The organism is Paraburkholderia dinghuensis (assembly GCF_003837865.1).
Lineage (GTDB): Bacteria > Pseudomonadota > Gammaproteobacteria > Burkholderiales > Burkholderiaceae > Paraburkholderia > Paraburkholderia dinghuensis.
Genome location: NZ_RQIS01000007.1, coordinates 170,933 through 228,375 on the forward strand (window position 1 = coordinate 170,933; position 57,443 = coordinate 228,375).

General features: G+C 62.1%; 47 protein-coding genes and 1 pseudogene (2 of these 48 running past the window's edge). 32 read left to right on the forward strand and 16 right to left on the reverse strand.

Annotated elements, in window-relative coordinates:
* Positions 1–266: the final stretch of a glycosyltransferase family 4 protein gene (locus D1Y85_RS11635; protein ID WP_124151202.1), read on the forward strand. 907 nt of this gene lie to the left of the window's left edge; only the last 266 of its 1,173 coding nucleotides appear in the window; its start codon lies beyond the left edge, outside the window; the stop codon is at positions 264–266.
* 18 nt (positions 267–284) lie between these two features.
* Here the strand turns inward: D1Y85_RS11635 and D1Y85_RS11640 are convergent, their stop codons facing one another.
* The 3 genes from D1Y85_RS11640 to D1Y85_RS11650 are packed head-to-tail and all read right to left on the reverse strand — an operon-like array spanning position 285 to position 3,383.
* Positions 285–1,217 (reverse strand): GDP-mannose 4,6-dehydratase, encoded by a 933-nt coding sequence (locus D1Y85_RS11640; RefSeq protein WP_124151203.1) that lies wholly within the window; start codon positions 1,215–1,217, stop codon positions 285–287.
* Positions 1,204–2,247 carry a GDP-mannose 4,6-dehydratase gene (gene gmd / locus D1Y85_RS11645; RefSeq protein ID WP_124151204.1) on the reverse strand — a complete coding sequence of 348 codons (1,044 nt, stop codon included), beginning with the start codon at positions 2,245–2,247 and terminating at the stop codon, positions 1,204–1,206. Before gmd ends, D1Y85_RS11640 begins: the two co-directional genes overlap by 14 nt.
* Before the next feature lie 53 nt (positions 2,248–2,300).
* Complete coding sequence (locus D1Y85_RS11650) at positions 2,301–3,383, reverse strand: acyltransferase family protein (protein WP_124151205.1); 1,083 nt, start codon at positions 3,381–3,383, stop codon at positions 2,301–2,303.
* A gap of 336 nt (positions 3,384–3,719) precedes the next feature.
* Between D1Y85_RS11650 and D1Y85_RS11655 the strand changes: the two genes are divergently transcribed.
* From D1Y85_RS11655 to D1Y85_RS11665, 3 genes are read left to right on the forward strand one after another with little or no spacing between them, the layout of a single operon-like run.
* Entirely contained in the window at positions 3,720–5,975 is a 2,256-nt protein-coding gene (locus D1Y85_RS11655; protein ID WP_425466921.1) for an NHL repeat-containing protein, read from the forward strand.
* Between the two features lie 33 nt (positions 5,976–6,008).
* Positions 6,009–7,475: a flippase gene (locus D1Y85_RS11660; protein WP_124151207.1), complete on the forward strand. Its 1,467-nt coding sequence runs from the start codon at positions 6,009–6,011 to the stop codon at positions 7,473–7,475.
* The gene (locus D1Y85_RS11665) at positions 7,472–9,958 is read left to right on the forward strand and encodes a glycosyltransferase family 4 protein (protein WP_124151208.1); all 2,487 of its coding nucleotides are present in this window, start codon (positions 7,472–7,474) and stop codon (positions 9,956–9,958) included. Before D1Y85_RS11660 ends, D1Y85_RS11665 begins: the two co-directional genes overlap by 4 nt.
* 27 nt (positions 9,959–9,985) lie before the next feature.
* Here the strand turns inward: D1Y85_RS11665 and D1Y85_RS11670 are convergent, their stop codons facing one another.
* Positions 9,986–11,158: an acyltransferase family protein gene (locus tag D1Y85_RS11670; RefSeq protein WP_124151209.1), complete on the reverse strand. Its 1,173-nt coding sequence runs from the start codon at positions 11,156–11,158 to the stop codon at positions 9,986–9,988.
* Between the two features lie 193 nt (positions 11,159–11,351).
* The gene (locus D1Y85_RS27005; protein ID WP_185218958.1) at positions 11,352–11,543 is read right to left on the reverse strand and encodes a hypothetical protein; all 192 of its coding nucleotides are present in this window, start codon (positions 11,541–11,543) and stop codon (positions 11,352–11,354) included.
* 302 nt (positions 11,544–11,845) lie between these two features.
* Here D1Y85_RS27005 and galU point away from each other — a divergent pair, with 302 nt between their 5' ends.
* The 9 genes from galU to D1Y85_RS11715 all read left to right on the forward strand — a co-directional run bounded on the left by galU (position 11,846) and on the right by D1Y85_RS11715 (position 20,730).
* The gene (gene galU, locus D1Y85_RS11675) at positions 11,846–12,736 is read left to right on the forward strand and encodes a UTP--glucose-1-phosphate uridylyltransferase GalU (protein ID WP_124151210.1); all 891 of its coding nucleotides are present in this window, start codon (positions 11,846–11,848) and stop codon (positions 12,734–12,736) included.
* Between the two features lie 236 nt (positions 12,737–12,972).
* Positions 12,973–14,025, forward strand: a complete 1,053-nt coding sequence (locus tag D1Y85_RS11680; RefSeq protein ID WP_124151211.1) for a LacI family DNA-binding transcriptional regulator — start codon at positions 12,973–12,975, stop codon at positions 14,023–14,025.
* Positions 14,026–14,167: 142 nt separating this feature from the next.
* On the forward strand, positions 14,168–15,415 hold the full coding sequence (locus D1Y85_RS11685) for an ABC transporter substrate-binding protein (RefSeq protein ID WP_124151212.1): 1,248 nt from the start codon (positions 14,168–14,170) through the stop codon (positions 15,413–15,415).
* A gap of 89 nt (positions 15,416–15,504) precedes the next feature.
* A complete protein-coding gene (locus D1Y85_RS11690) occupies positions 15,505–16,521 on the forward strand; it encodes a carbohydrate ABC transporter permease (RefSeq protein WP_124151213.1) in 1,017 nt (338 codons plus the stop codon).
* Positions 16,521–17,351, forward strand: coding sequence for a carbohydrate ABC transporter permease (locus D1Y85_RS11695; RefSeq protein ID WP_124151214.1), 831 nt, complete (start codon positions 16,521–16,523; stop codon positions 17,349–17,351). Before D1Y85_RS11690 ends, D1Y85_RS11695 begins: the two co-directional genes overlap by 1 nt.
* Before the next feature lie 63 nt (positions 17,352–17,414).
* A complete protein-coding gene (locus D1Y85_RS11700; RefSeq protein ID WP_124151215.1) occupies positions 17,415–18,758 on the forward strand; it encodes a GH1 family beta-glucosidase in 1,344 nt (447 codons plus the stop codon).
* A gap of 129 nt (positions 18,759–18,887) precedes the next feature.
* Entirely contained in the window at positions 18,888–20,012 is a 1,125-nt protein-coding gene (locus D1Y85_RS11705) for an ABC transporter ATP-binding protein (RefSeq protein WP_124151216.1), read from the forward strand.
* A 98-nt stretch (positions 20,013–20,110) separates the two neighbouring features.
* Positions 20,111–20,344 (forward strand): type II toxin-antitoxin system Phd/YefM family antitoxin, encoded by a 234-nt coding sequence (locus tag D1Y85_RS11710; RefSeq protein ID WP_124151217.1) that lies wholly within the window; start codon positions 20,111–20,113, stop codon positions 20,342–20,344.
* Complete coding sequence (locus D1Y85_RS11715) at positions 20,341–20,730, forward strand: type II toxin-antitoxin system VapC family toxin (protein ID WP_124151218.1); 390 nt, start codon at positions 20,341–20,343, stop codon at positions 20,728–20,730. Before D1Y85_RS11710 ends, D1Y85_RS11715 begins: the two co-directional genes overlap by 4 nt.
* A 139-nt stretch (positions 20,731–20,869) precedes the next feature.
* Here D1Y85_RS11715 and D1Y85_RS11720 read toward each other — a convergent pair whose 3' ends face one another.
* Positions 20,870–21,157 carry a BON domain-containing protein gene (locus tag D1Y85_RS11720; RefSeq protein ID WP_185218959.1) on the reverse strand — a complete coding sequence of 96 codons (288 nt, stop codon included), beginning with the start codon at positions 21,155–21,157 and terminating at the stop codon, positions 20,870–20,872.
* Positions 21,158–21,716: 559 nt separating this feature from the next.
* On the opposite strand from D1Y85_RS11720, the gene D1Y85_RS11725 reads away from it, so the two are divergent.
* A complete protein-coding gene (locus D1Y85_RS11725) occupies positions 21,717–22,850 on the forward strand; it encodes a porin (RefSeq protein ID WP_124151220.1) in 1,134 nt (377 codons plus the stop codon).
* An 84-nt stretch (positions 22,851–22,934) separates the two neighbouring features.
* Here D1Y85_RS11725 and D1Y85_RS11730 read toward each other — a convergent pair whose 3' ends face one another.
* Positions 22,935–23,222, reverse strand: coding sequence for a hypothetical protein (locus D1Y85_RS11730; protein WP_124151221.1), 288 nt, complete (start codon positions 23,220–23,222; stop codon positions 22,935–22,937).
* 405 nt (positions 23,223–23,627) lie between these two features.
* Between D1Y85_RS11730 and D1Y85_RS11735 the strand changes: the two genes are divergently transcribed.
* Both D1Y85_RS11735 and D1Y85_RS11740 read left to right on the forward strand, forming a co-directional pair.
* Positions 23,628–24,251 (forward strand): YbhB/YbcL family Raf kinase inhibitor-like protein, encoded by a 624-nt coding sequence (locus tag D1Y85_RS11735; RefSeq protein ID WP_281278276.1) that lies wholly within the window; start codon positions 23,628–23,630, stop codon positions 24,249–24,251.
* Positions 24,252–25,214: 963 nt separating this feature from the next.
* Complete coding sequence (locus D1Y85_RS11740; RefSeq protein WP_124151222.1) at positions 25,215–25,607, forward strand: BON domain-containing protein; 393 nt, start codon at positions 25,215–25,217, stop codon at positions 25,605–25,607.
* A gap of 290 nt (positions 25,608–25,897) precedes the next feature.
* Here the strand turns inward: D1Y85_RS11740 and D1Y85_RS11745 are convergent, their stop codons facing one another.
* Together D1Y85_RS11745 and D1Y85_RS11750 are read right to left on the reverse strand one after the other, a co-directional pair.
* On the reverse strand, positions 25,898–26,863 hold the full coding sequence (locus D1Y85_RS11745; RefSeq protein ID WP_124151330.1) for a Vgb family protein: 966 nt from the start codon (positions 26,861–26,863) through the stop codon (positions 25,898–25,900).
* A gap of 359 nt (positions 26,864–27,222) precedes the next feature.
* Entirely contained in the window at positions 27,223–27,987 is a 765-nt protein-coding gene (locus D1Y85_RS11750; protein WP_124151223.1) for an SDR family oxidoreductase, read from the reverse strand.
* Between the two features lie 138 nt (positions 27,988–28,125).
* On the opposite strand from D1Y85_RS11750, the gene D1Y85_RS11755 reads away from it, so the two are divergent.
* Positions 28,126–29,034 carry a LysR family transcriptional regulator gene (locus D1Y85_RS11755; protein WP_124151224.1) on the forward strand — a complete coding sequence of 303 codons (909 nt, stop codon included), beginning with the start codon at positions 28,126–28,128 and terminating at the stop codon, positions 29,032–29,034.
* 98 nt (positions 29,035–29,132) lie between these two features.
* On the opposite strand, the gene D1Y85_RS27010 is transcribed toward D1Y85_RS11755, so the two are convergent.
* Positions 29,133–29,597 carry a methyltransferase family protein gene (locus tag D1Y85_RS27010; protein ID WP_185218960.1) on the reverse strand — a complete coding sequence of 155 codons (465 nt, stop codon included), beginning with the start codon at positions 29,595–29,597 and terminating at the stop codon, positions 29,133–29,135.
* A gap of 262 nt (positions 29,598–29,859) precedes the next feature.
* Here D1Y85_RS27010 and D1Y85_RS11765 point away from each other — a divergent pair, with 262 nt between their 5' ends.
* Together D1Y85_RS11765 and D1Y85_RS11770 are read left to right on the forward strand one after the other, a co-directional pair.
* On the forward strand, positions 29,860–31,446 hold the full coding sequence (locus D1Y85_RS11765) for a S53 family peptidase (RefSeq protein ID WP_124151226.1): 1,587 nt from the start codon (positions 29,860–29,862) through the stop codon (positions 31,444–31,446).
* A gap of 84 nt (positions 31,447–31,530) precedes the next feature.
* Entirely contained in the window at positions 31,531–33,189 is a 1,659-nt protein-coding gene (locus D1Y85_RS11770) for a S10 family peptidase (RefSeq protein ID WP_124151227.1), read from the forward strand.
* Here D1Y85_RS11770 and D1Y85_RS11775 read toward each other — a convergent pair.
* On the reverse strand, positions 33,183–33,731 hold the full coding sequence (locus D1Y85_RS11775) for a nucleoside 2-deoxyribosyltransferase (protein ID WP_124151228.1): 549 nt from the start codon (positions 33,729–33,731) through the stop codon (positions 33,183–33,185). The two genes, D1Y85_RS11770 and D1Y85_RS11775, sit on opposite strands and share 7 nt — an antisense overlap.
* 291 nt (positions 33,732–34,022) lie before the next feature.
* Between D1Y85_RS11775 and D1Y85_RS11780 the strand changes: the two genes are divergently transcribed.
* From D1Y85_RS11780 to ytaF, 3 genes are all read left to right on the forward strand, one after another.
* A complete protein-coding gene (locus tag D1Y85_RS11780; protein ID WP_221410281.1) occupies positions 34,023–35,264 on the forward strand; it encodes an NAD(P)/FAD-dependent oxidoreductase in 1,242 nt (413 codons plus the stop codon).
* A gap of 159 nt (positions 35,265–35,423) precedes the next feature.
* Positions 35,424–36,683, forward strand: coding sequence for an autotransporter strand-loop-strand O-heptosyltransferase (locus D1Y85_RS11785; protein ID WP_124151230.1), 1,260 nt, complete (start codon positions 35,424–35,426; stop codon positions 36,681–36,683).
* 368 nt (positions 36,684–37,051) lie between these two features.
* Entirely contained in the window at positions 37,052–37,711 is a 660-nt protein-coding gene (gene ytaF, locus D1Y85_RS11790; protein WP_124151231.1) for a sporulation membrane protein YtaF, read from the forward strand.
* A 138-nt stretch (positions 37,712–37,849) separates the two neighbouring features.
* Here the strand turns inward: ytaF and pbfA are convergent, their stop codons facing one another.
* From pbfA to D1Y85_RS11810, 4 genes and pseudogenes are all read right to left on the reverse strand, one after another.
* Positions 37,850–39,244 (reverse strand): (R)-1-hydroxy-2-aminoethylphosphonate ammonia-lyase, encoded by a 1,395-nt coding sequence (pbfA, locus tag D1Y85_RS11795; protein WP_124151232.1) that lies wholly within the window; start codon positions 39,242–39,244, stop codon positions 37,850–37,852.
* Between the two features lie 511 nt (positions 39,245–39,755).
* On the reverse strand, positions 39,756–39,980 hold the full coding sequence (locus tag D1Y85_RS11800) for a DUF3079 domain-containing protein (RefSeq protein ID WP_124151233.1): 225 nt from the start codon (positions 39,978–39,980) through the stop codon (positions 39,756–39,758).
* Between the two features lie 92 nt (positions 39,981–40,072).
* Positions 40,073–40,309 (reverse strand): annotated as a pseudogene (locus D1Y85_RS27570) (DUF2249 domain-containing protein); the annotation flags it as partial.
* Between the two features lie 182 nt (positions 40,310–40,491).
* Positions 40,492–41,037 carry a hemerythrin domain-containing protein gene (locus tag D1Y85_RS11810; RefSeq protein ID WP_246024882.1) on the reverse strand — a complete coding sequence of 182 codons (546 nt, stop codon included), beginning with the start codon at positions 41,035–41,037 and terminating at the stop codon, positions 40,492–40,494.
* Between the two features lie 276 nt (positions 41,038–41,313).
* On the opposite strand from D1Y85_RS11810, the gene D1Y85_RS11815 reads away from it, so the two are divergent.
* The 7 genes from D1Y85_RS11815 (at position 41,314) to D1Y85_RS11845 (ending at position 47,459) form a co-directional block, all read left to right on the forward strand.
* Positions 41,314–41,694, forward strand: a complete 381-nt coding sequence (locus tag D1Y85_RS11815) for a DUF2946 domain-containing protein (RefSeq protein ID WP_124151235.1) — start codon at positions 41,314–41,316, stop codon at positions 41,692–41,694.
* A 105-nt stretch (positions 41,695–41,799) separates the two neighbouring features.
* On the forward strand, positions 41,800–42,693 hold the full coding sequence (locus D1Y85_RS11820) for a hypothetical protein (RefSeq protein ID WP_124151236.1): 894 nt from the start codon (positions 41,800–41,802) through the stop codon (positions 42,691–42,693).
* A gap of 17 nt (positions 42,694–42,710) precedes the next feature.
* Entirely contained in the window at positions 42,711–43,076 is a 366-nt protein-coding gene (locus D1Y85_RS11825; protein WP_124151237.1) for a copper resistance CopC family protein, read from the forward strand.
* Positions 43,077–43,078: 2 nt separating this feature from the next.
* Complete coding sequence (locus D1Y85_RS11830) at positions 43,079–43,984, forward strand: CopD family protein (RefSeq protein WP_124151238.1); 906 nt, start codon at positions 43,079–43,081, stop codon at positions 43,982–43,984.
* A 123-nt stretch (positions 43,985–44,107) separates the two neighbouring features.
* Complete coding sequence (locus tag D1Y85_RS11835; protein ID WP_124151239.1) at positions 44,108–44,554, forward strand: copper chaperone PCu(A)C; 447 nt, start codon at positions 44,108–44,110, stop codon at positions 44,552–44,554.
* Positions 44,555–45,456: 902 nt separating this feature from the next.
* Entirely contained in the window at positions 45,457–46,326 is an 870-nt protein-coding gene (locus D1Y85_RS11840) for a TauD/TfdA dioxygenase family protein (RefSeq protein ID WP_124151240.1), read from the forward strand.
* Between the two features lie 77 nt (positions 46,327–46,403).
* A complete protein-coding gene (locus D1Y85_RS11845) occupies positions 46,404–47,459 on the forward strand; it encodes a beta-keto acid cleavage family enzyme (RefSeq protein ID WP_124151241.1) in 1,056 nt (351 codons plus the stop codon).
* Between the two features lie 55 nt (positions 47,460–47,514).
* Here D1Y85_RS11845 and D1Y85_RS11850 read toward each other — a convergent pair whose 3' ends face one another.
* Positions 47,515–48,534, reverse strand: coding sequence for an AraC family transcriptional regulator (locus D1Y85_RS11850; protein ID WP_124151242.1), 1,020 nt, complete (start codon positions 48,532–48,534; stop codon positions 47,515–47,517).
* Between the two features lie 312 nt (positions 48,535–48,846).
* Between D1Y85_RS11850 and recC the strand changes: the two genes are divergently transcribed.
* The 3 genes in view from recC to recD are tightly spaced (each overlapping or abutting the next) and all read left to right on the forward strand, a layout consistent with a single transcriptional unit that may run on beyond the window.
* On the forward strand, positions 48,847–52,428 hold the full coding sequence (gene recC / locus D1Y85_RS11855; RefSeq protein ID WP_246024883.1) for an exodeoxyribonuclease V subunit gamma: 3,582 nt from the start codon (positions 48,847–48,849) through the stop codon (positions 52,426–52,428).
* A complete protein-coding gene (gene recB / locus D1Y85_RS11860; protein ID WP_124151243.1) occupies positions 52,425–56,234 on the forward strand; it encodes an exodeoxyribonuclease V subunit beta in 3,810 nt (1,269 codons plus the stop codon). The genes recC and recB overlap by 4 nt, the downstream gene beginning before the upstream one ends.
* On the forward strand, positions 56,231–57,443 hold the 5' portion of the coding sequence (recD, locus tag D1Y85_RS11865; protein ID WP_246024884.1) for an exodeoxyribonuclease V subunit alpha. It continues 1,007 nt past the right edge of the window; only the first 1,213 of its 2,220 coding nucleotides appear in the window; the start codon lies at positions 56,231–56,233; the stop codon falls past the right edge of the window. Before recB ends, recD begins: the two co-directional genes overlap by 4 nt.

A 57,443-nucleotide genomic window follows, 5' to 3' on the forward strand; every position in this document is an offset into this window, starting at 1 on the left:
CAGCGGGAACGCCCGTCCTCGTGACGCCGGTAGGTGGTCTGCCTGAAGCGGTAGCGGGGCTCTCGCAGGATCTCGTGCTGCCTTCGACGGGTTCGGGCGCGATTGCGGATGGCGTCGACGCTGCGCTTTCGGGCCGGTTGAAACTGCCTGATGAAAAAGCGTGCCGTGAGTACGCACGCAATCACTTCGATAACGCGGTGGTCGCAAAGCGGGTCGCGCAGATCTATGGCGAAGCGATCGCCGCCGCAAATAGCGGCGTGCATTGACGCGGAGGCGGTGCCTCGCTATGCGAGGCGCCGCCGCGCGTCTTCAAACATCCAGCGCAGCGTGTCTTCCAGCGCAATGCGCGACGTTTCGCCGATCGCCGCGCGTAGTTTCGCATTCGATCCGATGAGTTGCCGTACTTCACTCTTGCGCACGAATTGCGGATCGATTTTCACGTCGATTTCATAACCGGCGATGCCGGCGAGCGAGTCGAGCACGGAGTGCAGCGTGCAGCCGGTGCCGGAGCAAACGTTGAAGGTTTCGCCGTGCGCTAGCGTCTCGATGAGTCGTGCATAAGCATCGACGACGTCGCGAACATCGGAGAAATCGCGGCTCACGTCGATGTTGCCAAGCGAGATCGTACGCGCGCCGCGTGCATAGTGGGCGACGATCTTCGGTAGCAGGAAGTCGTCGCACTGACCGATGCCGGTGTAGTTGAAGGGGCGTGCGATCACGATCGGCAACTGGTCACGCCAGCGCTTTGCGACGTACTCCATGGCGAGTTTGCTGACCGCATAGTCGTTCGCGGGCTGCGGTGCAACGGATTCGTCGAGAACACCTTCTGTCGCATTGCCGTAGACATTCGCGCTGCTCGCAAGCAGAACCGCGCGCGGTGGTTTGCCCATGCGCGCCACTGCTTCAAGAAGGTTGCGCGTGCCGACTACGTTGACGGTATAGATGCGGGCAACATCGACGTGCGCGACGTTTGCGACGGCCGCCAGATGCACGACGACGTCGGGCTGAACGGTTTCCACGGCATCGGCGAGCGCGCGTTCGTCAAGCAGGTCTGCGGCGATGGGCGTGGTGTCGGGCGGTACGCGGTCCTGGCCGCGCACCGTGCCCCACACGCGATAGCCGCTGGCGGCAAGACGCGCCGCCATGTAGCGGCCAGTGAATCCGCCCACGCCGGTGATGAACGCGCGTGGCGCGCGAGTCGCATCAGAACGTGTCATGACGTTCGTTGCGTGCGAGGTCGGCGGTGACCATCATCTGGCAAAGCTGCTCGAGCGTCGTGCGCGCTTCCCAGCCGAGGTCCGCGCGTGCCCGGCTTGCGTCGCCGATCAGCAGGTCGACTTCGGCGGGACGGAAGAAGCGCGGATTCACGCGTACGAGCGTACGTCCCGTCGAGATGTCTACACCGGTCTCGCGTTCGTCCCTGCCCGACCATTCGAGTTGCGTGCCCGCCGCGGCGAACGCCATTTTCACGAAGTCGCGAACGGTTTCCGTGCGGCCGGTGGCGAGGACGTAGGTGTCGGGACGATTCGCCTGGAGCATGCGCCACATGCCTTCGACATACTCGGACGCAAAGCCCCAGTCACGTTTTGCGTCGAGGTTACCCAGTTCGAGCACCTGCTGCTTGCCGAGCTTGATCTTCGCGACCGCATCGGTGATCTTGCGCGTCACGAATTCGCGGCCACGCAGCGGCGATTCGTGATTGAAGAGAATGCCGCTCGTCGCGAAGAGATCGTATGACTCGCGATAGTTCACCGTGGACCAGTGCGCGAAGAGCTTGGCGATGCCATAGGGGCTGCGCGGATAGAACGGCGTTTCTTCGCATTGCGGCACGGCGCGCACCTTGCCGAACATTTCCGAGGTGGACGCCTGATAGAAGCGGATGCGTGGATTGACGACGCGGATCGCTTCGAGCAGGTTCAGCGCGCCGACGCCCGTGACTTCGGCGGTCGTGACGGGCTGGTCGAACGACACGCCGACGAAGCTTTGCGCCGCAAGGTTATAGATTTCGTCGGCGTTCGAACGGTCGATCAGGCGGAGCGTGGAGCCTGCGTCGGTGAGATCGTGTTCGACGAGTTCGAGTTCGGGATGTTCGAGCACGCCAAGCTCGTTCATGCGCCAGAAATTGACGGAACTGGTGCGGCGGTACGTGCCGCTGACGTGATAGCCCTTGTCCAGCAGCAGGCGGGTCAGGTATGCGCCGTCCTGGCCGGATACGCCGGTGATGATGGCTTTGCGTCGTGCATTCATGGAATTGGCCTTCTGTGAATTAAACGGGGATTGGGAGACTGGTGGCCGGACGTTCAGGGCTGCGTGCCGGATGCACTTGCCACGGGGACGCTGGGCGTTTGCGTTGTTTGCCGCGCGTGTGGGCCGCGGGTCAGGCGCTTTTCGAAAAGGAACCAGCTTGCGCTCGCATAGGCGAGCGTTAATGCGAGTGCGATTGCGGCGCTCTGTGCGCGGCCGTGAACGAACGGCCACACGGCGTAGAGGATCGTCAGGTGAATGAGGTAGATCGTGTAACTGATCGTGCCCAGATAAACGAGTACGGGATTGCAGAGGACGCGCAGCAGAAGGCCTCTGGACTGCAATGCCATTACGACGAGCGACGTACAGAGCACGAGCGAGATGCTATAGAGCAGTGCGTTTGAAAGCGATGTGTTTTCGGCGCGAAAACGCGGGTAATGCAGATGCAGCCAGGCGAGCGCGGCAAGCGCAGCGAAGAAGAGGAACGCCGCGGGCAGCTTCAACGGTTCGAGTGCTTCGCGGTCGCGTCGCACAAGCACAGCGAGTAGGGCGCCTGCGGCGAGCAGGTCCATGCGGAATGGCGTGAGGTAGTAGATCGGCCAGAAAGAGTCGAACCACGGCGTCGCGATCGCTCGCAGCACCGGCGCGATCGCGATCAGTGCAACGGCTACGATAGCCAGCAGCGTTTCGGGGAGCAGCAGAACGATGAATGGCCAGACGATGTAGAACTGCTCTTCCACGGCGAGCGACCACAGGATATTGAGGCTGTCGTGGCCGCTCTGCCCGACCGCGTCACCGATATTCGTGGCGAAGAACGCATACCAGCGCCAGAAGTGCGTCCAACCGAGGCCGAACAGCATCGACGAGACGGCCAGCAATAACAAATACGGCGGCAGGATGCGGCGTACGCGTCGCGCGTAGAAGTAGCTGAAATACGATTGGCCGCGCGCCTTGCGTTCGAGCAGGATGCCGGTGATCAGAAAGCCGCTGAGCACGAAGAAGAGGTCGACGCCCATCCACAGCGGCGCGTGCAGCGCGTGCTGTGCGAAGACGGCCATCACGGCGAATGCACGCAGGCCGTCGAGCTGGACGATGCGGTGTGAAGGTGCGGTTTGACTTGCGAGGCTCTTTACGGTCATCAGGTATCGGGTGGATGCATGCGCAGAAAGTCCGGATCATTCTAGAAAGAATTAATTGAGCCAAAACCGCGAAATATATCCGCTGCTTAATCCGGTTTTAAGCGCGATACAAAGACGAAAATGCGCTGGCGTATCGAGCTGAATGCGAACGCCTTGGTTCCTCGTGCTGACATGGATCGGGAAAAACGCCCTGATTTACATGGTTGCTGGCACTTATGACCGCATTTTCTGGACTTAAAGCAAACTAGCAAGGATGTTGTGTCGACGATAAAGCTTTGAATATTTTTGAATTATTTTCGGTTTTTCAGCGGCGACTTTTCTCAACCGTTGTGCGGCATGATCCGGACAGATTGCCGAGAAGCCAACGGAGGAATTGCCTTGCCGTCATCGAGTCGCGGTCACCGCCTTTGCAGGCCGCTTGCACTTTCCGCTCTGTGTGCGTTCGTGTGCACGTCGTCGGTTCAGACTGTGGCCGCGCCGCAATTGAACGTGACCACGTCGTGGATCGGCAATACGTATGGGTACGGGCAGGGCACGTGGACGCAGATCAACATCACCGCGATCGCGGTCACCCCAGAAGGCAAAGTGTTCACGAATGCCCCGTGGGACGAAAGCGGCGGAGAAATCACCGCATATCAGGACGGGAAGGCGCTCGGATTCGCGGGTGGCACGCACGGTTGGGGTGGTAGCGGCGGCAATGCGGTCGCCGTGAATCGCCGGTATCTGTATGCGGCTGTGGGCGTCGGAAACGAAAAAGGGCACCTGGTCGGCAACGGCATCTGGCCGCCGAAGGGGCATCAGTGGATCGGTGTTACGCGGCGGTCGCTCGACGATCCGAAGCGCGCGGCAGCCTTCCAGCCGCCTGCCGATCCACTCAATCCGCACGCACAGCTCTCGGGCGCATTTCTCATGGTCAACGATGTCACGAGCGGAGCGCACGCGGATATCGGCGGCCTCGCTGCATCGGATTCGACGCTATACGTGAGCAACACCACGGCGAACCGTGTCGAGGTCTACGACGCGATCACGATGCAGCGCCAGTCGCAGTGGGACGTTCACGAGCCTGGCCGCATCGCACTCGCAGGCGATGGTTCGGTGTGGGTGCTCACGGGCACCCTCACCGATCACGCTCCGCGTGTTGCGCATTACTCCGCACAGGGAAAGCTGCTGAGCGCCGATGCGCTCACACTGCCGACCGATACGCAGGCCGTCGATATCGCCGTCGATCCCGTGCAACGCATCCTGATCGCCGACAACGGACCGCGCCAGCAGATCCTCGTCTATACGCGCAGCAGCCAGGACTACACGCTAAGCGGCATGCTCGGCGAACGCGGCGGCATTTTCTCGGGCGCAGCGGGGCGTCCCGGTCCAGGGCGATTCAACGGTTTGACCGGTGTGGCCGCCGACGCGCGCGGCAACATCTACGTTTCGACGAACGGCATCGGGCCGCGCTACGAGAATATCGGCGCAGGCCTTGGCGCGTCGCTCGAAAGCTATACGCTGGCGGGCAAGCGTAACTGGATCGTAGAGGGATTGCTTTTCGTGGACGGTGCGTGGATGGATCCGTCGCGCCCGAACAGCGTCTATACCGGCAACAAGCGCTTTGAACTCGATCTGTCGAAGCCGCCCGGTCAGGAGTGGAAATACGCCGGATTCCTGAACAATCGATTCCGCTATCCCGATGATCCGGTCTTCCACACGGACCAGTGGCCCGGCCTGCCGGTCGCGCGCCAGTTGGACGGTCACACGTTTCTCTACCTGACCGACATGTACGCCGATCATCTGAAGATCTACCGCTTCGATCGGCAGCGTGATAGCGAAACGGCGATTCCTTCGGGTCTCATCGCCGGCCGCGAGCGGGGCGTATTGCATGTACCGAACGCGCCCCCCGGCGGCGACTGGATGTGGCGCGACACAAACGGCAACGGCGCATTCGATGCCGACGAGTTCACGCGTAATCCGGGCCCCGACAAGCTGCCCGGCGGCTGGGGCTGGTGGATCGACACGCGCGGCGATATCTGGCGCGCGCGCGACAACCGGGGCATCTGGCGTTTCCGCTTTGGTGGTCTCGACGCGAAGGGCAACCCGATCTACGCCTACGACAAGCTCGATAAATACGCGGTGCCGGCGCCGTTTATCGAAGTACACCGCGCGATCTACGAACCGGATTCCGATTCGATGTACGTCACGGGCTACACCGCCGACGCGCCGCACGATCCGGGCTTCCCGAAAGAGGCGGGCCGCGTGCTCGTGCGATACGACCACTGGTCGAGCGGGCAGCCGGAACAGCGCTATTCGCTGCGTTTGCCGTGGGACCCGAAAGCGACGCCACCCGCGACGCCTGCCGGCCTCACTGTGGAAGGGCAATACGTTTTCGTGGTCGAACCCGCGGGGACCGTCTGCGTGTACGACAAAGCCAGCGCGAAAGAGATCGGCACCTTCGGACCCGGCCCGGAAGTCGGTAATGCGTCGGGCTGGGTCGACGTGCCATTCGGCATCAGTGCGCACCGGCAGCCCGATGGCGAATACCTCGTCTTCGTCGAAGAGGATGCGCGCGGCAAGGTGCTCATGTATCGCTGGAAGCCGGCCTGACGCCGCATCGCAACCGCTGCCACTGGAAACTGCATGGACAAGGCAATACTGCGCAACGTCGCGATCAATCTATTCGGCCTCGTGCTGCCGACTTTCGTGTCGCTGGTCACGGTGCCCTCGTATATTCGTCTGCTCGGCGTCGAGCGCTACGGCGTGGTCGCGCTCGTGTGGACGCTGATCGGCTATTTCAGCGTGCTCGATCTGGGTATGAGCATGGCCGCTCAGAATCACATTTCGAAGGCGCATGCATCCGGCGACGCCGAGGCCTGCGAGCGCGTGTTCTGGAGTGCTTTCTGGCTCAACTTCACGACCGGCGCGATCGGCGGATTGCTGATCTATTCGGGCGGCGCGCTCTATACGGCGTATTTCTCGCACGTTTCTTCTGCTTTGCGTCATGAGGTCTTTCTCGCGCTGCCGTGGCTCGCCGTGGCGATTCCTGTGGCGAATGTCTCGTGGGTGTTCGCGGGCGCCATCAATGGCGCCGAGCGCTTCGGCATCTACAACACGAATCAGACGCTCGGGACGTTCCTGTTTCAGCTGCTGCCGCTCGCCGCCGCGTGGGCCGTTGCGCCGAACCTGCAAACCGTGCTTGCTGCCGCCGTGTTCGCGCGGCTCGTCGCGGGCGTGTTGCTGGGGCGCTCGGCACTGCGCGTGCTCAACATCCGTACTTTGCGCGGTCCGCGCTTCGATACGTCGAAGGCACTCTTTAACTTTGGCGGCTGGATGCTGGTGGCCAGCGTCACGGGCATGGTGGCTGATTCGCTCGACCGCATGATGCTAGGTGCGGGTCTCGGCGCGCGTTTCGTGACCTACTACACGGTGCCGCAAAACCTCGTCACACGTCTGAACCTCGTGCCGAACGCACTCGTGCGCACGTTGTTTCCGCGTCTTTCTGCGCTGCGTCGTGACCATGCCGACGAGATCGCCGCGCAATCGCTGCAGTTTCTCAACGCCGTATTCACGCCTGTCGCAATCGGCGCGATCGTCGTGCTTGAACCGTTCCTGCGCGCGTGGGTTGGACCCGTGCTCGCGGAACACGGCGCGCCCGTTGGCCGCGTGCTGATCGTCGCTGTCTGGCTGGTCGGGCAGGCCAGCGTCACCCGCGTGCTGATCCAGGCGCAGAACAATCCGGCTGCGACGGCGCGTGTCGGGCTCGTCGAGTTGCCGTTGTTCGCCGGGCTGCTTTGGTTCGGCATCGATCACTATGGTCTGCCCGGTGCGGCTGCAGCGGTGCTCGCGCGTGCGCTTTTCGACTACCTCGTGCTGCTATGTCTGGCGCGCATTCGCACCCGCACGATTCTCGTCGATATGTTCGCGCATCTGAGTTTCCTCGCAGCCGCGCTTGCGATTGCGTGGTGGTTGCCGGGCGCGGCCTACGCAATCGGCACGGGCGTGGTGCTGTCGGCGGCAAATATTGTGTGGTCGGTGGCTAGCACGCCGATGTTGCGCGGCTACGCCCGTTCTCTTTTGTTTCGTTTGAATTCACGGAAAAGCGCATGAGTCACGAACTGATTGACGAAGCGGCACCGTCCGAACGTAGTGCCGCACCTGCGATGCGGCGCGTGACATCCGCATCGAAACGCGGTGATGCTGCCGCTGTGACGGCGCTACGGCCTGCACGCATGAAGCGAGCGCCGCGCGTGGCGATCGTGCATGACTGGCTCGTCACGTATGCCGGCGCGGAACGCGTGCTCGAACAGATCATCGCCTGCTTTCCCGAGGCCGATCTCTTTGCCGTCGTCGATTTCGTCGACGAAAAAGACCGCGCGTTTCTGCGCGGCAAACAGGTCACGACGTCGTTCATCCAGAAACTGCCGTTTGCGCGCAAGAAATACCGTGCATGGCTGCCGCTGATGCCGCTGGCCATCGAGCAACTCGACGTCTCGAACTACGACGTGGTGATATCGAGTAGCCACGCCGTGGCCAAGGGCGTGTTGACGGGACCGGACCAGTATCATCTGAGCTACGTCCACTCGCCGATCCGCTACGCGTGGGATCTCCAGCATCAGTATCTACAGGAATCGCAGCTCACACGCGGACCCAAATCCGCGATGGCGCGGCTCATCCTTCACTACATCCGCAACTGGGACGTGCGTACCGCGAATTCGGTCGATCAGTTCGTCGCCAATTCGCACTTCATCGCGCGCCGTATTCACAAGGTGTATCAGCGCGAGGCGGCTGTGGTGTATCCGCCGGTCGCCATCGATGCATTCGAACTCGAGACGCAGAAGGAGGATTTCTATCTAACCGCGTCGCGGCTCGTACCGTACAAAAAGATCGATCTGATCGTCGAAGCGTTCGCGCGGATGCCGGAGCGCAAGCTTGTCGTGATCGGTGATGGCCCCGACATGAACAAGGTCCGCGCAAAGGCGACGCCGAATGTCGAAATCATGGGGTATCAGCCGTTTGCGGTGCTGCACGATCGCATGCGGCGTGCGAAGGCTTTCGTGTTTGCGGCCGAGGAGGACTTCGGCATCTCCGTTGTCGAGGCGCAGGCGTGCGGCACGCCCGTCATCGCCTACGGCAAGGGCGGCGCACTGGAAACAGTGCGCGACACTTCACGGCCCACGGGTCTCTTTTTCGCGGAGCAGAGTGCCCAGGCGATCATCGCGGCCGTGAATGCATTCGAGCGCGAGCCGGACCGTATCCGCGCCGAGGATTGCCGCGCGAATGCGGAGCGCTTTTCCGCCGCGCATTTCCGCGAGCAATTGCTGGCGCGCGTGAGAGATGTGGTGCCGGAGATCTCCGTGCGCGATGTCGCGCGTGCGATTCCGGTGCCCCCGGCGCGCTCCGACGATTTGGCCGACGACGCACCGCGTGTACTCGCCATCGACCAGAGCGGCGTGCTCGGCGGTGCGGAGCTTTCGCTCCTCGAAGTGGTGAAGGGGCTACGTACGCGCATCGACGTTTTGCTGTTCAACGATGGACCTTTCCGCGAAGCGCTTGCCGCCGCAGGCGCGCGTGTCGACGTGCTGGATTCCGGCGCATTGCGCCACCTGCGGCGCGACGGCGGTGCGGGGCCGCGGCTTGGCATGCTCGCTGGCATCGCTTCGCTCGTGCGCGAGACGCGGCGCCGCGCACGCGATGTGGACGTGCTCTACGCCAACACGCAGCGTGCGATGGTGATTGGCGTGCTGGCCGGGCGGTTCGCGCGCAAGCCCGTGGTCTGGCACCTGCGTGACATCGTGAGCGCGGAGCATTTCGGCCGTGTCCAACGCTCGGTCATCAAGGTGTGCGCGAAGCTCGGCCTCGCGCATGTGATTGCGAACTCGCACGCGTCTGCACGCGTGTTTCAGCAACTGACCGGTTTCGATACTCGCCGGATCGATGTCGTGCACAACGGTGTGGACGAAGCGCCGTTCATGGCAATCGAACGGGTTTCGCAGCGGCAGTTGCGCAAGGATATCGGTCTGCCAGAGGACGCCTTTCTGGTAGGTGCATTCAGTCGCCTCGCGCGATGGAAGGGGCAGCATGTCCTGCTAGAAGCGCTCCTCGTCGACACGCGGATGCACGCGGTGCTGGTAGGGGCGCCGCTTTTCGGCGAAGACGCCTATGAGGCGGAGCTGCGAGCATTCGTCGAAACGCATGGCCTCGCGGCGCGCGTGCACTTCCTCGGCTTTCGTCGCGACATTGCGGCCTGCATGCGTGCGGTCGATGTGATTGCCCACACGTCGATCACGCCGGAGCCTTTTGGCCGCGTCGTGGTTGAAGGCATGTTGGCGCAGCGCCCGGTGGTGGCTTCGCGTGATGGCGGCGTGACCGAAATCGTCGACCATGGCGAGAGCGGTCTGCTGTGCACGCCTGGCGACGCTACCGAATTGGCCGCCACACTCGCTTCGCTTCACGACGATCCTGAATTACGCACGCGACTCGCGGTTTGCGGGCTGGCTACGGCGCGTGCGCGTTTCGGCAAGGCGCAGTACGTCGGGGCCGTGGAGCGCGTGCTGGACGCGGTCGCGAAGCGCCGCCGCCGTCAAGGTTAAGGAGGCGCGCCGCCTTCAGGTGGCGCGTCAAGCACTGCGCCGCCGCAGCCGCGCAGCAGCGTTCTGCGCTGGCCGCTCGAACAGGCGATAGAAGATCCACGCCACAGGCAAAACACTCAGCGTGAAGCCGAACGACGGCCAGATAGAAGGCTGCAGCGCCGAGCGATAGAGCAGCGAGGCGAGCAGCACGAAGAGCGGCAGGTGGATCAAGTAGAGCGAGTAACTGAAGTTGCCGATCTTCGAGAATATCGGCGTCACGATTCGGCCCGGCGCAAAGGGATGCGACAGTGCCTTGACGAGATAGCACGCAAAGGCAAGCGACCACAGCTGGAACGCGCCATATTGGCCGAAATGGAACGCTACGCACCCGGCCGCGGCGAGCAGCGCGGCGGCGGGGTAGGCGAATGGAATGCCAGGGGAGCCGCGCAGCCGCGCTTCGGCAATCCACGCGCCAAGGATCCACGAAAACCAGTATGACGTGAAGAACGTGAGGTCGTGGCGCTGCAGCGTCAATGCCGATACGACGTTGATCGCGACAATGCCGGTGATTATGGCAGCGAGGCCGAAGCGGCGACGCAGCGCGAAGACGAGCGGGTAGAGCAGATAAAACTGCACTTCGAGCGATAGCGTCCACAGCGCGCCGTTCGAGCCGTAGGTCTTGCCAGCCAGGCCCTGCAACGAGAACAGATTGATGAGAAAGGCACGCGGTCCGATATCGAGAATCTTGTGGCTAACCGGCGACAGCGTGAGGCTGATCGAGTCGGCGGCAAACGTCAGCAGTAGCGCTGCGAACAGCACTGGATAGATTCGCACGAATCGGCGCAGCCAGAATTGCCGCGCATCGAGGCGGAAATCCGGATTCACGACGAGGCGAGCCGCGCCGCTGCGATGGATGCAATAGCCGCTGATGACGAAGAAAATCGGCACACCTGCCGAACCCCATGCCACTGGCAGCGTGAGCCATGCAGCGATCGAGCCGGGGTTGGCGAGACTCGCATGCGAGTGGTGGAAGGCCTCCATGCCGATCCACGTGACCTGGCGGCAATGGAAATACGCGACCAGCACGGCTGCGAAGCCGCGCAGCGCGTCGATCAGGTGCTCGCCAGAGATCACCCCGGCGGCCCGGGAGACGTGATGCGAAGGTGCGGCAGGCACGGAGGATGCTGGCAGCAGGGCGGTTTCGAGTGCGGGATCGCTCATCGGTGTGCAGTTTCGTCAAGTTACCTCGCGATCATAGGGATGCGCCACGCCGAAATTATGCGAAAGATTTTCAAAATGTATTCGACGTCGTCAGATTGAATGCCGACCTGGAAAATGAAAACAGGGAAATAAATCGTTATTCGGTAAAACGCATTTATTTGACCAATTTGTGGTGCTATTTTTGATGCGGCTTTTATGGTCGCTGGAGATTTCGATGAATCTGCATTTGCTTGCCGGCGTTGCCGTGCTGTTGATACTGGCTGCGGTGTCTGCGTACCGCGAGGCCCTGAGAAATGAGCCAATCCGGCGTGTTCGCGCACGCTCCGGCAAGTTGCCGACCGTCGATGACGTCGAGTAGACTCACCGCCTTGACCTTGGGCTTCATTCGCACGCGATTGCTATCTGATCGCCATCCGATCGCGGCAATGCATGCGGCAATGAAGCAGGAAATTCGTTCCGGGTATACGGAGTGAATGGAAATAATTGCCGCCGATCGCGTTGAACACATTTAATTGAATTCCATGTGCATTTCGTTATCGGTTAGCTATTGGCTATCACCGATCGAGAGCGGGAATCGACCCCTTTCAATAAAAAAACGTTGCACCATCACCATCAGAGTTTTCGGGGACGCCGGGCTTGCCTTGCTGCGAGGCCGTTACTCAAACGATCGATCTGGGAATGAACATCATGCTGAAAGTAACCAAAGCGGTATTTCCTGTTGCAGGCCTCGGAACGCGCTTTTTGCCCGCGACGAAGGCTAGCCCCAAGGAAATGCTGCCGATCGTCGACAAGCCGCTGATCCAGTACGCGGTGGAGGAGGCGATCGCGGCGGGGATCACGGAAATGATTTTCGTGACCGGTCGCAGCAAGCGGGCAATTGAAGACCATTTCGACAAATCGTACGAGATCGAGGCCGAACTCGAAGCGCGCCGCAAGGACAAGCTGCTCGATCTCGTTCGCAGCATCAAGCCGGCCAACGTGGACTGCTTTTACGTTCGTCAGGCAGAGGCACTGGGTCTTGGCCACGCGGTGCTGTGTGCGGAAAAACTGGTGGGCGAAAGTCCGTTTGCCGTGATCCTCGCGGACGATCTGCTCTACAGTCCGACGCCGGTCATGAAGCAGCTCGTGAATACATTCAACCACTATCACAGCTCCGTGGTGGGCGTGGAAACCATCGAGCGCGAGGACAGCGCTTCGTATGGCGTGGTCGATGGCCGCGAGTGGGAAGAGGACGTATTCAAGCTCTCGGGCATCGTGGAGAAGCCCGCGCCCGAGGTAGCGCCGTCGAATCTTGGCGTGGTGGGGCGTTACGTGCTGATGCCCACGATCTTCAATCATCTGCGTGCGCTCAAGCCGGGTTCGGGCGGCGAATTGCAGCTGACCGATGCACTGCAGTCGCTGCTCACCGATGAGCAGGTGCTCGCCTATCGCTATACGGGCACGCGCTTTGACTGCGGCAGCAAGCTCGGTTACCTGAAGGCGACGGTGGAGTTCGCGCTGCGCCACCCCGAGGTGAGGGACGACTTCGAGGCGTATCTGCAGAACCAGTTGCCTGCGGCATTGCCCGTGGCGGCCTGATAACAGCGCGGGATGCAGCCTCGGGCGCATGCACCAGGCTGCATTGGGCTGCATGGGGATTGTGGGCGCCGCGCACCGGCGCTTTCCGCGCGCATGACGTCTTTTCACGGTGCAGAAAGGGCCTGAACCGGCGAGCCGGCCCGTAACAGGCCGTCGTGTTACCGGTCACAATATTTTTGAGATTCGAGGGTTTTCCCTCGTTTGAAAGCGCTTTCACGCCGAGTATTCTCCGTTCCATGATATCCGACGACCCCACTCCGCCCAACGTCACGCTCGAAGAGATCGCGCGCGCTGCGGGTGTTTCTCCGAGCACGGTGTCGCGGATCCTGAATGGCACGGTGCGGGTTTCGTCTGAGAAACGTCAGGCGGTCGAGCAGGCGATCGCCCAGTTCCGGTATCGGCCGAACGTGCTGGCACGCAGTCTCGCCAGCGGCAGGACGGACACCATTGGCGTGCTGACGCAAACTGTCGCGAGCCCGTTTTACGCAGAGTGGCTGCGCGGCATCGAAGAGGCGCTGTACGAGCCAGGGCTCACACCCGTTTTCGTCAGCAGCCGCTGGAACGTCGAGGAGGAGCGCACGCGCGTCGAGCAGTTCATCGCGCGGCGTGTGGACGGCATCATCATCCTGCATGGTCAGCTTGACGAGAGCCGCCTTGAGGAATTCTCGCGGCAAACGCCCATTGTCGTGCTGGGGCGCTCGCTCGAGGCAGGGCCAACGCTTGCGGGTTTTCCGATCGATAACGTGCAGGGCGCGTTCGATGCGACTCATCATCTGATCGCGCAAGGTCACCGCAAAATCGCTTTTATTGCAGGCCCCCCAAACCACACTGACGCGCTCGAACGCCTGGTCGGCTATCGCATGGCGTTAGAGGAGGCCGGTATTCCGTTCGACGCAATTCGTGTCGAGCAGGGCGACTTTGTCGAAACCGGCGGCGTAGCGGCCATGGAGCGCCTGATAGACCGTGGAGTCGGTTTTACAGCCGTATTCTGCGCGAACGACCAGACCGCTTACGGCGCACGTCTCGTGCTCTACCGACGCGGCCTGCGCGTGCCGGAAGACGTTTCGCTAGTCGGTTTCGACGATGTGCCGACTTCGCTGTACACCACGCCGCCGCTTACGACAGTACGTCAGCCGATCTATGAACTCGGCCGGCAGGCTGCCGAGGCGATCGTGGGGCTGATCCGCAAGGAACCCGTTACCTCGAGTCCGGCCCCGCTGAGTTTGATCGTGCGCGAAACCACTTGCGCACCGCGTTCCGCTGAATCCAGAGCAGCATCATCAGGTTAGTTTTTGTGGCGGTTCATTCCGCCGCGGGCGACAGCCGCCCAGCCGTGAAAGCGCTTTCAAATCTTTCATGTGATTGTTATGAAAGCGCTTTCATATAAGTTGTACCTAGAAGAAGCAATTCGTCAACGACAGGAGACAGTCAATGAAATATCGCTTTTCGGTGCTTGCTACCACTGCATTGCTTGGATTTGCTGCGGCGAGCGCCAACGCCAACACGACCTTGAAGGTCGCGGTTTTCCCGAAGCTCGATCAGGAAATCAAGGACGCGTTGCCTGCGTGGAAGAAGCTTCATCCGGACGTCGACGTCCAGGTGTCGGCGCTCGCGATCGGCGATCACCACAACGCCATGACGACCGCACTCGCAACCGGTTCCGATCTGCCGGACGTGATGGCCGTTGAAGTGGGTTTCATTGGCCGTTTTGCCGCTGGCGGCGGTCTCGAGAATCTTGCGAAGGCGCCCTATAACGCGGGCCAGTATAAGGATCAGTTCATCCACTACACGTTCGCGCAAGCGACGACGGAAGACGGCACGATCGTGGGCATGCCGGCTGACATTGGTCCGGGCACGCTCTTCTATCGCAAGGACATCCTCGACAAGGCCGGCGTGACCGAAGCGGATCTGACGCGTTCGTGGGACTCCTATCTGGCGGCTGGCCAGAAGATCAAGAAGGCCACGGGCGCCTATCTGCTGGCTTCGGCGCGCGACATCGAAGACATCTACATCCGCGCCGACCTCAAGGAAGGCGATGGCGTGTACTTCGACAAAAAGGGCAATCCGGTGGTCACCTCGCCGCGTTTCATCAAAGCCTTTGAGCTTGCGAAGAAGACGCGCGAACTGGGCCTCGACGCGAAGATCACGCCGTGGTCGAACGAATGGGCCGAGGGCTTCAAGCGCGGCAGCATTTCGACCCAGATGATGGGCGCCTGGCTCGGCGGCCACCTGTCGAGCTGGCTCGCACCGGACACGAAGGGACTGTGGCGCGCGACGAATCTGCCTAACGGTGCTTACGCTTCGTTCGGCGGCACGTTCTACTCGATTCCGACGAAGGCTACGCAGAAGGCGCTGTCGTGGGAATTCATCAAGTTCCTGACGACGCGTCAAGACATCCAGCTCGACTCGTTCCAGTCGATCGATGCCTTCCCGGCGCTCCTGTCCGCACAGAAGTCCGACTTCTTCGCACAGCCCGTGGCGTTCCTCGGTGGCGAAAAGGCTCGCGTGATCTGGCGCGATGCCGCTTCGCACATCCCGTCGATCCAGCGCAGCAAGTATGACCAGGTGGCCGAAGAAGCGGTCCACTCGGCGCTCGACAAGGTGGTCGACAACAACGAGGACATCCACACCGCGTTGCAGGAAGCCCAGGACGAGATCGCGCACCGCGTCCGCCGTTGAAGATAGCCGCGCACTAAGTGCATTTTCCGATGGGAAACTCGCGCGGCCGGCGTACCGAGCCGGCCGCGCCAGTCAGGTTGGAGTCGTAGATGAGTGACTTGATGTCCGAACCCGAAGCAAACGTGCTGCAGCCCGGCGAGGCGCTTCCATTGCCGGCCGTCGGCCGCCGCCGCCTGTTTGCGGATCCACAGAAAGTCGCGCCATATTTCTTTCTCGCGCCGTTCTTTCTGTTGTTTGCGACGTTTATCGCGTTTCCGCTTCTGTTTTCATTGTTCCTGTCGTTCCAGAGCTGGGACGCGACCTCGGGTCTCGCAGGCATGAAGTGGGTGGGCCTGTCGAACTTCACTTTCACGCTGACCGACCACTGGTTCTGGAAGTCGTTGTACAACACGGCATTCATGGCGATCACGTCGGGCTTGCCGCAGCATCTGATCGCACTGCCGCTGGCGTTCTTTCTGCAAACCTGTTTTCGCCGCTGGCGCAATCTGGTCGTCGGTCTGTATTTTCTGCCGTTCATCACTTCGAGCGTAGCGATCGCGCTGATTTTCTCGTCGCTGTACTCGACCGACTTCGGCATGATCAACCTTGCAATTGCCGAGATCGGGAAGCTGCCGGGGATGCACTGGATCGTACCCGAGCATCACATCGAATGGCTCTATAACGCGTCGAACGTGAAGCCCGCGGTTTCGGTCGTGATCTTCTGGCGCTATGTCGGCTGGAACACGGTGCTCTATCTTTCCGCGCTCCAGACGATTCCGGGCGAGCTCTACGAAGCCGCGAAGATCGATGGCGCGAACGGCTGGCAGCAATTCAGGCTCGTCATCCTGCCGCTGCTCAAGCCCATGATCTTCCTCGCCGTCACGCTGTCGATCATCGGCGGGCTGCAACTGTTCGAAGAGCCGTTCATCCTGCTGCCAAACGATGGCATGGGAACCGGCCAATCCGGGCTGACCACTGCGGTCTACATGTATCGCACGGCCTTTCACGACGGCGATTTCGGCACCGCGAGTTCGATCGCGTGGCTGTTGTTCGTGGCTATCACCGGGCTCATGTGGATCAACACGCGTATCTTCAATCGCGGCGGCATGAAGGAGGCCGGGAAATAATGAAACAGTCACGCAACCGGGCGCGTTATGTCGGCTATGCCATTGTGTCGGCGGGCGCCGTGCTGATGTTCTCGCCGTTCTACTTCATGTTCGTGTTCGCCACGCACAGCAGCTCCGAGATTTTCTCGATGCCGCCGCCGCTCTGGTTCGGCAATGCGTTTCTGGACAATATGGCGTCGCTGATGCGTCATATTCCGTTCTGGCGCAATCTGGGCTGGAGCTTGTATACGTCGGTGCTGCAGACGCTTCTGACCTTGCTGGTGACGTCCATGGCAGGTTATGCGTTTGCCATGTACGAATTCCGCTTCAAGAAGACGCTGTTTGCCGTGGCACTCACCGGCATGCTGGTGCCGCCGTTTCTCAGCATGATTCCGACGTTCATGACGATGGACCTGCTCGGCTGGATCAACCAGCCACGCGCACTGTACGTGCCGGGAGCGGCAGCCGCGCTTGGCGTCTTCCTGATGCGTCAGTACATCGCCAGTGCGATTCCGTCCGAGCTTGTCGAGGCAGCGCGTATCGATGGTTGCAGCGAGCTGCGCATCTACTGGACTGTCGTGCTGCCGCTGCTCGGTCCGGCACTGGGAACGCTGGGGCTGATCAGCTTCATTCAGGCGTGGAATAACTTCCTCTCCGCGCTCGTGGTGCTGCGTTCGCCCTCGATGTACACCTTGCCGCTCGCTTTGCGGATTCTCCAGAGTCCAACCAATTCCGACTGGGGCGCGGTGATGGCGGGTTCAGCGGTCGCGGTATTGCCGCTGCTGATCCTGTTCGCTTTCACCTCGCGCCGATTGATCGACGGGATGACGGCGGGTGCCGTGAAGGCCTGAAGCCGCTTACCTGAATTCATGCAGGTTATGCATCCAGTTAAACAACTTTGGACTACAAATTTAATGAAAAGCTACAAATTCAGTGACGACTTTGTTTGGGGTGTTGCCACGAGTTCTTATCAGATCGAAGGCGCCGCTCGCGACGATGGTCGTGGCCCCTCGATCTGGGATGCTTTTTGCAGGGTTCCCGGCAAGGTGGTGAACGGCGAAAACGGTGACGTGGCCTGCGACCACTATCATCGGCTCGAACAGGATCTCGACATGATGGCGGAGCTGGGCATCAAGGCTTACCGCTTCTCGATCGCCTGGCCGCGTGTTCAACCGGACGGCAAGGGCGCGTTCAATGAGAAGGGTCTCGCGTTCTACGAGCGTCTCGTCGACGGATTGCTCGAGCGCGGCATGCAGCCGTTCGCGACGCTGTATCACTGGGATCTTCCGCTTGCGTTGCAGGAGACCCAGCAAGGTTGGGAAAATCGCGACACAGCGTACCGTTTCGCGGATTACGCACGCAAGATCGGCAGCCTGTTGGGCGATCGGGTCGCTTCGATTGCCACGCATAATGAACCGTGGTGTACCGCGTGGCTCGGTAATGCCACCGGCTATTTCGCACCCGGCAACGCAAACCTGAAGAAGGCGGCAAATGTCGCGCACCACCTGCTGCTTTCTCACGGTCTCGCGTTGCAGGCGTTGCGCGCCGATGGCGTGAAGGCGCCGCTTGGAATCGTCCTCAACCAGTCGCCCGCGCACGGTGCGACGGATTCGCCTGAAGACCAGGCCGCCGCTTCGCTCGAGTATTCGAAGTTCGTGAGCTGGTACATGGATCCGATCTTCAAGGGTGAATATCCGGCAGAAGCCTTGAAGTGGTACGGGGAGAATGGCCCGCAAGGCGTGATTCGCGACGGTGACTTCGACATCATCGGCACGCCGATGGATTTCCTCGGGATCAACTACTACACCCGCATTTTTGCCAGCGCTTCGGGCGAGAAGCGGCCGCCGGGCGAACTCGGCTTCACGGACATGGACTGGGAAATCTATCCCCAAGGTCTGACTGAATTGCTGACCAGACTGAATGCCGACTACAAGCTGCCGCCGGTGTTCATTACGGAAAACGGCTGTGCTGCGAAGGATGTCCTGGAGAACGGTCGGGTTCGCGACAACGATCGCATCGACTTCTATGATCGCCATCTCGCCGCGCTCGATGAAGCTGCCAGTCAGGGCGTCAATGTGGCGGGATATTTCGCCTGGAGTCTGATGGATAACTTCGAGTGGGCGTCGGGATACGACAAGCGTTTCGGTATGGTGTACGTAGACTACGCGACCCAGCAACGCACGCCGAAAGATAGTGCTTTGTGGTACAGGGACGTCATCGCGAAGCACGTGGCTCAAGCAAACGCAGTGCAGGCGTGACCTGAGCGCCGGCCCGACGCGCAAGCGTCTGGCCGGCGCCACTGAAGATGGCCGTGGCGGCAGCCCGTACCGGGAACGGCGAAGAGAGTCTTGCGGGCTGCAGCAGAGGAACATGAGGAGAAGACAGAGATGGGCGAGCTTGTATTGCGCAATGTCGAAAAGACATATGGAGAGGGGCCGCGGGTGATACACGGCATCGATCTGCATGTGCCCGATGGTCAGTTCACGGCGTTCGTGGGTCCGTCGGGATGCGGAAAATCGACCATGCTGCGGATGATCGCCGGACTCGAATCGACGAGTGGGGGCGACATTCTCATCGACGGCGTGCGGGTCAACGATCTCCAGCCGAGAGATCGGGGAATTTCCATGGTGTTCCAGAACTACGCGCTCTATCCGCACATGACCGTAGCGGAAAACATGGGTTTCTCGCTGAAGCTGTCCGGAACCGGAAAGGCCGAGATCAAGCAGGCGGTGGGACGCGCGGCCGAAATTCTGCAGATCACGCATCTGCTCGATCGCAAGCCCAAGGCGCTCTCGGGCGGACAGCGGCAACGCGTGGCGATCGGCCGTGCCATCGTACGCAAGCCGCGCATCTTCCTGTTCGACGAGCCGCTGTCGAATCTCGACGCGTCGCTGCGTGTGCAGACGCGGATCGAACTGGCGAAGCTGCATCGCGAACTCGGCACGACGATGATCTACGTGACGCACGACCAGGTCGAAGCGATGACGCTTGGACAGAAGATCGTTGTCTTCAACAAGGGCGGCATCGAGCAGATTGGCGCGCCACTCGATCTTTATGCCAAGCCCGCGAACCTCTTCGTTGGCGGCTTTCTCGGCTCGCCGAAGATGAATCTGCTGCCGGCACGCCTGGTTTCTCAAAGCGATACGCAGACCGTCATCGAACTGGCCGAATGCCGCAAGTTCATCTCGCTGTGGGGACGGGCCGAGGGCAGTATCGGAACCGAATTGACCCTCGGTGTACGCCCCGAGCACATCGCCATCACACAGCCGGGGCAGGGTCTCGGCGCGACGGTTGACCTGATCGAGCATCTCGGCGACGTGTCGATTCTGCACGCCCGTTTGCCCGATTCGACCAGGACGGTTGCAGTGCGAGTCGACGGTCGTGCGCCGAATCTTGAAGTTGGACAGCAAATTGGACTTTCGCTCACTATCCCGGCGGTCACGCTGTTCGATTCAGAGGGTAAGGCCATCGCATTTGCGCACGAGGAGCAGCAGGCAGTGGCGGTGGGTTGAAAGCTGTTGGCAGTTCGCACGACATACTAAATCGGCAGCCTCGAATGCCGTCCGGTTCATATAACGAATAAATCAATTCTTGTGGGTGGAGATGAGCAATGGAAAAGAGGGTATCGAAGGCCGCGTTCAAAGCGCATGCGTGTGAGTTGTTCAGGCAGGTGGAAATGCTGGGGGAGAGCGTCGTGGTCACCGACCGCGGACATCCCACTGTCGAAATCCGCCCGTATCGAAGCAAACGTCGAGATCCGCTGCAAGTCGTGCGTGCATCGATCGTGCATTTCAACGCAAAGGGCGTTCCGGAGGGGCTGCCGGAGCCGCAGGAAGCCTTATGATCGCCGTCGATACACTCGCGCTGATCTACTGGCTGAGTGACGACAAGGCTCTAACGCCGGCTGCCCGCTCCGCCATGGACGATGAACAGAACGGCGGCGAGATGCTCGTTTCGACGATTAGCGTCCTCGAAGTCATCCGGTTCGTCGCTGACGGCCGTCTTGAGCTTTCCATGGATACCCGGACCTGGCTGTCGACCGTCGTATCGGTCGACTACGTGACGATGGTGCCTCCGGATCTTGAGATCGCTTTCAGGGCCGCCTCCCTTTCCCAGGATCTGTCTTGTGAGCAGAGGCTGATCGTTGCCACTGCCCGCACGTTCGGCACGAGGCTGGTTACGCCGGACGCCAGATTGCGCGCTCTAGCGCACGTGGAGACCGTCTGGTAATGGCCCTGGGGATACCCGCTGACTGGCGGTGTTGCGTATGAGAAAAAGGCCGGACGCCTTTGGGGGCTGATCCGGCCTTTTGCTTTCGCGACTGCTGCACGGCCATCCAGTACGGTCGGTCTGGTGCGAGCCGGTGCTGCTAGTGGGTGCGCCCACCTCCGAGGCCCGTGAGCTGGTTGTTGACCGACGTGACACCCGGAACACTGTGTGCCGCCTGGTCGGCCAGTTGCACCTGCCGGAGCTCCGGCAGCCGGCCGACGAGCGTCACATCGCCCCCCTGCGTCAATACAAACATGTGGGAAGTGGTGACGCCCGCGTTCCCCATGGCGCTGTAGATCTGATTGGCGAGACTGGTGTCGGCGTGTGCTGCGGGGACGATCGAGCATGAAATGGCCAGTGCGAGAGACGATGCAAAAGCAGTTTTCATATTTACCTCCTTATCGACAAATCGGGGCGCCGGAGCAATCCGGCACTCGTTCTTCCCGCGCAACCGGAAAGGCGGGTTCCGCGGAAGTCGATGCGCGCACAGGTTTGCATTTTGACCGCCCGGACAGGGACGGGAAAACGGCATCTGCGGCGGACAACGGGACCGCGCATCGAGCCGCTTGCTGTCTTTATAGAGGGATGTGGTTTTTAGGCAACGCGAGGATTTTTTTTCTTGTGCTCGTGCACGGGAGCATGCGGGCCATTCTCGCACAACCGCGAAATACCTGCGCGGCGCGGGACGAATCCTTTGGGAGTCGATGGCGATATGACCATTGAGTCATGGCTACAAGAGGCGCGCTACTGCATGATGAAAGCGCTTGCAAGAGTATTTCTTGGCAGCGTTTTCCCTGCCTCCGCCAAGAGCGTATGCATTTTTATAATTGTCTCGAAATGTGACGAGGACATTTCGTTGTTTAACTACAGAGCTGCGGTTGAGACACCAACAAGAATTGGGAACTCAAAAAAGCGGTGAGATCATTTGACAAAGGTTAGGAGGACGAATGAAGAAGAAGGTTCTAGCGATTTCGTTGTTCGCAATCGCAGCAGCAGCCCACGCGCAAAGCAGCGTGACGCTGTATGGCCGTATCGACAACGGTCTGAGCTACACGAACAACATCAACGGCAACGGCCACTCGTTTGGCATGGGCAGCGGCCTCTGGGGTCAGTCGTGGTGGGGCCTTACGGGCGCTGAAGACCTCGGCGGCGGCACCAAGACGATTTTCCAGTTGGAAAGCGCAATTATCACGACCAACGGTTCGCTGGCGAACACGAGCTCTCTGTTCAATCGTCATGCGACGGTCGGTTTGAGCAACGACCGGTACGGTACGTTCAAGCTGGGTAACCTCGGCGACGGCGAAATCACGCAGGATACCTGGGGTGCCGACCCGCAGGAAATGCAGGCGTACTCGATCTTCTCGATGGTGCGCGGCCGTAACTGGGCGAAGACGACGAGCGCAGCCGAATATTCGTCGCCGACGTGGTCGGGCTTCAGCTTCAAGGCTCAATACTCGCTGCTCGGCAGCACGGGCGGCTGGAACGTCGGTACGGGCGTCAACACGGCCGGCGTCTCGGCTGGCGGCCGCACCAACGGTATCGGCGCGTACTACACGTTCGGCATGGGCGACGTTCGCGTGATTTACGACGAAGTGCGTGACATCAACGGCCAGTTCAGCAACGTCTTCTCGACGTCGCGCATGGCGATGGTTGGCGGCACGCTGACCTTCGGTCCGGTGCGTGCGTACTACGGCTATGAACACCTGAGCGCACCGCAGGCGGCACAAAACACGGCGACGTTCAACCCGACCACTCTGGCACCTGGCGCCTCGGCACCGACTGCCGTGGATTACGGCTGGATCGGTGCAAACTGGCAAGTCAACGCAGCTACGGCTGTGACGGCTGGTATCTACCACTCGAACGTGAACCACGGCAACGGCAACGGTACGCTGTTCACGCTGGGCAGCACCTACAACCTGTCGAAGCGTACGTTCCTGTACGTGGAAACTGGCTATGCCAAGAACAGCTCGACGGCCAACTTCTCGGTCAGCGGCAACCCGAGCGTCGGCGAAGGTGGCGGCAACCCGAATTTCGGCCAGGGCCAGTTCGGTGCAATCGCCGGTATCTTCACCCAGTTCTGATCACGTTTGACGTGGTCGAAAGTGTGATTCTCCAGAGACTCCAGGTAGTACCCGTTTGACTCTTCAGTTGAAGAGGCCGGTGTGTCAAGTTCCTCCACCCAGGCACACCGGCTCTTTTTTCGTCGTGCTTCCGACGCTGTCACAAACGTGTTTTATGTAGTTAAATAGCTTTTCCCCGCTTGTCAGTTGCTCATCACGTTGCGCCAGCAACAAATTTCCCAAACGAAACCCATCGCTTGACGAACAGGTGCCTTGCTGCATATTTTCGGTGCTGCGCGTCGCTCGCATCGTGCTCGGCATTCGCGCGGTCAGGCTTTCGCGCGGCCCACGGGGCTTTTCGTTTCGCGTCATAGGGCGCGAGATCATTTTCATTGCGGAGCCTCGCGATCTGCCATTTTGAATCCGCATTCGTAATCGGTCGGCGAGGTCAGGCGTGACCGGACGGCAGCTGAGGGTCGATATGTACCCACCCGCAACAACATGGTCGAGCCGGAGCGTGTCGAGGCGATTACTCAAAGCGCGAACAAATTTGCGCCTGGGCGCATAGCTGGAAGGGGCCGCCAGCGTAACCTGCAACGAGAAATCGGAAAATAAAGCACGGTTAGCGCACGAATCCCGGCAGCCGAAGTATTCAGCTATCCAGCGACGAGCGCATCATCAGTTTGGCAGGAGTCTTTAACTTCGTTACTCTTGAGTCGGATCGACGTGATGATGGCGATTTTGTATTACCTTCAGCCCTCACTGCAGTCTCTTTGCCACTGACACAAAAGGAACGTCATGAACCTCCAATACCGTCTTTCGTCAAAGGCTCTGCTTCTCGCCGGCTTGTCCGCGCTAATGCTGTCTCCTGCCTTCGCGCAGGCCGGCGACAAGTTCATTCTGTCTAGCCCCGACATCGCTGCGGGCGGCAAGATTGCCGATAAGTTCGTGCTGAAAGGATTCGACTGTAAGGGCGAAAATGTGTCGCCGGCCCTGGTGTGGACGGGTGTGCCGGCAGGTACAAAATCATTCGCGCTACAGGTCTACGATCCGGATGCGCCCACAGGCAGCGGCTTCTGGCACTGGACGGTCTACAACATTCCCGCGACCGTGACGCACCTGCCGCAGGCGGCCGGCAATTCGGCGTCCGGCCTTCCGGCTGGTGCCAATGGCGGTATGAACGACTACCAGGACACGGGCACGACGGGTGGCAATGGCAACTACGGCGGCCCCTGCCCGCCGGTGGGCGACAAGCCGCATCGTTATGTCTTTACGTTGTTTGCGCTCGCCGTGAGCGATCTGTACGCGGCAGCCGGTATTCCGAAGACCGGTACCGCCGCGCTACACGGTTTCGCCCTGAACAAGGGGCTGGGTGACAAGCTGCTGGGTAAAGCGTCCTTTACAGCGTACTACGGCCGGTAATGGCTGGCCGGAGACTGATGGACCGCTGGACCGTACTCGCGACGTGTCCAGCTGCTGCGTGGGCACGCGGTGGCTGGACCTGGGACGGTTGCCACATTTAGCCCTGGAAATTCGCCAATCGTGGCCTTGTTTTTTTAGCTATCCCGTCAACTCGCCGCATTTATCCCCTCGACAATTAATCCCGAATCTATTTCTGGAGACGCGTTGTGGTCCGGACGAGTTTTAAAAATGTGCTGCTTCGAGTTTCATATCAAGCCCCCGCTTTCCCTGAGACTGCCACTCCCAGACGAACGGTGCGTTGTGCGCGTTAATTCCTTGATTATCTCTTCGGACTCGTCGCGTAGCAGTCGTTCGTCTAGACGTCGGGAGCGTCCGGTTCGGGGTGCCTGTTACCCGTTGTTCAGAGCACACGCCGAACGGCGGAATCTGCGTCGCGATTTCGCGACACCTGGCACATATTTTTGCGCTTATGCCACTGGCTATCCGCTTTCTATGCGCCCGATTTCTCGCGTAGTGGGGAAAACACGCGTGGGCGCGCGCCGAATGCGTTCAATGGTTGGGCGGTTCCTTGACGGTTCCTTGACGGTTCCTTGACGGTTCCATAAGGCAACGACAGGGATCTGACCACATTGCCGTGGCTACCAATCGCGCGCCTACTCCATGACGAGATCGATTGCAAGCTAGTGATTCAGCCGCGTTTTCCCTGCCCCGCACCGTTTGGTTTACATTCTTATAATCGAATCCGGTCAAAAATAAGCGCGGCTTTGGACGAATTGCGCGAGGAAATCGAGCGGGCCTGCCGCTCGCTAGCGCAAATGGACACGTTGACGCGACAGAATACGGCACTTCCCTGGTGCCGTTTTTCGCATGCGATTTTTTCGTAGTAGATGGTGTACACACCGGGTGTAGCGCACCGGCTCGTTGGTGGGTCAGCAATAAGACAGTAACAACAGGAGAAACTGCATGAAGGCTATTCAAGTGTTCAAGCTGGCCGCAGCCACGGCTCTTGTGGCTGCTTCGTTTCAGGTCTATGCGCAGGGTGATGCGGCATCCGCTGCTCCCGCGGCTAGCGGTCCGACTGCGGCTGCGCAGCATCAGGTCAACCAGTCTCAGGCGCAACTGAAGCAGGCCAAGGCGGCCAACCGCGCGCTCAGCCGCAAGGTTCGCGGCGTCCTCGCCAAGGACAAGACGATTGACGTAGCGAAGATCACCGTGCGTGCGCGTGACGGCGCCGTGGAACTGCAGGGCTCGGTGCCCGAGCAGGCGCAAATCGAGCACGCCACGGAAGTCGCCAAGGGCGTGCAAGGCGTAACGTCGGTCAAGAACTCGCTGACGATCCGTCCGAACCAGTCCTGAGCGTCGTCCGGCGCGCGGGTGTTGCGCCCGTCGGGGCGTTGACGCCGACGTCGGGCGAAGTGCCCCGGGATTATCCTGAAGACCGCACCTGCAGTTCCATTCGTGGACTGCAGGTGCGGTTTTTTTCTTGCAAGCCGAATTCGGTGCAATGGAGTCTCGATCCGTTTGCGTCGCCAACGAGTCGACTCGCAACGAGCATCGTCGCTAGCGTGGAGTCCGCGGCTTCCTGTAGCGATCCCGCCCATTTCGCGGATTTCGCAGTGCTGGACAGCGCCACTGCAATCTCGATGTCATTGGTTGCCGACGTCCGGTGCGCGAGGTCTATAGCGCAGCAGATGATCGGTTCCAGATTCAGACAGCCAGACCTCGCCCAGTCGACCCATCATCTGGCGAACGTTTGAATGCGGGCGTGGAAGGGCAAATACGTCGAACCGGTCCGCTCGTGGATCGAAACGCACAAGCGCGTTGGCGCCCCAGTCACTGAGCCAGACGATGTCACGGTCGTCGACGAAGATCGCGTATGGATGGGGGGCCTGGCCCGGCAGTCGCCATTCGCGCCATTGATGCGTCGCCGTGTCGAACATGCCGACTTTCCCCGCGTTCCACTCGCTGACCCAGACGCGCCCCTTCGAATCGGACCATACACGGCGTGCGCCTTGATCGGGCGTCGGTGGCTCGATGACCTGAACCGCACCGCTCGCGGAATCGATGCGGCCGAGATAGCTGCCAGCCAGGGAGGCGAAGTACAGGCTGCCGTCGGGGGTGACGCAGATGCCGTAAGGTCCGGGGCCGCGCGGTGCATCGAAAACGCGCATTCTGGCGGTCGCCGGGTCGAGTTCACCATAGATACCGCTTTGCCCGGTAAACCAGAGATGTCCGCGCTTGTCGAAGACCGCCGTATTCAGATTGGTGCCCGAGCGGTCTTTCGGCAACGCGAAACGCGTGACGGCGAGTGTTTTCGCGTCGACGCGAACGAGTGCGTTCTGGCCGCCGTCCGTGATCCATGCTGCGTGGTCAGGTCCGACGATCACGCCGTGCGGCGCCGCTCCGTCGCCGAGGGGGATCAAGTCGATCTTGCCACTGCGCGGGTCCAGTCGCCCGACTGCGCCACGTGCCTGTGCGGTGAACCATACGTTGCCGTCTGGCGCCGGAGCGACGTCGTGCGGTGCGCTGCCGGTGGGCACGGCGAACGAATCGAACGACGGCGATTGCGCCTGCGCCTGCGCGGAGCAGATGACGAGCATGGCACTCATCATTGCCGCCACGATTCGTCCTCTCGCTATCTCCAGCATGTCCGCCTCCGTCTTCCAGGATGCGTTTCAAAGCGTGCGACGGGTTAATTGTTGCACTTATCTCGACTCAAAGCCGTGTGCGGCCATCAAGCGTCATAGGGGGCGCGTTACGCGTTTTCCACGTTCACCCGTCCCGGCTCAAGTCTGGCCTGAAACAGGCGCATTGTTCGTCGCGGTGTGGAAAGCAAAACACAGCCAGGGCGGCGTCTCGACATTCACGTTGCATTACTTTCCCTTGCCCGTTGACGGCCACCCAAACGCTGGCCGACACCGTCAAGGTGTCGACCCGCTACGACGTTATCGAGACGCTACCTTCAAACGCGTCACGTGCGCGTAATCGAAGCCCCACCATCGACCAGCGAAGCCGTACCGGTCACGAACGACGAATCGTCGGACGCGAGATACAGCGCCGCGCGTGCGAGTTCTTCCGGCTTCGCGACGCGCTTGAGCGCGTGGAGTCCCGTCACGAATGCCTGCGATTCGGCGGTGTTATTCATACCGCGATACATGTCGGTGTCCACTGCACCCGGAAGGATGGCATTCACGCGCACACCTTGCGGCCCGAATTCGGCAGCGAGCGCTTGTGTCAGTCCGATCAGACCGGACTTGCTGGCGGCATAGGCAGCCGTTTGCGGAAACGCGAACGAATAGCCGACGAAGGTCGAAGTGAAGATGATCGATCCGCCACCGTGCTTGATCATTTCGGGAATCTGATGCTTGGCGCCGAGAAACGCGCTCGTCAGGTTGGTGGCTAGCGTAGCTGACCAGCCCGATTCCGAGACCTCCGTGGACGGGCCCATTTCACCGAGCGTCCCCGCATTGTTATAGGCGATGTCGAGACGGCCGAAGCGCTCGACCGCGAGTGCAACCAGCGCTTTCGCGAAGTCTTCGGATTGCACGTCCCCCGCAAGTGACACGGCCGTGCCACCTTCACGGGTAATTTCGGTCACGAGTGAATCGAGTTCGGATTCGCGGCGCGCAGCCACGACGACCCTGGCACCCTCGGCAGCGAATAACTTCGCAGCGGCACGGCCAATACCTGCGCTGGCACCCGTCACGATGGCGACTTTTCCTGTCAAGCGTTGCATGTCTATCTCCAGCTTCAGTTGTGGACCGATGCCCAATGCCCCGGCTCCGTGAACCTGACTATAGGGTTTCCAATCTGCTCGAAAAAGACGATCTGAATGGCGGTATCATTCAGCTTTTATGAAGGATCGGAGCTCGATATGGACCGCCTGCGTGCATTCGAAGTCTTCGTTACTGTGGTTAGCCGGGGCAGCTTTGCGCGCGCGGCCGATGCGCTCGAAACGTCGCCCGCCAACATCACGCGCTATGTCAATGAACTCGAGGCGCATCTAGGCACGCGGCTGCTTAATCGCACCTCACGCAAGCTGTCTCTCACCGAAGGCGGCGAGACCCTTTATTCGCGCTGCAAGACGATTCTCGAAGACGTCGCCGAAACGGAAGGGCTGGTGTCGACAACGTCGATCGAACCACGCGGACGGCTGCGCATCAATGCGCCAGTCAGTTTCGGCGTCCGGCATCTCGCGCCGTTGTGGCCGCAGTTCATGCAGCGATATCCCGATGTCGAACTCGACATTGCGCTCATCGACCGCGTCGTCGACATCGTGGAGGAGGGCTTCGATCTGGCCATTCGTATCTCGCGCGCGGGTACGGCTGACCATGCAGCCCGCAAACTGGCGACGTCGAAAAATTTCCTGTGCGCTTCTCCAGACTATCTGGATGCCTGGGGACATCCGGAATCACCGGCCGACCTGATCAGACATCGATGCATCGGATACACGTACGCTGCGACGGCAGACAAATGGCAATTGACGGACAGCCACGGCAAGGTGCGCGCTGTCGAGGTCAACTGTCACATGCACACGAATAATGGTGATACAGCGCGAGCGGCGGCGCTCGCTGGGCACGGCGTGATCTGGCAACCCACGTTTCTGATCGGAGACGACCTGCGCGCCGGCAGACTCGTTCGGGTGTTGCCTGAATACCGCTTGCCGGATATCGATGTGCTCGCACTATATCCGAGCCGTCGTCACGTGAGTGCGAAGGTGCGCGCGGCCATCGATTTTCTGGTCAATGCGTTTGCTGGCGTGCCGCCCTGGGACAGGGCGTGAAAGGGGGAAGCCGGCGCGTCTCGCGCGCCGGTTAGCACCGATCCGGCGCCAGGGTGATCACGCCACGCTAGCCACGCCAGCCACACTCGACGAGTGCGTCACACGGGGCGACCGATCCATCGCGCGACGCGTTTCTGATAAGCGCGGTACGGTTCCCCGAAGCGTTGGTCAAGCGCCTGTTCCTCCGGAATGATCTGCACGGCGGTGATGAGGATCACGAATAGCGGCGGAATGATCCATGGACTCGCGCTGCCGAGCCAGATTGCCCAGCCGGTCAGGAGCAACGCCATGCCCAGATAAATCGGGTTGCGGCTAATACGAAAAACCCCGTCTGTCACGAGAGATGAGGCCTTGCCCGGGTCCATCGGAGAGGTGGTGGTATGCGCCTGATGCATACGCACGACAGCGGCCACGCCTATCGCGACCCCGATGGCTGCCACAACGCTGCCAGACTGATTCCATGGACGGGCGACCCATACAGCGAGCGGAAACCGGCGGTGCAGAACCCACATGATGACGGCCGCCGCCAGCATCAGGACGGGTGGCGGAATGCGAGGCTTCATGGATGAGATCCCCTGGACAATGTGAGTGTGTGTAGCGCCGATAGTGGAATGAAATAGCGGAATGAATATACGCGATGCGCGTCGCATTGCGTTTATTCCCGGGAACATCGCTTGCTCGCCGCCAACGACTTTGCGCGACAAGTCATGAGCCGACGCCGGAAATGCGTCGACGCGTGGCAGTAAATGTGTGAGCAATCCGGAACTCCGGCAAACTGTAGCGTGTGCGAAGTCCAACGCAAGCGCTGGAGCGAGGAGAAAAGCCATGACGAGGCGGACCCTGGCAGGCAGCAACCACCCGGCACCGGCCGATGCAAAGTGCGTGGGTGCGTGCGACCCCGCAGAACGTTTTGACATCGTGGTGATGCTGCGCCGCCAGAACGGCGCCGGCTTCCGCGATCTGGTCGAGCGGCTCGAGTCAGGCGACGCGTCGGCACAGCCGGTGTCGCGCGAAGAATTCGAACACCGCTTCGGCGCTTCTGCCGCCGATGTCCAGTGCGTCGAGCGATTCGCCGCGTCGCATGGACTCACGGTCGTGAACACGGACCCGGCCGCGCGGCGCGTCGTGCTCTCCGGCACGGTGGAGCAGTACAACACTGCGTTCGGCGTCGAACTGCAGCACTTCGAGCATCAGGTGGGCAACGCCACGCATCACTTCCACCAGCCGGGCCATCCCGTGCATCTGCCCGACGACGTCCACGAAATCGTCACGGCCGTGCTTGGCTTCGATAATCGGGCGAAGGCGCGTCCGCACTTTCGCACCAACCCGACAATCCGTCCGCCCATTCGCGCTGCGCGCGCCGTGAGCAATTCGTTCACGCCACTGCAGATCGCACAGCTCTATGGCTTCCCGTCCGGCGATGGCCGCGGGCAGTGCATCGCGCTCGTCGAACTGGGCGGCGGCTACAGCGAGACGGACCTGCAGGCGTATTTCAGCGCGCTTAGCGTGCCGTTTCCGATAGTGGAATCGGTGTCCGTCGATCAGGCGAAGAACGCCCCCACCGGCGATCCGAATGGTCCCGATGGCGAAGTCACGCTCGACGTCGAGATCGCGGGTGCGCTCGCGCCGGCGGCGCGAATCGCCGTGTATTTCGCGCCAAACAGCGAGGTGGGTTTCGTCGATGCCGTGAGCGCAGCGTTGCACGACAGCACACGCAATCCCTCGGTCATTTCGATCAGTTGGGGCGCGCCTGAATCGGCCTGGACACAGCAGACGCTCACTGCGCTCAACGACGTGCTGCAGACGGCCGTGGCGCTCGGCGTGACCGTGTGCGCTGCGTCCGGCGACAGCGGCTCATCGGATGGCGTCGGCGACGGCGCAGATCATGTGGACTTCCCTGCGTCGAGCCCTTACGCACTCGGCTGTGGCGGAACGCGCGTGACGGCGGCCAATGGCAAGATCGAGCGCGAGACGGTGTGGAGCAGCGCCAGCGACGGGGCAACGGGCGGCGGCGTAAGTGCGACCTTCACGCTGCCAGCCTGGCAGAAGGGCCTTTCGGTCGCGGGCAGCGACGGCAGCACAAGCGTGCTCGCGCGTCGCGGCGTCCCCGATGTGTCCGCGGATGCCGATCCTGCCACGGGCTATGTCGTGCGCATCGGCGGAAGCGATACGGTGGTGGGCGGCACGAGCGCGGTCGCGCCGCTGTGGGCTGCGCTGATCGCGCGCATCAATGCCACGCGCGGCAAACCCGTGGGCTTCGTGAATGCGTTGCTTTACGCACAGCCTGGTGCATTCAACGACATCACGAGCGGTAACAACGGCGATTATTCTGCCGCGCCCGGCTGGGACGCCTGCACGGGCCTCGGTACACCGGTGGGCGCCAAAGTGGCGGCGGTGTTCGCGTCGGCGTAGCATGAGGCGGCGTCGCGCGCGCGGACAACGGCGACAAGCGGAAGAATTCGAAAACGTCACACACTGCACGAGCAGGGAGACGATATGAACGATCAGGCTCGGTCCACGCAGGGCAACGGCCACGCATCCAGTGGAAACGGCAAACACCGCAGCCCCGCGGATCGCCCATGTTTCGATCCCACCGCATACGGCAACGGTCCGGACGACTTCGTCACCGACATGACCGAGAACGCCGCCATTACGCACCATGCGATGCAGATCGGACGCGAGGTGATCGCGTATACGGCGACGGCGGGGCATCTCGTGACCGTCGATCCGGGCAGCTCGCAACCCAATGCCAAGATCTTCTACGTGGCGTTCACGAAGGACGGCGTGCAGGCGCAGGATCGCCCCGTCACGTTCTTCTACAACGGCGGGCCAGGTTCGTCGTCGGTGTTCGTGCTGCTCGGCTCGTTTGCGCCGAAGCGCATCAAGACGTCGATGCCGGGCTTCACACCACCCGCGCCCTATACGCTCGAAGACAACCCGGACAGCCTGCTCGACAAGAGCGACCTCGTGTTCGTCAATCCGGTGGGCACAGGCTACTCGGCGGCGATCGCACCGCATCACAACCGCGAATTCTGGGGCGTCGATCAGGACGCGGACTCACTCAAGCAGTTCATCAAGCGCTATCTCACGGCGAACGATCGCTGGAATTCACCGAAGTTTCTTTTCGGAGAATCGTATGGCACGGCGCGCAGTTGCGTGCTCGCGTACCGGCTGCATGAGGATGGCGTCGATCTGAACGGCATCACGCTGCAATCGTCGATTCTCGACTACGCGCAAAGCGGCAATCCGGTGGGCGCGCTCCCGACCGCCGCAGCCGATGCGTGGTATCACGATCGCGTCGGCGTGAAGCCGAAGCCGAAAGACCTGCAGGTGTTCGCGGAGCAGGTAGCGCAATTCGCGCGCGCGGACTATCGCGAGGCGCTCGCGAAATTCCCCAATGCGAAGGACCCGGCGATCGCGGCCGCGCTCAGCACACTTTCGAAATACACGGGCATCGACACGCAGACGCTTTCGTCCTGGAACCTCGACATCGCCGCCTACGACAGCCGCGGCAATTCACTCTTTCTCACGACGCTGCTCAAGGACAAAGGCGTGGCGCTCGGTGCGTACGATGGCCGTGTGACGGCAATCGACACGGGTATTGCGGGAAAGATCGACCCGAACTCGGGTGGCAACGATCCGACCATGACCGCCGTGACGGGCGTCTATACGGCGATGTGGAACAGCTACCTGAACGAGCAGTTGAAATTCCGTTCGAATTCTTCGTTCACGGATCTCAACGACCAGGTATTCCATAACTGGAATTTCAGCCACATCGACCCGACGGGCGCCCAGAAGGGAATCGACGCGCAGGGCAATATCGTGCTTTACACGGCGGGCGATCTGGCTGCCGTGATGGCGCTGAACCCGGATCTGCGTGTGCTTTCGGCAAACGGCTACTACGACTTCGTGACGCCGTTCTATCAGACCGTGATCGATCTGCAGAAGATGCCGCTCGTCGATCAGAAGGTGCGCGACAACCTCAGTGCACGCTTCTACCCTTCGGGGCACATGGTCTATCTCGACAACGGCTCACGTACTGCCCTCAAGGCCGATCTGGCGAAGCTGTATCAGGGCGCGGTGAAGGACCGGCCAGCCGTCGCGCGCATTCGCGCCCTGCAGCGAATGAGCACGATGAGCACGATGCATCACTGACCAGCCGGCATTGCGTCCGGGTTATCGCGGTCCTGTGCCATGACCGCGAGGCACGCGCGCGCGTCGCCGCGGATGATTCGGGCGGAACACGCGATCATGAGATTTTTCTGGAGTCCGAAGTCTTCGACCAGAAAACCGCGTGCGCATGTGCGTCCTTGAGGGGACGGCTGCGACGGCACGCGATCGATCAAGGTTCCCGCATCGGTCGTATACGCCCAGATTTTTTTCCCTAGCGCGGCCGCAAAACCGATTTCGAATGCTGTCCCGGAATCGGGCTCGCCCGGGCCGCGAAAGTCATCGACGTTAGCCATCACGATGTCGGCGGAGCGGATTGCGTCGACGTTGGCTCGATAGATCCAGGCGGCCTTGTGTGGGCCGTCGAGATCGTCGGGTACTTCGGCGTCGAGCGGATAGACGCCTTCGAAACCGTATTCGGCGCAGATGGCGCGCAGGCGATCTCCGAACGCGCGGGCATCGAGGCGGAACACGTCGAAGCCCGCGAGGTAGACGCGCGGCGGGCGGGGAACTGGGGCGTTGGACATGGCGGTTTCCTGGATTCTTGTTATGTGGTGAGGGGCGATTGCGCGATTCTAGCCACGTTGTGAATAACGGCAAGCGGTTCAATGAAATCGGAGGCTGCGCCGCGCAATGAGGAACGCAATCGTTCGCCAGGGACAATGGTCAGCGCCGGAGCCAAAGCATGCGATGATCGCGTCCAGACCAGCGCCGAAAGGGCAAAGCGGGCCACAGTGAGGCCACAGCGGCGATCGTTGCGGCACACGCATGAAACACCGCAATCGATGAGCCGGGCGCACAAACGAACGGGAGGGGACATGGACGGATCGGGGAGCACGGTGGTGATCGTCGGAACAGGACACGCGGGCGGCAACGCCGCGGCGCTGTTACGGCAATACGGTTTCGACGGACGGGTCGTGCTGATCGGCGCCGAGCCGGTGCCGCCGTATCATCGTCCGCCGCTCAGCAAGGCTTACCTGTTGGGCGAGGCCGATATCGAGCGCCTCTGGCTGAAGCCGCGCGCGTTCTACGACGACAACCGCATCGAACTGAAGCTTGGCGCTGCAGTCCGCTCACTCGACTGCGCGTCCCACACGCTCGCGCTCGCCGATGGCAGCCACCTGCAGTACGACAAGCTGATTCTTGCGACCGGTTCGACGCCGCGCGTGCTTTCCATCCCCGGGCACGACCTGGAAGGGGTGGTGGCGCTGCGCTCGCTCGCCGATGCCGACGTGCTGCGCGCGCGCCTGCAGCCCGGCGAACGGCTGGTTGTGATCGGCGCGGGCTATATCGGCCTCGAAGCGGCAGCGTCCGCGCGCAAGCTCGGCCATGAGGTCACGGTGCTCGAAGCCGCGCCGCGCGTGCTCGGGCGTGTGACGAGCGAAACCGTCTCGGCGTTCTACGCGCACGAGCATCGCGCGAAGGGTGTCGATCTGCGCCTCGACGCGAAAATCGAGTCGTTTGTGGGCGAGGGCGGCACGTTGAGCGGCGTGAAGCTGGCGTCGGGCGAGGTCGTGCCGGCGGGGCTCGCGCTCGTCGGCGTCGGCGTCGTCCCGAACGTGACGCTGGCGCTCGAGGCCGGCATCGCCTGCGCAAACGGCGTGCAGGTCGACGACGATGCCCGGGCGTCCGACCCCGATGTGTTCGCGATCGGCGACTGCTCGAACCGGCCGCTCGCGCACTATGGCCGCACGGCGCGCCTCGAAAGCGTGCACAACGCGGTGGAGCAGGCGAAGCTCGCGGCGGCGGCCATCGCGGGCAAGCCGCGTCCCGTCTGCGATGCACCGTGGTTCTGGTCCGATCAATACGATCTGAAACTGCAGACGGTCGGCCTGCTGGAGGGCTACGACGAGGCCGTCGTGCGTGGCGATCCGGCGGCGCGGCGCTTCGCGGTCTGGTATCTGAAGGACCGGTCGCTGCTCGCCATCGACGCCGTCAATTCGATGCCCGACTTCCTCTGCGGCAAAAAGCTCGTGGGGTCCGGAGCGAAACTCGATGTCGATGCGCTGCACGATCCCGCGATCGACCTCGGCAAGTTTGCGGCGGCCGCGCTGACCTGACGCGCTGCATATCTCACAATCTCTTGATGTGCGTAGCCGTGCGCCTTCGCACGGCGGACTATTATCGTTGGCGGCGCCGCTCCGTATACGGGTTCGCGGCGCAAGCCCGACGCGGCAAGTCAGCGTCGGTACGCCCATAGATGAGACGAGTCCCGCACGATGAACACGACCGACCGGCGTCTGACCGCTACGCCTGCCCCGTCGCGCAATGCATTACGCGAGCGCACACTGCCCGGCCATGAGGCGAATCCGTCCGCCCGTCCCGACGTGCCAGCGCTGCTGGGCCGGGAGGGCGTGCGTTACGACTTCAACTACGGCTGCCGCGTGCAGGTGCCGGTGGCGGGCTGGCGGGTCCGGATGCGCGACCTCGACACGAACAACGTCATCTCGCTCGATACGTTCGAAGCGGGCGAAATTGCTTCGAGCCGCCGCAAATACTTCGTGCGCTTCCAGTTCGACGTGTTCGATGGCGCGCGCGTCGTGTTTTCTCACGCGTTCGATGCGACATGGCGGCGCGTGCTGATCGAGGTCGGTTCGGGCGCGTTGGGCGATGCCATTGCGTGGATGCCGGCGATCGAGGCGTTCCGGCAACAGCACGAATGCCAGGTGACCGTGCAACTGAGGCCGGGGTTGCGTCCGCTTTTCGAGGACGCCTATCCGGCGCTGCAGTTCGTGGACGGCCTACCCGGCGAGATCGAGGCCGAAGGCGAGCCGTTCTACGCGTCGTACCGGCTCGACCGCTACCTGCCGTACACGGACCGCGACCATCAGCCGACCGATGCGCGCGTGAGCAACCAGCAGGACTTTGCTTCGTACATGCTGGGCGTTCCCGCGATCGAGCGGCGCCCGAATATCGTCGTGGCCAACCGGGAGCGCACAATCCGCGAGCGTTATGTGTGTATTGGCACGCAGGCGTCTGCGCAATGCAAATACTGGAACAACGCGGGTGGCTGGCCGGCGCTGATCGCGCTTTTGAGGGCGTGTGGATACCGCGTGCTGTGTATCGACCGTGACCGCGAACACGGCCTGGCGGGCGCGCTGAACACGATCCCGGAAGGCGCCGAGGACTTCACCGGCGATCGGCCGCTAACGGAGCGGGCCAGTCTGCTTGCGCACGCTGACTTCTTCATTGGGGTCGCAGGCGGTCTGTCCTGGCTTGCATGGGCAGTCAGGACACCGGTCGTGCTGATCAGCGGCCATTCGCATCCGAAGGCCGAGTTTCATACGCCGTGGCGGGTGATCAATTTTCGCGTGTGCAATAGCTGCTACAACGACACGACGGTCGAATTCGACAGCAGCGACTTCGCCTGGTGCCCGCGCCATGCGGGCGATGACCGGCGATTTGAGTGCACCTCGGCGATTACGCCAGAGCAGGTTATGGGGGTGATCGGGCCGCTTATTTCCTCGGGTGGGCAGTAAGGGGCGACGATCGGCCGCGGCTCCGGCCTGAGCGCCAACGCGGCTGCGCGGTGCGCACTCGCTGGCATTTTGGGGGTTTCGTAGATTTCTGCCGGAGCCGGGTAATATGCTCGGTGCCAGGCAGTGGCTGCGTTTCCGTAATGACGATCGGTTACACTCCGACCTCCGGTATGCCAGTCGCATGGAGTCTGAAAAGAGCTGATTCGCCGGGCTGCCCGCCGCTTGATGTGATGCCCCTCTCGGCCAAGGAATGTGCCAGACAAAGGTAAGGTCACTGCTACCTTCCTTATCGTGACCACGTAATTGGCCACGGCGATTGAACCGGAATTGAAGGTGGATTTTCCGGTCTTCACAAGAAGTTCCAGAACATGATTCAAGCCGTCCTGTACACCTCGATTCTTCCCATCCTGTTGATCGCCGTATCGAGCAATCTCGACAACATCGGGGTAGGGACCTCATACGGCTTCCGGAAGATCCACATCCCCATCACCTCCAACGTCCTGATCGCGGCGGTTACTGCCACCGGGACCTTTCTGTCTATTCTTCTCGGGCAAAGCGTTTACCGTTTCATAAACCTGCGGATGGACACCTTGCTCGGTGGCGGCGTCATTGTCCTGGCGGGGCTCTGGGTCATCTACCAGGAAAAGTTCATGCACTGCGTCCGGGAGCGTCGGGAAGCAGACCTCGTCACGAAAACGGCGCGCTCCACATACGGTGTTCACCATATCGCGGAGATTCTCAACAATCCTGTTGTCGCCGACTGGGACTTCTCGGGCCATATCGACTCGAAAGAGGCGCTTGCGTTAGCCCTCGGTCTAACGATCAACAATATTCCCAATGGCGCCGGTGCCGGGATGTTGGGCCTGAATATCTACGCGATGACCGCGGTAGTTTTTGTCGTCAGCATTATCACCATCTCGTTCGGCACTTACCTCGGTAAATTGGGCGTGCATCGCGTGGGGAAATCGGCTGGCGTGCTCGCTGGCGTCCTCCTTGTTTGCGTGGGTTTCTATGAGATCTTCTTTTGAAGTTTCATCGATTGCGTGCTGACCGGAATCACACGAGTCACGCACGTTCTATTGCGAGCAAACGTACTTAACTACCGCCTCGCGCACCCAACAGCAGGATCCAAATAGCAGGCGTACGTTCGGTTATCTTCGATCATCCTATGTCCCCGCCGCGATCGCCTCTTCGATAACCGCCAGGGCATCCAGCATCTGGGCGGGCGTGACGGTGAGCGGCGGTGTAAGCGTCAGCACGTTGCCCATTGTCGTCTTGAACGACAGGCCGCGGTCGAGCGCGCGATACAACACGGCCTCGGCCAGTTCGTTATCAGGTGTTTTGTCCGCGCGGCTTTTCACGAGTTCGATGCCAAGCAGCAGCCCGCACCCACGCACGTCGCCAATCGCGCCCAGCCGGCGCTTCATCTCATCCAGACGTTCGAGCGCGAGTGCGCCCACGCGCGCCGCATTCTCCACGAGACCTTCGTCCTCGATGATCTGGATCGTCGTGAGCGCAGCGCGCGTCGTAACCGGATTCTTTTCATGCGTGTAGTGACCAAACGCCCAGTCGCCGGCCACGTCCAGATCCGGGCGCGCGATGCACGCGGCAATGGGGAGAATTCCGCCGCCCAGCGCTTTACCCATCACCAGTATGTCTGGTGCGACGCCGTCATGATCACACGCGAACATTTTCCCTGTCTTCCCGAGTCCGGTCGGAATCTCGTCGAAGACCAGCAGTGCACCGTGGCGACGGCATATCTCCTGCAGGCGCCGCCAATAGCCCGGCGGCGGCAGGTAGGGGACGCAGCGCGCGGGCTCGGCGATCACAGCGGCGACGTCGCCCTCGCGCGCGAGCACGTAGTCCACCATGTTTGCGCACGCCATGTTGCATGCTTCGAGCTTGGGCGCGCCGTGCTCGTCGCAGGCGTGCCCGTATGGGCACCGATAACACGCAAATGGCGCGACGTGCTGCGCGCCCGCGACGAGCGGCGCGGCCGGCCCCGCGCGAAACAGGGCTTCTCCCGACAACGCCGATGCGCCGGTTCCCGCACCGTGGAAAGCGTCCCAGAAAGACAGCGTCTTGAAGCGTCCGGTCGCTGCGCGCGCGAGTTTGATCGCGACTTCGATCGCATCGGAGCCTCCAGTCGTCAGGAGTACTTTCGATAAATCGGCAGGCGAGATCGACGCGAGTTTTTCCGCGAGTTCCACCGCGGTCTCGCAGGCGTATCGGCGCGGTGCGAACGGCAGTGCGTCCATCTGCGCCGCAATGGCCTGCTTGAGGCGCGGATGACCGTAGCCAATGTGGTGAGCGTTATTGCCGTGAAAATCCATGTATCGGCGTCCCTGGACGTCCTCGATCCAGATGCCTTCGGCCTTGGCGATTGCATTCAGGCACGGAGTGGACACGGACTGGTGGACGAACGCCGCGGAATCGCGCGCGAGGAGCGCGCGAGCGTTTGCGTCGAGTGCGCGCTCTTGCCACACGCGACGACGGTCAGTGAGATTCGTGTCGCTCTCCGATTGAGCAACATTGCTGGCGGGTAGGGCGCGGGTACTCATGAGCGTACCGTCTCACGGGGGGCGATGCAGGGGTTGGCTGTCGCTGAGAAGGCCGCATGCATTGGGAGGTCCTCTGCAAACGTGATCTCATTGAAATGCGTCGGACGGGTCATCTCCGATTTCTCCAGAACGCTCAATTCGTGCGTGGGGTTCTTCGGAGGCACACTTTACGTGTTGCAACAAAATCGGTCAATATGACTCGCAATGCCACATTCTGAGCGCGACGATCTGACGATGATCCACGCATACGACCGCCGGTCGGCAGTGGGTTATTCCAGTCGCCGGGCGGAAATGGGGATTTGAGGGCAAACGACTGGCAGGATCACGCCAACCGGCCCGACAACGAAGGAGTGAAGTGGAGGGGAGCGGCTGCGCGCACAGGCTGGCACGGTAACGGTCTTTCCAGACCGAATGCAAGGCTTCGCAGAGACCACATCAGATTGTGTTTCCGAACAATCGCCTCGCGTCCGGTTCGATGCGACGCGTCCTGATTGCGCTCACGCGACGGACGCTACCGCTGAGCCTGGGGGACTATTGGTATCACCACCTTCTTGGATTCGTCCACCTCAATGCCCCAGTCACCCACTTCATACCAATCGTCGCCGAGCAGTTCGCATGGATGCTGTGTCCGACTCTGACCGTTGCCGCAGCGCATGTCATCGGCCTGACAGTAGTGGTCGCACCCCCAGCAGATGCGCTCGGGGTGCTTAGGGTGCAATGGAAATTGCTTTGCCATGTCGATCGATCAGGCTAACCGCCACAACCGCCGCCGCAACACGACGACGCAGCACCTGCAGTCGAAGCTTCCTCGTGCGCATCAGGGGCAGCGATCACCATATCGATGACAACGCCCTGCATACCGCGCTCGAGGTACTTGATCTGCACCTGGCTGCCATAACGTTGCTGGATCTGTTGCAGCAGCGGCAGCGGATCATGATCGTTGATGAAACGCATCGTTTCACCTCGATCGAGCGATTCGAGAGCGCCGAAGATCGCCGCGTGGCGAAAGCGCTTCGCGACACCGCGCGCATCGAACTGGTAGATGTCAGGACCGGTTTCGTTCATGCAAACTCCTTTAAGGCTAGATTGAGGTTCGATCGCGCACGCCGATATGCAACGGCGCACGCAGACTGCGTAGAAAAGAGCGTTTTACGCGGCGGTACACCGGTAGTAGATTCATTTGCGGTCGGCATGCTTTGCTCTGTCCACGAATTCGTAATCGGATCGAGGCAACATCCTTGCGAGCTTCACTGCAGCGGCATGGTGCGTCGAGCCACCATTGCCGCGCTTAGCTTTTCCAGCTTCTGTCGATCCAGGCACGCTTCGGCAAATGGCAGAACCTGCCCCTCTTCCACGGCTATATGACGGTGGTAGGCACCGACAAAGCTGTCCACCCACGCACGCTCGAGCGGCCTGACCTGCCCTTGGGCGATATCGACTAGCTCCGCTCGCAACTGCGCCCAACCTGCATCCAGGGATCGATGCTCTTCGAGCAACGACGCGATCAATTCGGTTATTGACGAACGCTGGCGCTGGCCGACCTCCATCAGCATTGGAAAGAGATCGTTCTCCTCGTCAGCCTGGTGATGTGGTCCGGCCACGTCGAAGTAGCGCATGATGTTTCTGGCCGCCTGCTGCGCCTGCTCGTCCGCGCCGTGCGACAGCAGGTGCGCTGACAGTTTCTCAAGCGTGGCGCATTGTGCGGCAATTCGCTCATGACACGCCCTAAGCATTTCAAGCGGTTCGTCGAAGGACGGTGCGGGTTTGCTTAACATGCATTTACGATACATCATTTATGCGGGGTCCACAATGGCCCCGACAGGTGGGGGCATAGGCTCACGATTTGTGTGGATTCATCAACCGTCCGTTCATGGCCGACAGCTACCCGATGCAGTCAGCTGTAACCATCCCTTCTGAGTCATCCGGACCAGGCCGGCGAGCATCTCATCCCTGGGCGACGCGAGGTGTCAGGTGGTGCGTCAAATCGTCGTGCGGGTGAACTGTCAACCCCCCCATGGCATAATTCTGCGCATTCTCCACCACCATTTCGATATCGAAACGTCAGCAAGATGCTGAGCCGCTTCCGCCAGAAGTTCGGTTGTTTTTTGGGATTGCTGGCGATCCTGATGGCGACGCTCGCGCCGACCGTTTCGCAGGCACTGCCCGGCGCCCATGAGGCCGGACTTCATCCAGGCTCGCACTGCGCTGCCCATTCGACGCTTGGCAACACGCCGGATAACGCAGGCTCGTCGCACGCTCTGGCTGGCCACTGGCAGGCTTGCGGCTACTGCAACCTGCTGGCGCACATGCCGGCACTACCGAGTGTGGAGCCCGCGTTTGCGGTCACGGTCTGGGCCATCCAGCATCGCGTTGCGACGCGGTTCGAGAGTGTGCGCCGCGTCGATCCGCTCGCGTCGGCCCAACCACGCGCGCCCCCCGTTTCATTCTGAATTGAGCCCTGGTGGCGATGCCATACACGAACGCATCGCCAGGTGTTGCCGCGTGTCTTTGTAGACTCGCGGCGGCACGACGACGACCTCATTCGATGGATGAACATGAATAGCAAGACCTCTCGCCACGGAAAACCCTTCTTCGCCGCGGCCACCCTCTCTTTCGCCGCGACCGCGCTCCTGCTCGCCTCGTCACCGGCCACTGCCCACGCCGTTGCGGGCGACCGCGTCTTTCCGTCTACGATGGCTGTCGATGATCCAGGTGTCGGCGATGAAGCTAACTTCGAATACGGGCATCAGCGTGTTCCTGGAGACAACGGCGATCAAAGTATCAATACGTTCAGCTTCGAGTATGACAAGCTGATCACGTCGAGGCTTGCCCTGTCTGTCGATGGCGCTTATGTGATGCAGAACAATCCGACCGCCCGCGGGTTCGATAACTTTGGGGTCGGCCTGAAATATCTGCTGTACGTGAACGCCCCGCACGAATTCATGACGTCAGTCGGGGTGCACGCTGAACTGGGTGGAACCGGTAGCCGCGCGATTGCGAACAGTTTTTCGGCCATCTCGCCGACACTCTTCGTTGGCAAGGGCATGGGCGATCTGCCTGACTCACTGGCTTATCTGCGACCCGTTGCCATTACCGCCGAAGCCGGGCCATCCTTGACGACCGGGGCCGGTCAGCCCAACTCCTTCGATTACGGGTTCACGGTCCAGTACAGCCTGCCGTATCTGCAGCAGCAGGTGCACGATTTCGGACTGCCGCAGCCGCTGTCGAACATTGTTCCTGTCGTCGAGTTTCCGCTATCGAGAAGCCAGGGCCAAACCACCGGCACAATCAATCCAGGCTTCATCTGGATCAACCGCTATGGCCAGTTCGGTGTCGAAGCACAGATACCCATCAACAGCGCGAGCGGTTCGCATGTGGGCATCCTCGTACAGGCCCATCTTTTCTTCGATGATATTGCGCCGAAAACGCTCGGCAAACCGTTGTTCTGACCAGCGAGGACCGTCTCATGAAATTTCACACGACCGCGCGCGCCGCTGTGGCCGCGCTGATGATCGCCAGTTGCCAGTTCGCGCTGGCGCACGCCCATCCGACTCACCAGGCGCCGGCAGCCGGAGCGACCGTCACGACCGCGCAAACCGACGTGGCGATCGACTTCGACGACGCGCTCGAACCCGCGTTCAGCTCGATCGCCGTTACCGACGCGAAAGGCAACGCCGTTACGAGCGGCAAGGCGGCGATTGAGCCATCGAACAGGAAGCACATGTCCGTGGGGCTCAATCCGCTGACGCCAGGCCTTTATACCGTCGCGTGGGTAGCCGTCGCTGCTGACGGGCACCGTACGCAGGGACACTATGCGTTCACGGTGAAATAACGGTGGAGCCGCTCGTCGTCGCACAGATCACGCTGGCAGCGGTGCAAAACATATTGTTTGCCACGACAACAGGCCTGGTTGCGTGCGGCGTAATGGGAGAACGCAGCGGCATGTTCGAGCAGGCTACGCTGCGCCTCTGGCGTGCTGTCCTTGCGACGGCGCTGTCCATCGCTGCATTCGCGTATCTCTGGCTCCAGGCCGCGGTGATGAGCGGTTCGCCGCTCACCGCCGCCGGTGCAGCAGTGGGCGCCGTGCTCACAGCGTCTCACTTCGGCCTTGCATGGTCAGTCGGATTCCTCGGCGCACTGGTCGCGGCGTTGAGTTGTTGTTTCGGGCGGCGCGGCTTCCCGCTGTTCGTCATAGGTCTTCTCGTCTATGCGGCGGGCAAAGCTGCGTTCAGCCATGCGGCGGACTCGGGCGATTTCTCGCTGAGAGAGATCATTCACGCCGTGCACCTGGTCGCAACTGGCCTCTGGGCTGGCAGCGTGATCGTCGCGGCCATCGTGCTGTACCGGCGTTCGCGCGAAGCGGGCGGTTCACCCGGCCAAAAGGCTGCCTTTTGCTCCGCGTTGTCTTATCTGGCGACGGTCGCACTTGCGGTTGTCCTCGTCACCGGTTTCTACAACGCAATGCAGGACACCGCACACGCTGGCGCGCCACTTTTCGGAACGGCGTGGGGCCGGTTGCTCGCCGCCAAGCTCGCATTCGTAGCCCTTGCGACCGCATTGGGTGGCTGGAACCGGATGGTGGTTCTGCCCGATCTGCACGCTCGCGCTGAACGACGCGATCCGGCTTATCCTGCTGTGCAGCGCCGCTTCGACAGCCTTCTTTCGGCTGAAGCGCTTGCCATGCTGGCTACCCTCGCGCTAGCTGCAGTGTTAGGCCACACGTCGCCGACAGGTGGCTAGCACGCGGAAAATTCGGACCACGCGCGATATTGATGCGGTGAATGACCGTCACGTTTCGCACTGTCGCATTCATCCCGCCAACGAGTCGCGTTTTTTTGTCAATACAGAATTGGAGATCATGTCATGCACCGTACCTTCCGCCACTTTGCTATTGCGCTGCCGCTGGCGGCAGTCTCGTTTGCCGCGTTTGCCGCTTCGTCCGACTCGATGATGGTTTCCGACTGCTGGATCCGCTCGATGCCCGGCGACACACCCTCGGGCGGCTACTTCAAACTCATGAACATGAGCGACAAGCCGATCAATCTCCAAAGCGTCAGCACGGATGCGTTCGGCATGTCGATGCTGCACCAGACGCAGATCAGCGGCAGCACGTCGAAGATGGTCCCGATCGACAAAGCGACAGTCGCGGCCAACAGCACGCTTGCATTCGCTCCCGGTGGCTATCACGTGATGTTCGAGATGGCGAAGAAGCCGCTTACAGTCGGCTCGACGATCCCTGTTACCTTCAACTTCAGCGACGGCGAGAAGATCGTGGCGCAATGCGCCGTGAAGAGCGCGGCAGGCAAGTAACGCCGGTGCACGGCTGCGCAGCCGCGTTGGTAACGCGCCGAGTGTGGCCGCTTGCGATTTCTCATGGGACGGACGAGCGTCATCGTTGGGTTTGACGCGAGTGTCTGCACGTGGTCGATTCTGTTGAAAAACCCGGCTCAGACGCCCCATATGACGTGCCAGACTTATCGCGCGAGGGGTTTGTTCGAGCCATCCGAACATCCCAGGGTGGCTCCGCCGTTGGCCTCGGTACCGGCGGAGCTTTGCTGGTGAATTGATCACCACTCGTGCGAATCCGCACTACAGCAGTTTGATCAAGCAGGCGGAATGGCGTCATCTTCCGCCCTGTACTGCAGCACTCTCGCGGCCGCCGACCGGTTTGCATAGAACAGAAGTCCTTCCGCACTCACCTCATTGCACGGTATCTCAGCGCGCTGAGAACGCGAGTCCAATCTTCGCGTTCACAACCGGCAGCAGTAACGCTTGACTGGATCGCCGGTCGCATGTCCGCATCAATCCGCCTCAACGCTGCATCCCTGAACCATGCGCCGATGGCAGACCGCGTTGCCTCAGTCAATTCAAATTGCACGGATCGCTGCGTAATTCGCTGGACGATCAGCGCCGTTCGCAACATGTGATTGTTGTCAGCAACCTCGCGGTTTTTCTGTCCAGCCACACAAGGTACCCAACGTTCATTTTTGACATGCATCAAGACGCTGCGGGGGTGCGTAGCGGGCTGTCCCAAATGAGAAAGTAACTGTCCCAATTGAGAAAGTATATCCGCGCAGAAAATCTTAACTTTCTTCCACGCGAATCAAACTCGCGCCCAAAACGAACGGAGACAAGGAGCTTACGCATGGCCTTCACTGAGGAGCGGCATTCAACGATTCGCAACCTGATCCTGAGACCCTAGGAGGAATACGATGCGAATCGAACCATTGACCTGTGCGATCGGCGCCGAACTGACCGGCGTCAATCTGGCCGATGCAGTCCACGACGACGGCCTGTTCGCCGAGATCAAAGCTGCGCTGCTGAAACACCACGTGCTGTTTTTGCGCGATCAAAGCATCAGCCGCGCCGAGCACGTCGCTTTCGCCCGCCGGTTTGGCGAACTCGAGGATCATCCGGTGGCGCCGTCTCATCCGGACGCGCCCGGCCTCGTGCAGATCTACAAATCGCCTGACCAACCTGTCGACCGATATGAGAACGCGTGGCACACCGACGCCACGTGGCGCGAAGCGCCGCCGATGGGTTGCGTGTTGCGCTGTGTAGAAGGACCGACCGTCGGCGCCGACACGACGTGGGCCAACATGGCGCTCGCCTACGAGAAGCTGCCGGAAGAGATCAAACGCAAGATTGCGGGGCTGCGTGCCCGCCACAGCATCGAGGCCAGCTTCGGTGCTGCGATGCCGATCGAGAAACGCCACGCGCTCAAGTCGCGGTTTCCGGACGCTGAACACCCGGTGGTGCGCGAGCATCCCGAAACCGGCGAGCACATCCTGTTCGTGAATGCTTTCACCACGCACTTCACAAACTTCCACACGGCGGCGAACGTGCGCTATGGGCAGGACGCCAACCCCGGCGCGGGCGATCTGCTGCGTTATCTGGTGAGCCAGGCGTTCATTCCCGAATATCAGGTGCGCTGGCGCTGGAAACCCAACAGCATGGCGATCTGGGACAACCGCTCGACCCAGCATTACGCGGTTATGGACTATCCGCCTTGCCACCGGAAGATGGAACGCGCCGGCATCATCGGTGACCGTCCCTTCGGTCCCGGCGAGCGCCCGGCGTGATTCGCGCGGGCTGATCGAACACCCCAAAAACCAGATTCCGGCCCGACCACCTGTCGGGCCCATACAAGGAGACAGTCGTGAACTTCATGGACGATTCGTGGTTCCCCGAGAATCAACAAAAGCTGTGCATCTGCGCCGCGCCCTATGGGCCTGAGTGGCTCCCCTCGGATTTTCCGGAAGACATTCCGGTCAGCATCAAGGAGCAGGTGCAGAAGGCCGTCGATTGCTACAACGCCGGCGCAACCGCGCTGCACGTGCATGTTCGCGAGGACGACGGGAAGGGCTCCAAGCGCCTGTCCAAGTTCAACGAATTGCTTGCCGGGCTGCGCGAGGCGGTGCCCGACATGATTCTGCAGGTTGGCGGCTCGATCTCGTTCGCACCTGAGAACGAAGGCGACGCGGCGAAGTGGCTGAGTGACGATACCCGTCACATGTTGGCCGAACTGCTGCCGAAGCCCGATCAGGTGACCATCGCGATCAACTCCAACCAGATGAATGTCTGCGAGAAGATGACGGCGGCTGATGTTGCCGGCACGTCGCTAAGCGAGCCGAAGATGTACGAGGCGTATCGCGAGATGACCATTCCAGCCGGGCCGGCGTGGATGGAGGAGCATCTGCGACGTTTGCAGGCGAAGCGAATCCAGACGGAGTTTCAGCTTGGCGATGTCTCCCAGCTCGAGACGGTCGAGCGCATGATGCGCCGCGGTATCTACCGTGGGCCGCTGAAACTGACCTATGTGATGATCGGCGGCGGCTTCGACGGCGCCAATCCGTACACGCTGATGAACTTCATCCGCCATGTGCCGGATGGCGCAATCCTGACGCTGGAGTCGTCGATGCGCCACGTGTTGCCGATCAACATGATGGCCATCGCGATGGGCCTGCATGTGCGCTGTGGCATCGAGGACAACATCTGGACGCAGGACCACAAGAGCAAGATGAGCACCGTCAAGCAGGTCGAGCAACTCGTACGCATTTCCCGTGAATTCGGACGGGAGATCGCGACGGGCAAGGAAGCGCGCCAGATCTACAAGGTCGATGAGTTCTACGACGGCATTGACGAGACGCTGGCCAAAGTCGGCTTCGCACCGAATCGCAAGCCCGGCCAGCGCGGTTTCACGCTCCACGCCTGACGACATCGCCGACCATCCCGACGCAGGGCAACGCGTCGGGCCATGTCGGCATTCGCTAGCGGTTCCTCCGCCACTGCGAGGGACTGCTGCCGAATGTCCTCGTGAACCAGCTGGAAAAAGCGCTAGGTACTGCAAACCCGAGTAGTGTGCCGACCTCTGATAGCGGGAGGTCGCTGTCCGCCACGAGCCGCTCCGCCAGTTCCATCCGGGTCGATTGAAGGAGCCCGCGGAACGATTCGCCTTCGTTAATCAGATGTCGGTGGACCGTACGGCGATCGACCCCCAGATGCTCGGCGAGTTGCCACGCGGTGCAGCGGCCGCTTGCGAGCATCGCGGCAATGAACTGGCGGGCCGTCGCGCTGGAGCTTGGGCGTTGCTGCGCCAGGACTTGATCGAGATACCGGACCGCGAAGCGGGTCGCGTCACGCTTGCCACGCGGCAGCGGCCGGCCCAGGTCAGCCGCGCGACACACCATGCCGTCGAATCCGGCGTTAAACGTGACGGGGATGCCAAAGAACTTGCGATGGGGCCTGCTGTCTTGCGGCGACCTGTGAGTGAAGCACACCTGTACGGGCTTCCACGCCGTATCAAGCAGTTCGGCGATGATCCGGTAGTGCACCCCGACCGTCAGCTCCATCGCCTGCCTGCGGCGGGTGGAGGGCCGCAACAGTAAGTACGCCCGAATCGCAACGAGGCCATCTTGATGTTCGATGCGCACCATCAATGACGGGCTGATCAAACACAGATACCGGCAGACCGTGTCAAGCGCCTGCATGGCCGTCGTTTCTTCTCTTGCCACGAGACCAATGGGACCGAGGTTGGACAGATCGCGCAGTGCCGCGAGCCGCAGCCCGAAGTCCTCAACGCCGCATGCCTCGGCGCTTGCCTCGAGCAACTTGCAGGCCGCCTCCAGACCGACCGAAGCGTCCGGATCGCTGAGGACATGCCGGTTCAGCCCCGCGGACCGCAACATGACGTTGGCGTCGAGGCCAACGCTGCGTGCAAGCTCCGCATAACCGGCCAGGCTTGCGCTGTGCGTGACGGGTAAGGGTGTGGCCCTGAGGTCTCCAAACATGGCGTGGAATTAATTCGATTCATTTGCCGAAATCCTACCATTGCACCGCACGCATCCATCCCGGTGCAATAAAACTCGCACAACCGTAAAGCGAAAGGCGAAGGAATTTCTGCGAAAAATGTCGAAGTGCCGCCGGCGCACGTTCCCGACGTGAGACCGCCTCATTTTCATCGCCAATGTCGTAAACTGTGACACCGGGCCGGCTTGCCGGCCCGCGTTGCATCGTCACCGGACAACCCTTCGCGACATGGCCGCACACCACATCCACTCCACTCCAGCCTCGTGCGCGACTGCGCCGCGAAGGAGCCTCGCTTGAGCGCGCGCGAACTGCCAACGGGGCTGATGCTCGTCCACGGTAATCAGCCCGAGCGGTTGCGCGATCTGATCGTGCAATGGATCGGCCAGAACGCGGTGGCTCCGCTCGAAAAAGAAGTGATGCTCGTGCAGAGCAACGGCATCGCGCAGTGGCTCAAGCTGGCCTTCGCCGCCGATCCCGAGGAGGGCGGTTGTGGCATCGCGGCGGCGCTCGAAATGTCGCTGCCTTCGCGTTTTTTGTGGCAGGTGTACCGTGCGGTGCTCGGTCCAGAGGCAGTGCCGGCCGTCTCGCCGTTCGACAAATCGCGGCTCACGTGGCGCCTGATGCGCATGCTTCCAGCGCTGCTCGACGCACCCGGTTACGCACCGCTCAAGCGCTTCATGGCGCAGGACGACGATCAGCGCAAGCGCTTCCAGCTCGCGCAACGTGTGGCCGATCTGTTCGACCAGTACCAGGTCTATCGCGCGGACTGGCTCGCCGCGTGGGCTGCAAACGAAGACGTCGTGATCGACGCACGCAACCAGCGCATCCCGTTGCCCGACGATGCGCGCTGGCAGGCCGCTTTGTGGCGCGCGCTGCTCGATGACGTGGGCACGCACGCGCAAAACGGAATCGATCTGCGGCAGACGGGCCGTGCGGCCGTCCACGAGTCGTTCATGCGATTCGCCGAAGGCTGGCATGAAGGCGACGAACGGCCAAAGGCCCTGCCGCGCCGCATCGTCGTGTTCGGCATTTCGAGCCTGCCGCGCCAGTCGGTGGAAGTGCTGGCGGCGCTCGCGCGCTGGACCCAGGTGCTGCTGTGTGTCCATAACCCGTGTATGCACTACTGGGCCGATATCGTCGCCGACCAGGACCTGCTGCGCGCACGGCACGCGCGTCAGCGCCGCCGCGCGGGCGCGCCCGCCGTGCTCGACGATTCGCAGCTGCATCTGCACGCGCAGCCGCTGCTCGCGGCGTGGGGCAAGCAGGGTCGCGACTTCATCGGCCTGCTCGACGAATACGACAGCGATGAAGCGCGCGCGAACTACGCGCCGCATTTCACGCGCATCGGCCAGCGCATCGACCTGTTCGACGGCGACGACCCGCTCACGCTGCTGCAACAGTTGCAGGACGATATCCGCGATCTGCGCCCGTTGAACGAAACGCGCGAGCAATGGCCCTCGGTCGATCCGGTCGCGGACGAATCGATCCGCTTTCACATCGCCCATAGCGCGCAACGCGAAGTGGAGATTCTGCACGACCGGCTGCTGGCGGCATTCGAGGCCGATCCGGCATTGCGTCCGCGCGACGTGATCGTCATGGTGCCCGACATCGAGGTCTACACGCCCCACATCCAGGCGGTGTTCGGACTCGTCGATGCGGACGATCCGCGCTACGTCCCGTTCAGCGTGGCGGACCGCGCGCAGCGCGCTTTCGATCCGCTGACCGGCGCGCTGGAGATGCTGCTCGCGCTGCCTCAGTCGCGCGTCACGGTGAGCGACGTGCTCGACCTGCTGGAAGTGCCTGCTGTGCGCGCGCGCTTCGGAATCGACGCCGACGATGTGCCGACACTGCGCAACTGGATCGACGGCGCGAACATTCGCTGGGGCCTGCACGCGAAGCAGCGTGCGAGTCTTGGGCTGCCGCAGGCCGATGAGATCAGCGCGCCGAATAGCTGGTCCTTTGGGTTGCGGCGCATGTTGCTCGGCTACGCGGCGGGTGAAAGCGCGAGCGCGTGGCAGGGCATCGAGCCCTACGCGGAGATCGGCGGTCTCGATGCCGCGTTGCTGGGTCCGCTCACGCGTCTCGTCGATGCGCTCGATTCGACGTGGCAGACGCTGCGCGAGAATGCAACGGTCGACGTCTGGTGCGAACGCCTGCGCGCGCTGAAGACGACGTTCTTCGCCACCGATGATCCCGAAGACGCCTACACGCTAGAGCGTCTCGACGCCGCGCTCGAAACCTGGCGCGAGGCGTGTGCGGAGGCCGCGCTCACGGACAAGCTGCCGCTTGCGATCGTCGCGGAAAACTGGCTCGGCGTTCTGGATGGCGGCGGTCTGCAGCAGCGTTTCTTCGCGGGTGCGGTGACCTTCGCGACACTGATGCCGATGCGCGCTATCCCGTTTCGCCACGTGTGCCTGCTCGGCATGAACGATGGCGACTATCCGCGCAGCCGCACGCCGCTCGACTTCGACCTGATGCGCCGCGATTACCGGCCCGGCGACCGTTCGCGTCGCGAGGACGATCGCTATCTGTTCCTCGAAGCGCTGCTTTCCGCGCGCGACCATCTGCACATTTCGTGGATCGGGCGTAGCGTGACCGACAACACGCCGCGTCCGCCGTCGGTGCTGGTGGGGCAGTTGCGCGACCACCTGAAGTCGGGCTGGCGCCTCGAAGGCGCTGAGGGGCGCCCGAACGCGCTCGTCGATGCGTTGACGATCGAGCATCGTCTGCAACCCTTCAGCGCCGACTATTTCCCGGTGCAGCCCGATGCATCGCCGCTCTATACGTACGCGTCCGAATGGAACAGGCCCGCGCCTTTGCGCAGCGCCGCGGCGCGAACCGCGTTGCTGCCGCCGCCCGAACGCGATGAACCGGTCTCGATTGCGGAACTCGCCGAGTTCCTGCGCGATCCGGTGCGTAGCTTCTTCCGGCAGCGTCTGCGCGTCGGGTTCGAAGCCGAGGATGCGGCGAGCGAGAATCAGGAGCCGTTCGAAGTCGACGCGCTGCAGGCCTGGCAACTCCAGGGCGAACTGATTCGCGCGCAGGTCGCCGCGATGGAGCGCGGCGAGGACGATCTCGAACCGGCCGCACTCGAACGACTCGAACGGATGCACCGCAGCGGCGATCTGGCGACGGGCGGCTTCGGCGAGGTGATTGGCCAGGAGTTGCTCGCGCCGATGGGCGAACTTTTCATCGAATATCGCAAGGCGCTCGCGCGCTGGCCGGACCCGCTCGAGCATCAATATGAAATCCGTCTCGAATCGCAGGTAGAAGGGCGCACGCTGACCGTCGACGACTGGATCGACGATCTGCGTGCGGGGCCCGACGGCGCGCGCGGTCGCGTGATTCTCGATGCGGGCACGCTTATCAAGGCCAACAAGTATCGGGGGGAACGGCTCGTCGCTTACTGGGTGGCACACGTCGCGGCGCAACTGGCTGTGGGTGAAGTGACGACGGTGATCGTCAGCAAGGCGGGCGTGGCGGAATTTTCGCCCATTGCGCAGGATACCGCTCGAGCCTGGCTGATTGCGTTGCTCGGCGCTTGGGATGAGGGCGCGCGCAGGCCGCTGCCGCTCGCGATCAAGACGGCGTTCGCGTGGCTGCGCCGCTTGCCCGATACGTTCGATGGCAGCCGGTCGGCTGTTCCGGCTGAAGCATGGGACGACGCGCGCACGGCATTCGACGGCGCGATGCGTTCGCCCGGCGAGTGCGAGACGAACCCGTGGTTGCGCCGCGCATTTCCCGACTTCGAAACGCTCGTCGAGAACGACGAATTCATCACGCTGGCGACGACGCTGCTCCTGCCCGTGCAGCGCGCGCCGCTGGCGGCCTCGCGCGCGAAGCGCGACGCGGCCCCTGCTGGAGAAACCGCATGACCCAGGTGCAGGACGTTACGGCCGAAGCACTGGAGCCGCTGCGCTTTCCGCTATACGGCAGCCGCCTGATCGAGGCGAGCGCGGGCACCGGCAAGACCTTCACCATCGCGATGCTCTATGTGCGGCTCGTGCTCGGCCATGGCGCGTCGGGCGAGACCGGCGCCCAGGGTGCGTGCGCGCGGCCGCTTACGCCGCCCGAAATTCTCGTCGTCACGTTCACGGATGCCGCGACGAAGGAACTGCGCGAGCGTATCCGCGCGCGTCTGATCGAAGCGGCCGATGCCTTTCGCGTCGATCCGGACGAGGTTCTGTCTCGCGACGCAGGCGGCGACCTGCTGCACGAACTGCGCGAGGACTATCCGCCGGAGCAGTGGCCCGCGTGCGCGCGGCGCCTGCAGCTCGCGGCCGAATGGATGGACGAGGCCGCAGTGTCGACGATCCATGGCTGGTGCAACCGCATGCTCAGCGAGCACGCGTTCGACAGCGACAGTCTCTTCTCGCAGACGCTCGTCACCGACCAGACCGAATTGCGCGCGGAGGTCGTGCGCGATTACTGGCGCACGTACATGGCGTCGCTGGACGTGCAATCGGCGCAGGAAGTGCGCGCGTGGTTCAGGAATCCCGATGAATTGCACAAGGCGATCCGTGGCTTGCTCGCGCATGTGGACCTGTTGCCCGATGCATCCGAGCCTGCCGCGTCGCTGCTCGATGCGCGCGTGAAGGCGCGCGCGCAACTCGAAGACCTCAAGGCGCCGTGGCGCGTGTGGATCGAAGAAGTCAAGGCGCTGCTCGACGACGCACGCGCAAAGAAGCAGTTCGACGCGAGGAAGCTGAACACGCGCAACTGCGATACGTGGATCGAAAAGCTGCGCACCTGGGCGCACGATCCCGAACTGGAGCACCCTGGCTTCGACGATAAGGCCGCCGTCTGGACGCGTCTCACGCCCGCCGGACTCAAGGAAATCTGGCAGCCTGGCAGCGAGCCGCCGGCGCACGAGGCGTTCGTTGCGATAGAAACGCTGCGCGAAGCGCTCGACTCACGGCCGCAAGCGCGGCAAGCGCTGCTGTGCCACGCAGCGCGCTGGGTCGCGCAACGCTTCGAAGAAGAGGAAGCGCGTCGTTCGCAGATGGGTTTCGATGACCTCCTCACGCGTCTCGCAGCTGCCCTCAAGAAGGAAAACGGCGCGCGTCTTGCCGAAATCATCCGCAAGCAATATCCGGTGGCGCTGATCGATGAGTTCCAGGACACGGACCCGGTTCAGTACCAGATATTCGACAAGGTCTATCGGATCGAGGAAAACGACGCCGATACGGCAATCGTCCTGATCGGCGACCCGAAGCAGGCCATCTACGCGTTTCGCGGCGCCGATATCTATACGTACCTGCGTGCGCGGCGCGCGTGCGAAGGGCGGCTCTATACGCTCAAGACGAACTATCGCTCCACGCGCGCGATGGTGGCCGCGGTCAACCGCTGTTTCGGCGCCGCGGAGTCACGTGCGGAAGGTCGCGGTGCTTTTCTGTTCCGCAGCGCCGGGGGCGAAGCCAATCCGCTTCCGTTCGTTCCTGCCGAGGCGAACGGCCGCCCCGAAAGGCTGGTAGCGGGCGACGCCGAAGTGCCCGCGCTCACCGTCTGGTGGCTGCCGCCGGCCGCCGACGGCAAGCCGCTCGCCAGCAAGGGTGCATACCTCGCGAGCATGGCCGACAGTTGTGCGACGGAAATGGCGCGTCTCCTGAACCTCGGCGAGACGCAAGCGGCGGGCTTCGAAAGCGCGGACGATCTGCGCGCGTTGAAGCCGTCCGACATGGCCGTGCTCGTGAACAATCGCGAGGAAGCGCGAGCGATTCGCAAAGCGCTGGACGCACGCGACGTGCGCAGCGTTTATCTCTCCGATCGCGACTCCGTGTACCTCGCACCGGAAGCCCAGGAGCTGCGCTACTGGCTCGCCGCCTGCGCCGAGCCTGACGATGGTCGACGCGTACGCACGGCACTGGCGACGTCGTTGCTCGGGCTCGGCTGGGATGAGCTCGATGCGCTGGGCCGCGACGAGATCGCGTGGGACGTGCGCGTGCTGCAGTTCCGCGGCTATCGCGATTGCTGGCGCAAGAAGGGCGTGCTGCCGATGTTGCGGCGTCTCTTCAACGATTTTCACGTGCCACAGCGGCTGCTCGGTGAGACGGCGGGCGCGCTCGCCAACGGCGAACGTGCGCTCACGAACCTGCTGCATCTGGCGGAACTGCTGCAACAGGCCAGTACGCAACTCGACGGCGAGCACGCGCTGATCCGCTATCTCGACGAGCAACGCGAGGACGAGAGCGCGGGCGGCGGTGGTGACGCGCGGCAACTGCGTCTCGAAAGCGACGCGGCGCTCGTTCAGGTGGTCACGATCCACAAATCGAAGGGACTCGAATATCCGCTCGTATTCCTGCCGTTCGCGTGCGCGTTTCGCGCGGTCAAACCCGACGACGTGCCGCTCAAATGGCACGACGAAGCGGGCGAGCCGCGCGTTACGCTCGAAGCGGATGGCCGCGTGCTGCAGCAGGCGGATCGCGAGCGGCTCGGTGAGGATCTGCGCAAGCTCTATGTCGCGCTCACGCGGGCGCGTTACGCGACCTGGGTCGGCTATGCGCCGCTGCAGGGTGTGGAGTCGAGCGCGTTCGGTTATCTCGTGAGCGGCGGCGAGCCGGTGCCGGCGGGGCAAACGGAAGGTTGCCTCGATGCCTTGCGCGGTGATTCCATCGACATCGATATCGCGCCTGCGCCAGAGCCCGGGCACGAACGCTTCGCCATGCGCGAGAGCGCGGCGACGCGCGGCGGCTCGCGCACGTTCCCCCATCGCGTGCGCGAGCGCTGGTGGATCGCGAGCTATTCGAGCCTGAAGACGGTCGAAGCAGCGCCGGGCGCTTTCGCCGCGCTGGACCCCGACGGCACGCGCGCCGCGCCGGACACACGCAGCGAGGACGTATTCCTCGAACTGCTCGACGCCACGACGCCGCCGGAAGACGACACGGATCTCGCGCAGACTCTGCCTCCTGCGGGCGAGACGATGCACGGATTCGAACGCGGGGCCGACGCGGGCAGCTTCCTGCATGACCTGATGGAGTGGGCGGCCAACGAAGGGTTCGGACAAATTGCACAGGATTCCGAATTGAAGCGGGTGCGCGACATGGTCGCGCGACGCTGCAATGTGCGCGGCTGGTCACACTGGGTCGAGCCACTCACCGAATGGCTGCTGGATCTCGTGAAGACACCGCTGCGACTCCCCCCCGTCGAAGGCGAGGCGGTGCCGCCGGTCACGTTCGCGAAGCTCTCGTCGTATATGGCCGAAATGGAATTCTGGCTGGCGGCGCACACCGTCGACACGCTTGAACTCGATGCGCTCGTCACGTCGATGACGCTCGACGGGCAAGCACGCCCCGCGCTCGACGCCACGCGTCTGAACGGTATGCTCAAGGGTTTCATGGACCTCGTGTTCGAACACGAGGGGCGCTACTACGTGGCCGACTACAAGTCGAACTGGCTCGGCCCCGACGACGCCTCGTACACCGCCGCGAAGATGCGCTCGCAGATTCTGCATTCGCGTTACGAACTGCAGTACGTGCTGTATCTGTTTGCGCTTCATCGCCTGCTCAAGGCGCGCTTGCCCGACTACGACTACGACCGTCACGTGGGCGGGGCCGTCTATATTTTCCTGCGCGGCATGCGCGCGCCGGGGCAGGGGCTGCATATCGAGCGTCCGCCGCGCGAGCTGATTGAACGACTCGATGCGCTGTTCGCGCGTCACGACGTCATAGAGGGCATGGCATGACGAGGCGACGCACGAAGGACACGATCGGCGTGACCGGCGACCTGTTCGCGCAACTTGAGATCGATGCGGCCGCGCAGGACACGCCGCGACGAATGGTGGGCGAAGCCGCTGCGGCGCGCGAATCGATGACACGGATGCTGGCTTTGCTCGACCGCTGGGTCGAGCGTGGCTGGCTACGCGCGCTCGATGCCGCATTCGCGCGCTTTCTCTGGACCGAGGCGCGAGAGGCCACGCCGCTCTTGTTGCTCGCGGCCGCGCTCGCGAGTCACCAACTCGGGCGCGGTCATGTGTGTCTCGACCTCGCGGCGACGCTCGACGATCCCGCGTTCGCGCTGTCGTTGCCCCCCGACGGCCCACCGTCACCCGACGCGGAACCCGCGCAGCCGCCTGCCGAAATCCTCGCGGGCGTGACGCTCGCGCAATGGCGTGCGGCGCTCGACGCGCCCGGGCTCGTCGGCACCGAGGCCGGCAACACGCCGCTCGTACTGGCGGGCACGCGGCTCTATCTGCGGCGTTACTGGCAATACGAACAGGACGTGCGCGCCGCAATCGTGCGGCGTCTCGCGCGCAGTGCCGAATTCGAGGCTGCGTTGCCGCCCGGCGCGGCCCGGCGCGCGCTCGATGCGCTGTTCCCCGCGCGTGGGGCGCAGGCGGGCGAGCCGCCGCGTGCCGACTGGCAGAAGCTCGCATGCGCGCTCGCGGCGCGAAGCGCGTTCAGCATCGTCACGGGCGGACCCGGTACGGGCAAGACGACGACGGTTGTGAAACTGCTCGCGCTCTTGCAGACGCTTGCTCTCGGGCAGGGAGGCACAAGCGGAATAAGCGGCAGCGCGCGTGCGTTGCGTATCCGGCTTGCGGCGCCCACGGGCAAGGCGGCGGCGCGGCTCAACGAATCGATCGCGGGCGCCGTCGCGCGCTTGCCGTTCGACGATCTGGCGAATGGCGATGCGCTGCGCGCCGCCATTCCCACTGTCGTGACGACGCTGCATCGCGTGCTCGGCACGCGGCCCGGCAGCCGGCGCTTTCGCCACGACGCGGCCAATCCGCTGCCCGTCGATGTGCTCGTGATCGACGAGGCGTCGATGGTCGATCTCGAGATGATGGCGGCGGTGCTCGATGCGTTGCCGCCCGGCGCGCGGCTCATTCTGCTCGGCGACAAGGACCAGCTCGCTTCGGTGGAGGCGGGTGCGGTGCTGGGCGAACTGTGTG

What these genes read in the sequence shown, in the direction of transcription:
- D1Y85_RS11640 (WP_124151203.1), bottom strand. Translation starts at nt 1,217, where the DNA reads ATGACACGTTCTGATGCGACTCGCGCGCCACGCGCGTTCATCACCGGC.
- gmd (WP_124151204.1), bottom strand. Translation starts at nt 2,247, where the DNA reads ATGAATGCACGACGCAAAGCCATCATCACCGGCGTATCCGGCCAGGAC.
- D1Y85_RS11650 (WP_124151205.1), bottom strand. Translation starts at nt 3,383, where the DNA reads ATGACCGTAAAGAGCCTCGCAAGTCAAACCGCACCTTCACACCGCATC.
- D1Y85_RS11655 (WP_425466921.1), top strand. Translation starts at nt 3,720, where the DNA reads ATGATCCGGACAGATTGCCGAGAAGCCAACGGAGGAATTGCCTTGCCG.
- D1Y85_RS11660 (WP_124151207.1), top strand. Translation starts at nt 6,009, where the DNA reads ATGGACAAGGCAATACTGCGCAACGTCGCGATCAATCTATTCGGCCTC.
- D1Y85_RS11665 (WP_124151208.1), top strand. Translation starts at nt 7,472, where the DNA reads ATGAGTCACGAACTGATTGACGAAGCGGCACCGTCCGAACGTAGTGCC.
- D1Y85_RS11670 (WP_124151209.1), bottom strand. Translation starts at nt 11,158, where the DNA reads ATGAGCGATCCCGCACTCGAAACCGCCCTGCTGCCAGCATCCTCCGTG.
- D1Y85_RS27005 (WP_185218958.1), bottom strand. Translation starts at nt 11,543, where the DNA reads ATGAAGCCCAAGGTCAAGGCGGTGAGTCTACTCGACGTCATCGACGGT.
- galU (WP_124151210.1), top strand. Translation starts at nt 11,846, where the DNA reads ATGCTGAAAGTAACCAAAGCGGTATTTCCTGTTGCAGGCCTCGGAACG.
- D1Y85_RS11680 (WP_124151211.1), top strand. Translation starts at nt 12,973, where the DNA reads ATGATATCCGACGACCCCACTCCGCCCAACGTCACGCTCGAAGAGATC.
- D1Y85_RS11685 (WP_124151212.1), top strand. Translation starts at nt 14,168, where the DNA reads ATGAAATATCGCTTTTCGGTGCTTGCTACCACTGCATTGCTTGGATTT.
- D1Y85_RS11690 (WP_124151213.1), top strand. Translation starts at nt 15,505, where the DNA reads ATGAGTGACTTGATGTCCGAACCCGAAGCAAACGTGCTGCAGCCCGGC.
- D1Y85_RS11695 (WP_124151214.1), top strand. Translation starts at nt 16,521, where the DNA reads ATGAAACAGTCACGCAACCGGGCGCGTTATGTCGGCTATGCCATTGTG.
- D1Y85_RS11700 (WP_124151215.1), top strand. Translation starts at nt 17,415, where the DNA reads ATGAAAAGCTACAAATTCAGTGACGACTTTGTTTGGGGTGTTGCCACG.
- D1Y85_RS11705 (WP_124151216.1), top strand. Translation starts at nt 18,888, where the DNA reads ATGGGCGAGCTTGTATTGCGCAATGTCGAAAAGACATATGGAGAGGGG.
- D1Y85_RS11710 (WP_124151217.1), top strand. Translation starts at nt 20,111, where the DNA reads ATGGAAAAGAGGGTATCGAAGGCCGCGTTCAAAGCGCATGCGTGTGAG.
- D1Y85_RS11715 (WP_124151218.1), top strand. Translation starts at nt 20,341, where the DNA reads ATGATCGCCGTCGATACACTCGCGCTGATCTACTGGCTGAGTGACGAC.
- D1Y85_RS11720 (WP_185218959.1), bottom strand. Translation starts at nt 21,157, where the DNA reads ATGAAAACTGCTTTTGCATCGTCTCTCGCACTGGCCATTTCATGCTCG.
- D1Y85_RS11725 (WP_124151220.1), top strand. Translation starts at nt 21,717, where the DNA reads ATGAAGAAGAAGGTTCTAGCGATTTCGTTGTTCGCAATCGCAGCAGCA.
- D1Y85_RS11730 (WP_124151221.1), bottom strand. Translation starts at nt 23,222, where the DNA reads ATGAAAATGATCTCGCGCCCTATGACGCGAAACGAAAAGCCCCGTGGG.
- D1Y85_RS11735 (WP_281278276.1), top strand. Translation starts at nt 23,628, where the DNA reads ATGAACCTCCAATACCGTCTTTCGTCAAAGGCTCTGCTTCTCGCCGGC.
- D1Y85_RS11740 (WP_124151222.1), top strand. Translation starts at nt 25,215, where the DNA reads ATGAAGGCTATTCAAGTGTTCAAGCTGGCCGCAGCCACGGCTCTTGTG.
- D1Y85_RS11745 (WP_124151330.1), bottom strand. Translation starts at nt 26,863, where the DNA reads ATGATGAGTGCCATGCTCGTCATCTGCTCCGCGCAGGCGCAGGCGCAA.
- D1Y85_RS11750 (WP_124151223.1), bottom strand. Translation starts at nt 27,987, where the DNA reads ATGCAACGCTTGACAGGAAAAGTCGCCATCGTGACGGGTGCCAGCGCA.
- D1Y85_RS11755 (WP_124151224.1), top strand. Translation starts at nt 28,126, where the DNA reads ATGGACCGCCTGCGTGCATTCGAAGTCTTCGTTACTGTGGTTAGCCGG.
- D1Y85_RS27010 (WP_185218960.1), bottom strand. Translation starts at nt 29,597, where the DNA reads ATGAAGCCTCGCATTCCGCCACCCGTCCTGATGCTGGCGGCGGCCGTC.
- D1Y85_RS11765 (WP_124151226.1), top strand. Translation starts at nt 29,860, where the DNA reads ATGACGAGGCGGACCCTGGCAGGCAGCAACCACCCGGCACCGGCCGAT.
- D1Y85_RS11770 (WP_124151227.1), top strand. Translation starts at nt 31,531, where the DNA reads ATGAACGATCAGGCTCGGTCCACGCAGGGCAACGGCCACGCATCCAGT.
- D1Y85_RS11775 (WP_124151228.1), bottom strand. Translation starts at nt 33,731, where the DNA reads ATGTCCAACGCCCCAGTTCCCCGCCCGCCGCGCGTCTACCTCGCGGGC.
- D1Y85_RS11780 (WP_221410281.1), top strand. Translation starts at nt 34,023, where the DNA reads ATGGACGGATCGGGGAGCACGGTGGTGATCGTCGGAACAGGACACGCG.
- D1Y85_RS11785 (WP_124151230.1), top strand. Translation starts at nt 35,424, where the DNA reads ATGAACACGACCGACCGGCGTCTGACCGCTACGCCTGCCCCGTCGCGC.
- ytaF (WP_124151231.1), top strand. Translation starts at nt 37,052, where the DNA reads ATGATTCAAGCCGTCCTGTACACCTCGATTCTTCCCATCCTGTTGATC.
- pbfA (WP_124151232.1), bottom strand. Translation starts at nt 39,244, where the DNA reads ATGAGTACCCGCGCCCTACCCGCCAGCAATGTTGCTCAATCGGAGAGC.
- D1Y85_RS11800 (WP_124151233.1), bottom strand. Translation starts at nt 39,980, where the DNA reads ATGGCAAAGCAATTTCCATTGCACCCTAAGCACCCCGAGCGCATCTGC.
- D1Y85_RS11810 (WP_246024882.1), bottom strand. Translation starts at nt 41,037, where the DNA reads ATGATGTATCGTAAATGCATGTTAAGCAAACCCGCACCGTCCTTCGAC.
- D1Y85_RS11815 (WP_124151235.1), top strand. Translation starts at nt 41,314, where the DNA reads ATGCTGAGCCGCTTCCGCCAGAAGTTCGGTTGTTTTTTGGGATTGCTG.
- D1Y85_RS11820 (WP_124151236.1), top strand. Translation starts at nt 41,800, where the DNA reads ATGAATAGCAAGACCTCTCGCCACGGAAAACCCTTCTTCGCCGCGGCC.
- D1Y85_RS11825 (WP_124151237.1), top strand. Translation starts at nt 42,711, where the DNA reads ATGAAATTTCACACGACCGCGCGCGCCGCTGTGGCCGCGCTGATGATC.
- D1Y85_RS11835 (WP_124151239.1), top strand. Translation starts at nt 44,108, where the DNA reads ATGCACCGTACCTTCCGCCACTTTGCTATTGCGCTGCCGCTGGCGGCA.
- D1Y85_RS11840 (WP_124151240.1), top strand. Translation starts at nt 45,457, where the DNA reads ATGCGAATCGAACCATTGACCTGTGCGATCGGCGCCGAACTGACCGGC.
- D1Y85_RS11850 (WP_124151242.1), bottom strand. Translation starts at nt 48,534, where the DNA reads ATGTTTGGAGACCTCAGGGCCACACCCTTACCCGTCACGCACAGCGCA.
- recB (WP_124151243.1), top strand. Translation starts at nt 52,425, where the DNA reads ATGACCCAGGTGCAGGACGTTACGGCCGAAGCACTGGAGCCGCTGCGC.